This window comes from Deltaproteobacteria bacterium HGW-Deltaproteobacteria-18 (assembly GCA_002841885.1).
GTDB lineage: Bacteria > Desulfobacterota > Desulfovibrionia > Desulfovibrionales > Desulfomicrobiaceae > Desulfomicrobium.
This window is the reverse complement of sequence record PHBE01000011.1, coordinates 57,672-114,934: the sequence shown is the minus strand read 5'-3', so window position 1 is coordinate 114,934 and position 57,263 is coordinate 57,672. Positions and strand designations below refer to the sequence as shown.

At 56.0% G+C, this 57,263-nt stretch carries 52 protein-coding genes, 2 tRNA genes, 1 other RNA gene, 1 pseudogene and 1 riboswitch (2 of these 57 cut by a window edge); of the genes and pseudogenes, 36 read left to right on the top strand and 20 right to left on the bottom strand.

The features are described from left to right. The 12 genes from atpG to thrC form a co-directional block, all read left to right on the top strand. Positions 1–824, top strand: the 3' portion of a protein-coding gene (gene atpG, locus CVU60_11610) for an ATP synthase F1 subunit gamma (GenBank protein PKN41376.1). It extends 49 nt beyond the left edge of the window; the window shows 824 of its 873 coding nt (coding positions 50–873); its start codon lies beyond the left edge, outside the window; its stop codon occupies positions 822–824. Between the two features lie 13 nt (positions 825–837). Then, the gene (gene atpD / locus CVU60_11605) at positions 838–2,247 is read left to right on the top strand and encodes a F0F1 ATP synthase subunit beta (GenBank protein ID PKN41375.1); all 1,410 of its coding nucleotides are present in this window, start codon (positions 838–840) and stop codon (positions 2,245–2,247) included. A gap of 21 nt (positions 2,248–2,268) precedes the next feature. Beyond that, on the top strand, positions 2,269–2,697 hold the full coding sequence (gene atpC / locus CVU60_11600; GenBank protein ID PKN41374.1) for an ATP synthase F1 subunit epsilon: 429 nt from the start codon (positions 2,269–2,271) through the stop codon (positions 2,695–2,697). A 240-nt stretch (positions 2,698–2,937) separates the two neighbouring features. Continuing rightward, positions 2,938–4,320 (top strand): UDP-N-acetylglucosamine diphosphorylase/glucosamine-1-phosphate N-acetyltransferase, encoded by a 1,383-nt coding sequence (gene glmU / locus CVU60_11595; protein PKN41373.1) that lies wholly within the window; start codon positions 2,938–2,940, stop codon positions 4,318–4,320. 8 nt (positions 4,321–4,328) lie between these two features. Further along, on the top strand, positions 4,329–4,508 hold the full coding sequence (locus tag CVU60_11590; protein ID PKN41372.1) for a hypothetical protein: 180 nt from the start codon (positions 4,329–4,331) through the stop codon (positions 4,506–4,508). 3 nt (positions 4,509–4,511) lie between these two features. After that, positions 4,512–4,778: a cell division protein ZapA gene (locus tag CVU60_11585; protein PKN41371.1), complete on the top strand. Its 267-nt coding sequence runs from the start codon at positions 4,512–4,514 to the stop codon at positions 4,776–4,778. A 6-nt stretch (positions 4,779–4,784) separates the two neighbouring features. Beyond that, a non-coding RNA gene (gene ssrS / locus CVU60_11580) (6S RNA) lies at positions 4,785–4,965 on the top strand. 158 nt (positions 4,966–5,123) lie between these two features. Next, entirely contained in the window at positions 5,124–6,683 is a 1,560-nt protein-coding gene (gene rny / locus CVU60_11575) for a ribonuclease Y (protein ID PKN41370.1), read from the top strand. A gap of 7 nt (positions 6,684–6,690) precedes the next feature. Beyond that, the gene (locus CVU60_11570) at positions 6,691–7,467 is read left to right on the top strand and encodes a TIGR00282 family metallophosphoesterase (GenBank protein PKN41369.1); all 777 of its coding nucleotides are present in this window, start codon (positions 6,691–6,693) and stop codon (positions 7,465–7,467) included. A 15-nt stretch (positions 7,468–7,482) separates the two neighbouring features. After that, the gene (locus CVU60_11565; GenBank protein ID PKN41368.1) at positions 7,483–8,679 is read left to right on the top strand and encodes a tyrosine--tRNA ligase; all 1,197 of its coding nucleotides are present in this window, start codon (positions 7,483–7,485) and stop codon (positions 8,677–8,679) included. 13 nt (positions 8,680–8,692) lie between these two features. Further along, on the top strand, positions 8,693–9,556 hold the full coding sequence (locus tag CVU60_11560; protein ID PKN41367.1) for a 4-hydroxybenzoate octaprenyltransferase: 864 nt from the start codon (positions 8,693–8,695) through the stop codon (positions 9,554–9,556). Between the two features lie 21 nt (positions 9,557–9,577). After that, entirely contained in the window at positions 9,578–11,026 is a 1,449-nt protein-coding gene (gene thrC / locus CVU60_11555) for a threonine synthase (protein ID PKN41366.1), read from the top strand. An 85-nt stretch (positions 11,027–11,111) separates the two neighbouring features. Here the strand turns inward: thrC and CVU60_11550 are convergent, their stop codons facing one another. The 13 genes from CVU60_11550 to CVU60_11490 form a co-directional block, all read right to left on the bottom strand. Further along, a complete protein-coding gene (locus CVU60_11550) occupies positions 11,112–11,924 on the bottom strand; it encodes a DUF1009 domain-containing protein (protein PKN41365.1) in 813 nt (270 codons plus the stop codon). Positions 11,925–11,931: 7 nt separating this feature from the next. After that, positions 11,932–12,723: an acyl-[acyl-carrier-protein]--UDP-N-acetylglucosamine O-acyltransferase gene (locus tag CVU60_11545; protein PKN41364.1), complete on the bottom strand. Its 792-nt coding sequence runs from the start codon at positions 12,721–12,723 to the stop codon at positions 11,932–11,934. After that, the gene (gene fabZ / locus CVU60_11540) at positions 12,723–13,190 is read right to left on the bottom strand and encodes a 3-hydroxyacyl-[acyl-carrier-protein] dehydratase FabZ (protein ID PKN41363.1); all 468 of its coding nucleotides are present in this window, start codon (positions 13,188–13,190) and stop codon (positions 12,723–12,725) included. The genes CVU60_11545 and fabZ overlap by 1 nt, the downstream gene beginning before the upstream one ends. A 4-nt stretch (positions 13,191–13,194) precedes the next feature. Then, positions 13,195–14,223, bottom strand: a complete 1,029-nt coding sequence (gene lpxD / locus CVU60_11535; GenBank protein PKN41362.1) for a UDP-3-O-(3-hydroxymyristoyl)glucosamine N-acyltransferase — start codon at positions 14,221–14,223, stop codon at positions 13,195–13,197. A gap of 11 nt (positions 14,224–14,234) precedes the next feature. Then, positions 14,235–14,750, bottom strand: a complete 516-nt coding sequence (locus CVU60_11530; GenBank protein PKN41361.1) for a molecular chaperone Skp — start codon at positions 14,748–14,750, stop codon at positions 14,235–14,237. A 39-nt stretch (positions 14,751–14,789) separates the two neighbouring features. Beyond that, positions 14,790–17,477 (bottom strand): outer membrane protein assembly factor BamA, encoded by a 2,688-nt coding sequence (gene bamA, locus CVU60_11525; protein PKN41360.1) that lies wholly within the window; start codon positions 17,475–17,477, stop codon positions 14,790–14,792. Next, positions 17,467–18,144 (bottom strand): ABC transporter ATP-binding protein, encoded by a 678-nt coding sequence (locus CVU60_11520; protein PKN41359.1) that lies wholly within the window; start codon positions 18,142–18,144, stop codon positions 17,467–17,469. Before CVU60_11520 ends, bamA begins: the two co-directional genes overlap by 11 nt. Continuing rightward, complete coding sequence (locus tag CVU60_11515; GenBank protein PKN41358.1) at positions 18,137–19,366, bottom strand: lipoprotein-releasing system transmembrane subunit LolC; 1,230 nt, start codon at positions 19,364–19,366, stop codon at positions 18,137–18,139. The genes CVU60_11520 and CVU60_11515 overlap by 8 nt, the downstream gene beginning before the upstream one ends. A gap of 52 nt (positions 19,367–19,418) precedes the next feature. Further along, positions 19,419–20,927: a lysine--tRNA ligase gene (gene lysS / locus CVU60_11510; protein ID PKN41357.1), complete on the bottom strand. Its 1,509-nt coding sequence runs from the start codon at positions 20,925–20,927 to the stop codon at positions 19,419–19,421. Between the two features lie 79 nt (positions 20,928–21,006). Continuing rightward, entirely contained in the window at positions 21,007–21,837 is an 831-nt protein-coding gene (locus CVU60_11505; GenBank protein PKN41356.1) for an amidohydrolase, read from the bottom strand. A 6-nt stretch (positions 21,838–21,843) separates the two neighbouring features. Beyond that, positions 21,844–22,257 (bottom strand): thioesterase, encoded by a 414-nt coding sequence (locus tag CVU60_11500; GenBank protein ID PKN41355.1) that lies wholly within the window; start codon positions 22,255–22,257, stop codon positions 21,844–21,846. Further along, the gene (locus CVU60_11495; protein ID PKN41354.1) at positions 22,254–23,444 is read right to left on the bottom strand and encodes a cofactor-independent phosphoglycerate mutase; all 1,191 of its coding nucleotides are present in this window, start codon (positions 23,442–23,444) and stop codon (positions 22,254–22,256) included. The genes CVU60_11500 and CVU60_11495 overlap by 4 nt, the downstream gene beginning before the upstream one ends. Beyond that, positions 23,444–24,736: a homoserine dehydrogenase gene (locus tag CVU60_11490; GenBank protein ID PKN41353.1), complete on the bottom strand. Its 1,293-nt coding sequence runs from the start codon at positions 24,734–24,736 to the stop codon at positions 23,444–23,446. Before CVU60_11490 ends, CVU60_11495 begins: the two co-directional genes overlap by 1 nt. A 164-nt stretch (positions 24,737–24,900) precedes the next feature. Between CVU60_11490 and CVU60_11485 the strand changes: the two genes are divergently transcribed. From CVU60_11485 to CVU60_11455, 7 genes and pseudogenes are all read left to right on the top strand, one after another. Beyond that, positions 24,901–24,996, top strand: a tRNA-Ser gene (locus tag CVU60_11485). Between the two features lie 6 nt (positions 24,997–25,002). Next, positions 25,003–25,093 (top strand) — tRNA-Ser (locus CVU60_11480). Between the two features lie 76 nt (positions 25,094–25,169). After that, on the top strand, positions 25,170–26,870 hold the full coding sequence (locus tag CVU60_11475) for a hypothetical protein (protein PKN41352.1): 1,701 nt from the start codon (positions 25,170–25,172) through the stop codon (positions 26,868–26,870). A 282-nt stretch (positions 26,871–27,152) separates the two neighbouring features. After that, positions 27,153–27,941 carry a hypothetical protein gene (locus CVU60_11470; protein PKN41351.1) on the top strand — a complete coding sequence of 263 codons (789 nt, stop codon included), beginning with the start codon at positions 27,153–27,155 and terminating at the stop codon, positions 27,939–27,941. Positions 27,942–28,266: 325 nt separating this feature from the next. Continuing rightward, complete coding sequence (locus tag CVU60_11465; GenBank protein ID PKN41350.1) at positions 28,267–28,488, top strand: hypothetical protein; 222 nt, start codon at positions 28,267–28,269, stop codon at positions 28,486–28,488. A 1,436-nt stretch (positions 28,489–29,924) separates the two neighbouring features. After that, positions 29,925–30,500 (top strand): annotated as a pseudogene (locus CVU60_11460) (type I restriction endonuclease subunit R). An 81-nt stretch (positions 30,501–30,581) separates the two neighbouring features. Further along, the gene (locus CVU60_11455) at positions 30,582–30,923 is read left to right on the top strand and encodes a hypothetical protein (protein PKN41349.1); all 342 of its coding nucleotides are present in this window, start codon (positions 30,582–30,584) and stop codon (positions 30,921–30,923) included. A 308-nt stretch (positions 30,924–31,231) separates the two neighbouring features. Here CVU60_11455 and CVU60_11450 read toward each other — a convergent pair whose 3' ends face one another. From CVU60_11450 to CVU60_11430, 5 genes are all read right to left on the bottom strand, one after another. Then, positions 31,232–31,924: a resolvase gene (locus CVU60_11450; GenBank protein ID PKN41348.1), complete on the bottom strand. Its 693-nt coding sequence runs from the start codon at positions 31,922–31,924 to the stop codon at positions 31,232–31,234. Positions 31,925–32,208: 284 nt separating this feature from the next. After that, positions 32,209–32,979: a hypothetical protein gene (locus CVU60_11445; GenBank protein ID PKN41347.1), complete on the bottom strand. Its 771-nt coding sequence runs from the start codon at positions 32,977–32,979 to the stop codon at positions 32,209–32,211. A gap of 171 nt (positions 32,980–33,150) precedes the next feature. Next, positions 33,151–35,103, bottom strand: coding sequence for a hypothetical protein (locus CVU60_11440; protein PKN41346.1), 1,953 nt, complete (start codon positions 35,101–35,103; stop codon positions 33,151–33,153). Positions 35,104–35,569: 466 nt separating this feature from the next. Beyond that, on the bottom strand, positions 35,570–35,848 hold the full coding sequence (locus tag CVU60_11435; protein PKN41345.1) for a hypothetical protein: 279 nt from the start codon (positions 35,846–35,848) through the stop codon (positions 35,570–35,572). A 1-nt stretch (position 35,849) separates the two neighbouring features. Then, positions 35,850–36,614: a transcriptional regulator gene (locus tag CVU60_11430; protein ID PKN41344.1), complete on the bottom strand. Its 765-nt coding sequence runs from the start codon at positions 36,612–36,614 to the stop codon at positions 35,850–35,852. A 1,131-nt stretch (positions 36,615–37,745) separates the two neighbouring features. Here CVU60_11430 and rfbC point away from each other — a divergent pair. The 10 genes from rfbC to CVU60_11380 all read left to right on the top strand — a co-directional run bounded on the left by rfbC (position 37,746) and on the right by CVU60_11380 (position 48,989). Continuing rightward, the gene (rfbC, locus tag CVU60_11425) at positions 37,746–38,297 is read left to right on the top strand and encodes a dTDP-4-dehydrorhamnose 3,5-epimerase (GenBank protein ID PKN41343.1); all 552 of its coding nucleotides are present in this window, start codon (positions 37,746–37,748) and stop codon (positions 38,295–38,297) included. 209 nt (positions 38,298–38,506) lie between these two features. Then, positions 38,507–39,046 carry a cytochrome C gene (locus tag CVU60_11420; protein ID PKN41342.1) on the top strand — a complete coding sequence of 180 codons (540 nt, stop codon included), beginning with the start codon at positions 38,507–38,509 and terminating at the stop codon, positions 39,044–39,046. An 18-nt stretch (positions 39,047–39,064) separates the two neighbouring features. Further along, the gene (locus CVU60_11415) at positions 39,065–41,125 is read left to right on the top strand and encodes a molybdopterin oxidoreductase (GenBank protein ID PKN41341.1); all 2,061 of its coding nucleotides are present in this window, start codon (positions 39,065–39,067) and stop codon (positions 41,123–41,125) included. A 42-nt stretch (positions 41,126–41,167) separates the two neighbouring features. Next, positions 41,168–41,938, top strand: coding sequence for a molybdopterin oxidoreductase (locus tag CVU60_11410; protein ID PKN41340.1), 771 nt, complete (start codon positions 41,168–41,170; stop codon positions 41,936–41,938). Further along, on the top strand, positions 41,931–43,166 hold the full coding sequence (locus CVU60_11405) for a molybdopterin oxidoreductase (GenBank protein PKN41339.1): 1,236 nt from the start codon (positions 41,931–41,933) through the stop codon (positions 43,164–43,166). Before CVU60_11410 ends, CVU60_11405 begins: the two co-directional genes overlap by 8 nt. Positions 43,167–43,220: 54 nt before the next feature. Next, complete coding sequence (locus CVU60_11400; protein ID PKN41338.1) at positions 43,221–44,420, top strand: hypothetical protein; 1,200 nt, start codon at positions 43,221–43,223, stop codon at positions 44,418–44,420. Between the two features lie 12 nt (positions 44,421–44,432). Continuing rightward, positions 44,433–45,662, top strand: coding sequence for an MFS transporter (locus CVU60_11395; GenBank protein ID PKN41337.1), 1,230 nt, complete (start codon positions 44,433–44,435; stop codon positions 45,660–45,662). Positions 45,663–45,725: 63 nt separating this feature from the next. Then, positions 45,726–45,902, top strand: a riboswitch (cobalamin riboswitch). Positions 45,903–45,966: 64 nt separating this feature from the next. Further along, positions 45,967–46,605, top strand: a complete 639-nt coding sequence (locus tag CVU60_11390) for an anaerobic ribonucleoside-triphosphate reductase activating protein (protein PKN41336.1) — start codon at positions 45,967–45,969, stop codon at positions 46,603–46,605. Between the two features lie 33 nt (positions 46,606–46,638). Continuing rightward, positions 46,639–48,699 (top strand): ribonucleoside triphosphate reductase, encoded by a 2,061-nt coding sequence (locus tag CVU60_11385; GenBank protein PKN41335.1) that lies wholly within the window; start codon positions 46,639–46,641, stop codon positions 48,697–48,699. A gap of 35 nt (positions 48,700–48,734) precedes the next feature. After that, positions 48,735–48,989 carry a hypothetical protein gene (locus CVU60_11380; protein ID PKN41334.1) on the top strand — a complete coding sequence of 85 codons (255 nt, stop codon included), beginning with the start codon at positions 48,735–48,737 and terminating at the stop codon, positions 48,987–48,989. A gap of 82 nt (positions 48,990–49,071) precedes the next feature. Here CVU60_11380 and CVU60_11375 read toward each other — a convergent pair whose 3' ends face one another. Then, complete coding sequence (locus tag CVU60_11375) at positions 49,072–49,827, bottom strand: hypothetical protein (GenBank protein ID PKN41333.1); 756 nt, start codon at positions 49,825–49,827, stop codon at positions 49,072–49,074. Next, entirely contained in the window at positions 49,827–50,564 is a 738-nt protein-coding gene (locus tag CVU60_11370; protein PKN41332.1) for a hypothetical protein, read from the bottom strand. Before CVU60_11370 ends, CVU60_11375 begins: the two co-directional genes overlap by 1 nt. A gap of 91 nt (positions 50,565–50,655) precedes the next feature. Here CVU60_11370 and CVU60_11365 point away from each other — a divergent pair, with 91 nt between their 5' ends. The 7 genes from CVU60_11365 to CVU60_11335 all read left to right on the top strand — a co-directional run. Further along, positions 50,656–51,228, top strand: a complete 573-nt coding sequence (locus tag CVU60_11365; GenBank protein PKN41331.1) for a hypothetical protein — start codon at positions 50,656–50,658, stop codon at positions 51,226–51,228. Between the two features lie 86 nt (positions 51,229–51,314). Then, entirely contained in the window at positions 51,315–52,187 is an 873-nt protein-coding gene (locus CVU60_11360) for a tungsten ABC transporter substrate-binding protein (GenBank protein ID PKN41330.1), read from the top strand. Between the two features lie 120 nt (positions 52,188–52,307). Beyond that, the gene (locus tag CVU60_11355; protein PKN41329.1) at positions 52,308–53,000 is read left to right on the top strand and encodes an ABC transporter permease; all 693 of its coding nucleotides are present in this window, start codon (positions 52,308–52,310) and stop codon (positions 52,998–53,000) included. Continuing rightward, positions 52,997–54,025: a hypothetical protein gene (locus CVU60_11350; protein PKN41328.1), complete on the top strand. Its 1,029-nt coding sequence runs from the start codon at positions 52,997–52,999 to the stop codon at positions 54,023–54,025. Before CVU60_11355 ends, CVU60_11350 begins: the two co-directional genes overlap by 4 nt. Before the next feature lie 29 nt (positions 54,026–54,054). Continuing rightward, positions 54,055–54,927 carry a hypothetical protein gene (locus tag CVU60_11345; GenBank protein PKN41327.1) on the top strand — a complete coding sequence of 291 codons (873 nt, stop codon included), beginning with the start codon at positions 54,055–54,057 and terminating at the stop codon, positions 54,925–54,927. 27 nt (positions 54,928–54,954) lie between these two features. Continuing rightward, positions 54,955–55,407 (top strand): hypothetical protein, encoded by a 453-nt coding sequence (locus CVU60_11340; GenBank protein PKN41326.1) that lies wholly within the window; start codon positions 54,955–54,957, stop codon positions 55,405–55,407. Next, a protein-coding gene (locus tag CVU60_11335) for an ATP-dependent protease (GenBank protein ID PKN41325.1) crosses the window boundary here: on the top strand, positions 55,400–57,263 show its 5' portion. The gene runs 557 nt beyond the window's last position; only the first 1,864 of its 2,421 coding nucleotides appear in the window; its start codon is at positions 55,400–55,402; its stop codon lies beyond the right edge, outside the window. Before CVU60_11340 ends, CVU60_11335 begins: the two co-directional genes overlap by 8 nt.

Genomic DNA, 57,263 nt, shown 5'->3' with positions numbered 1-57,263 from the left:
CCAAGCAGATTACGAAAGCGATGAACATGGTCGCTTCCGCAAAGCTGCGCGGTGCTCAGAGCCGCATCGAACGCTTTCGTCCCTATGCTGATAAGTTCAATGACATTCTTATCGATCTGGCTTCCCGCGCCGACGCCAGCGCGCATCCCCTGCTTGAAAAGCGCGAAGTCATTCAGAACGTAGGTATCGTTCTGGTGACCTCGGACAAGGGTTTGTGCGGCAGTTTCAACGCGAACTTGTGCAATGCGGCCAACAGGTTGGCCAAGCAGAAGGAAGCAGAAGGCAAGACGGTCAAGTTTATCTGCATTGGAAAGAAAGGCAGAGACTTCATCCGCAAGACGACATTCGAGATTGCCACCGCTTACGCTGAAAACATGACTCATTTCGATTTTCAGCTGGCAAGCGAAACCGGTAATCTCGTCATTGACGGATATCTCTCTGGGCAATTTGACGAGGTGCACGTTGTTTACGGAAAGTTCGTAAACATCGCGAGGCAGGAAGCGACATCGTCGCAGATTCTCCCCGCCGAAACGCCCGAAGTGGAGGCTCCGGCCGGTGCTTCGAGCGAGTACATCTTTGAACCGTCAGTGGAAGGCCTTTTGGCCGAACTGCTGCCTAGGTATGTCAAGGTTCAGATGTATCGCGGCCTGCTCGACACGTCGGCCAGTGAGCACGCAGCTCGCATGTCGGCCATGGATAACGCGACAAAGAACTGCGACGAAATGGTCGGCAGCCTGACCAAAGTCTACAACAAGGCGCGCCAGGCAAGTATCACCACCCAATTAATGGACATCGTAGGCGGTGCCGAGGCACTGAAAGGATAAGGGGGCATAACGCATGAGTGCTGTTAATACCGGTAAAATAGTGCAGGTCATCGGACCTGTTGTTGACTTGGAGTTTGCCGAAGGCAACCTTCCGAGTATTTTGAACGCTGTTCTCATTACGAACCCGACCATTGACGCCGAAGAAGACAACCTGGTTGTCGAAGTCGCGCAGCATCTTGGCAACAGCGTTGTCCGCTGCATCGCCATGGACAACACCGACGGTCTTGTTCGCGGTCAGATCGGCAAGGATACGGGCAAGCCCATTCAGGTACCCGTAGGCAAGGCTTCCCTGGGACGAATTCTGAACGTCGTTGGTCGCCCTGTGGATGAAAAGGGACCCATCTCTTCCGAGAAGATGTACCCAATTCACCGCCCTGCTCCCGGCTTCACCGAGCAGTCCACCAAGATTGAAGTGCTGGAGACTGGCGTTAAGGTTATTGACCTGCTCGTTCCCTTTCCCAAGGGTGGAAAGATGGGCATGTTCGGTGGCGCCGGTGTCGGCAAGACCGTTATTCTCATGGAAATGATCAACAACATCGCCAAGAACCACGGTGGTATTTCCGTGTTCGCCGGTGTTGGTGAGCGTACTCGTGAAGGTAACGACCTTTACCATGAAATGATTGAAGCCGGCGTTCTGGATAAAGCCTGCCTCGTCTACGGCCAGATGAACGAACCTCCGGGAGCCCGTTCGCGCGTTGCGCTGACCGCTCTGGCTGCCGCGGAATACTTCCGTGACGAAGAAAACCAGGACGTGCTGCTTTTCGTAGATAACATCTTCCGCTTCACCCAGGCCGGCTCCGAAGTCTCCGCGCTTCTTGGCCGCATGCCTTCCGCGGTTGGTTACCAGCCGACGCTGGGTACCGACCTTGGTGAATTGCAGGAGCGCATCACTTCCACCAAAACCGGTTCCATCACCTCGGTTCAGGCCGTTTACGTGCCCGCCGATGACTTGACCGACCCCGCTCCTGCGACGACCTTCTCGCATCTTGACGGAACCATCGTTCTGTCCCGCCAGATCGCGGAGCTTGGCATTTACCCTGCGGTGGACCCTCTTGACTCCACTTCGCGCATTCTGGATCCCAACGTTATCGGCATGGATCACTACATGACTGCCCGTGCCGTGCAGCGTCTGCTCCAGAAATACAAGGATCTGCAGGACATCATCGCGATTCTGGGCATGGACGAACTGTCTGACGAAGACAAACTGTCCGTTTCCAGAGCACGCAAGATTCAGCGTTTCCTGTCTCAGCCTTTCTTCGTTGCCGCCCAGTTTACCGGCAAGGAAGGACGTTATGTGAAGCTTGAAGAGACCATCAAGAGCTTCAAGGAAATCATTGAAGGCAAGCACGATTCTATTCCGGAGTCTTGCTTCTACATGGTAGGCGGACTTGAAGAGGCATTGGAAAACGCCAAGAAACAGTAATTCTTGCTCTGGGGTATTGATATGGCTAAAACAATTACGCTTGAAATAGTGACACCAGACAAGATGGTGCTCAAGGAAGAGGTCGATTACGTCGGCGCTCCCGGCATCAATGGCGAATTCGGTGTCCTGCCCAATCATATCCCGTTTCTCTCTGCACTTGGTATCGGGAGCCTTTACTACAAACTCAACGGCAAGAAGTACTTCGTTTTTGTTGCCGGCGGATTTGCTGAAGTCTCCCCTGCAAAGGTGACGGTTCTTGCCGAAGTAGCGGAAAGAGCTGAAGACATCGATCTGGAAAGAGCTCGCAGAGCTCAGGACAGAGCCGAGCAGCGCACCAAACAGCAACAGGAGAAATTGGATCACGCAGCCGTTCAGGCTGCATTGGCCAGAGCACTTCATCGCATGAAATGCCGGCAGAATGCCGTTAGTGAAGGCACTTGCCGCATGTAATGACTGCCGATCACGTTATCTAGAAAGCAGGCTCTTCGGAGCCTGCTTTTTTTAGGACTATTGAATCTTGAGAATAATAAAATATCCCGATAACAAAGATTAAGATTTTCGAGGCTTAAACAGTGGATTGCGCTTTGCGCACATCATGCCATTGATTGGTTTTGGCACGTCTGGCGACAGCAAAGCCTGTGAGAGCATCACTTAAAGTTCCGAGCCGAAATATTTTTTTTGAGGACAATCATGAAGCCAGAATTGGGATACGTCATCTTGGCCGCGGGCAAGGGCACGCGCATGCACTCTGATTCACCCAAGGTTTTGCAGGAGGTTTTGGGCAAGCCGCTGCTTGGCTATGTATACGACGCCTTGTCGCGCGTGCCCGCAACACAGGTCTGGACCGTGATCGGTTTTCAGGCTCAACAGGTGCAGTCCGGCTTTTCCGAGCCTCAGAGACAGTTTGTTTTGCAAGAGGAGCAGCTTGGCACGGGCCATGCCGTCATGCTCGCTTGGGATGACGTCGTAGCCAGCGGGATTTCCCATCTCTGCGTGCTCAACGGTGATACCCCTCACGTACCAGCTGATGCCATTTCCGATTTGGTGGATTTATGCACGGCACAAAATGCAGGCATGGGTATGCTGACCTTGCATCTGGAAAATCCTTTTGGATACGGACGGGTCATCCGCGATGCCGAGGGATGCGTCGAATGCGTAGTGGAAGAAAAGGATTTCATTGCCGCGGATCACGGCGGAGAGGTTTGCGAGGTTAATTCCGGGGTATATGTGTTCGATGTATGCCGCTGCGGGCCGCTGCTGGAAAAGATGGACCAGAATAATGTCCAGCGGGAATATTATCTTACGCAGATGATCGCTATCTGCGCGGTGCAGGGGTTGCCTGTGGTCGGGTTGCCATTTGGTAGCTCGGATCTTTTGCGCGGCATCAATTCACCAAGGGAACTGGTTCGATTTGAAGAGTCTCTGCGTCAGAAGATCGTGGATAACCTGCTCGACTCCGGCGTCATTCTTCGCAACAGCGAAACGATTTTCATTGGGCCCGACGTCGTTGTTGCGCCCGGTGCCGAAATAATGGGGCCTTGCGAGATCTACGGTTGCTCCCGAATTGAGCGGGGGGCGTCCATCTCTTCTCATTGCTGGATCAAGGATTCGATTCTTGGTCCTTGCCAAGTGAAATCCTTTTCTCATATTGAGGGATCTCACATCCGCGCCGGGGCAAGCGTCGGTCCTTACGGACGGCTCAGGCCCGGGTCCGATATCGGGGAAGATGCGCGGGTGGGCAACTTCGTCGAGGTAAAGAAATCGGTGCTCCATGCCGGCGCCAAGGCGGGTCATCTTTCCTACTTGGGTGACAGCGATATCGGCCCAGGGGTGAACATCGGTGCGGGGACTATCACCTGTAATTATGACGGTGCGAGGAAGCATCGCACCGAGATTCATGAAAACGCCTTTATAGGCAGCAATACCGCGCTGGTCGCCCCGGTGGTCGTTGGGGCTGGCGCCCTTGTCGCCGCAGGTTCAGTGGTTACTAAAGATGTTCCGGATGGTGCCCTGTGCGTTGCCAGGGCCAGACAGTTGAATTTGGACCGCAAGAAAAAATCACATCAATCCTAGGATAACTCATGGATATTCTTAATCAGTTGACAGAGAAGATAACGCTCCTTCTGGAGCGCCAGGAAGCGTTGAAACTTGAGAATATGCAATTAAAAGAGTCTCTTGAGCAGGAGCGGCAGACCAAAGAGGCCGTTCTGTCCAGGGTGGAAAATATCTTGAACAGCCTGCAAGAGGTTGATAGAAACTAAGTAATGCCAGGATACAATTTGACAGTGCTCGGCCTCGATCTTTCCTTCGCGGCCGATGTCTCACCCGAGCGGATTCACAAAGCTGTTGACTTGGTTCATCAGCGCTACAAGGATCTCGAAGGGCGGGTCAGTCACATGAGCAAGGAGCGGCTTCTGACATACCTGGCGTTGAGTCTGGCCGACGATTATTTACATGATCAAGGGAAGATGTCGCAACTGGAAGGCACGTTGCAGCAGCTTCTTTCGAAGATAGATAGTCCTGAAGAATAGTGAACAAGTACCCTGGAGGGTCAGTGATTGGTGATGCGTTTTTGAGCCAATAAAGCGCAATTAGGGTAGCTTACAACGGTCTTGTGTGCACGCTTCGGGCAACCGGAGAAGCCTGATGGACTGTAGCCAACCCCCTCTTAACTTAAGAGGTTCAAAATGATTCCCAACACTGCCTTCCGGGGCTTTTAACTGGTTCACCCCTTCCAAAAGCCAGTCTCTCGAACACTCCTTGCCGATTGAAATTAAGCGCTCGCGCTGTTGTTCCGTCAGTCCGATTTATGGACAGGAACGACGTATCATGGTCGTTGCGCAGCCATCTTAAATATATTGTGCCAAGGAGTTTCCATGACCAGCCAGATCATAATTACCGCTTTTATTTGCACCGGGATCGGTGCGGTTGCGGGTTTTTTGTTCAAAAAATATATCACCGACCAAGAGAACGATGACGCTCGCAAATTGTCCGAACGGATTCTGGATGAAGCCAAGAAAGATGCGCAGGCGCACAAGAAAGAGGTTTTGCTCCAGGCTCAGGACGAGGTTTTTGCCCTGAAGAAGGAAGTCGAGCAGGATGCCAAGGATCGTGAGCGCGAGCTGAAAAAGAACGAGGCCAGGTTGCAGGCCAAGGAAGAGCGACTGGAAAAGAAGGTGGAATCCCTGGCCCTGAAGGAAAGCGAGCTGGTCAGCCTTGAAAAGAAGGTTGCCAAGCAGGAGCGCGCCGTTGAGGAGAAGGAAGAGGGGCTGCAGGAACTGATCGATGCCCAGCAGACCCGCCTGGAGGAAATCTCCGGATTGACCGCCGAAGAGGCTCGCGCCCGGCTCATGCAGGAAATAGAGAGCAAGGCTCGCCATGAAGCGGCCAAGATGGTGCGCGTGATCGAAGTCGAGGCGCAGGAGACCGCGCATCGCAAGGCGCAGATGATCATTGCCAGCGCGGTCCAGCGCTATGCGGGCGATTACGTCTCCGAACATACGGTCAGCTCCGTGGAGCTGCCAAGCGAAGACATGAAGGGGCGGATTATCGGTCGCGAAGGTCGTAACATCAGAGCCATCGAAGCGGCCACTGGGGTGGACCTGATTATCGACGATACGCCGGAAACCGTCATCTTGTCCGCGTACAATCCGCTACGCCGCGAAGTGGCGAAGAGGTCGCTCGAAAGATTGATCAGCGATGGACGCATCCATCCCGCGCGCATCGAGGACATCGTCAAGAAGGTCGAAAAGGAGATGGATGTCCAGATACGGGAAATCGGCGAGCAGGCCACCTTCGACCTCGGCGTGCACGGAATTCATCCCGAGATTGTCCGTCTGCTCGGACAGCTGCGTTTCCGCACGAGTTTCACCCAGAATGTCCTGCAGCACTCCCTTGAAGTGGCTTTTTTGTGCGGAATCATGGCCGCTGAACTTGGGCTTGATATCAAGAAGGCCAAGCGGGCCGGTTTACTGCATGATCTGGGCAAGGCCGTGGACCACGAGGTCGAGGGCCCGCATGCGCTCATCGGTGCTGATCTGGCCAAGAAATACAATGAGTCCGCCGAAATCGTGCACGCCATTGCCGCGCACCATGAGGATGTCCCGCCGAAGTCAGTCTATGCCGTACTGGTCCAGGCTGCGGACAGCCTCTCCGGAGCGCGTCCCGGAGCGCGCAAGGAGCTTCTGGAGAGCTATGTGAAGCGCCTTGAGGAACTCGAGGGGATCGCCACCGGCTTTACCGGCGTGAGCCGGGCATTCGCCATTCAGGCTGGCCGTGAAGTCCGGGTCATGGTTGATTGCGAGGCGGTCAACGACGACCAGATCTACATGCTGAGCAAGGACATCGCCAAGCAGATAGAAGAAAAGATGACTTATCCCGGCCAGATCCGGGTAACTGTCATTCGCGAAAAGAGGGCCGTAGGCATTGCGAAATAGTTCCCGAATGAGGCTTCTTTTCCTTGGTGACATAGTAGGCAACAGCGGGCGGCAGATGGTTAAGGATCATCTGCCGCGTTTGCGTCGGGAATTGGAACTGGATGTGGTGCTGGCCAACGGCGAGAATGCTTCGGGAGGCCTTGGGCTCTCGGCCAAAAGCGCCCAGGAGCTCAAAAGATGCGGTGTGGACGTCGTGACCACCGGCAACCACGTCTGGAAATTTCCCGACATCCGGCCAGCTCTCGAGAATGAGCCATGGCTGCTGCGTCCGGGCAACTATCCCGCATCGGCACCGGGCCGTGGCGCAGGTGTTTACAAGCTGGGTGACAACCTTCCGCCGCTCATGGTCATCAATCTGCAGGGGCGGACCTTCATGGAAGCCATCGACTGCCCGTTCACGGTTGCCGAGGCCCTGGTCGTCCAGGCTCCGCCCGGGGCCGTGATCGTGGTCGACATGCATGCCGAGGCTACCTCGGAAAAGCGTGCCCTGGCCCATCTGCTGCGTGGACGCGTCCAGGCTGTGGTCGGCACGCATACTCATGTGCAGACCAACGACGCGCGCATTTACGACGGAATAACCGGCTACATCTCGGACCTTGGGATGTGCGGGCCGGAAGATTCCTGTCTGGGCATGGACAACGACATAATTTTACGCAGATTTCGGACAGGGCTCCCCCAACGTTTTGAGCTGGCCAAAGGGCCGTGCATGTTGAACGGGGCGTTTATGGAAGTGGATCACGGTCAATGCCTCGAGATCGCGGCATGGCAATACAGGGCATCTTAAAGAACAGGAACCGTCATGACAGATATGGAGCTGGCTCGGCAGCTGGAGCAGATCCGGCGCGGGAGCGTCGAGATCATCAATGAAGAGGAACTGATCGCAAAACTGCGCACCGGCGTTCCGCTGCGGATCAAGGCCGGGTTTGATCCCACTGCACCTGATCTGCATCTTGGGCACACGGTACTGATCCAGAAGCTCAAGCACTTTCAGGAACTCGGACATCAGGTCATTTTCCTGATCGGCGATTTCACGGGCATGATCGGCGATCCCTCCGGAAAGTCCGAAACGCGCAAGAAATTGACCCGCGAAGAGGTTCTCCGCAACGCCGAAACATACAAGAAGCAGATTTTCAAGATACTCGATCAGGAACGAACCGAGATCGCCTTCAACTCCACTTGGATGGACACGTTTTCCGCTGCCGATTTCATCGAGCTCTGCTCGCGTTACACCGTGGCCCGCATGCTTGAGCGCGATGACTTTGAGAAGCGCTTCAAAGGCAACCAGCCCATCTCCATCCACGAATTCCTGTACCCGCTGGTTCAGGGTTACGACTCCGTGGCCCTCAGAGCCGATGTGGAGCTTGGCGGAACGGACCAGAAGTTCAATCTGCTCATGGGCCGCCACCTTCAGCGTGAGCACGGCCAAGCATCGCAGATCGTCTTGACCATGCCCATCCTGGAGGGCCTCGACGGAGTCCAGAAGATGAGCAAGTCGCTGGGCAACTACATAGGCATAGACGAGGCGCCGGGCGATATGTTCGGCAAGCTGATGTCCATCTCAGATGAATTGATGTGGCGCTATTACGAACTCCTTTCCGACAATTCCCTGGATCGGATCGGTTCCCTGCGCGAGCAGGTTCTGTCCGGCGCCCTGCATCCCAAGACCGCCAAGGAGGATCTGGCCCAGGAGATCACGACACGCTTTCACGGCTTGGAGGCCGGGGCCGCCGCGCGCGAGGCGTTCAACGCCGTGTTCGCCAAGCAGGGCATTCCGGAAGACATCGAGGTTTTCTTAGTGCAGGCGGGGACGCTGCTGGTGGATGTCCTGAGCGAGAGCGGCGTGTGTTCCTCCAAGGGCGATGCCCGGCGGATGTGCAAACAGAACGCCGTGACCATTGACGGACGCAAGGAGGACGATGCGTCGTTCGCATTCGCGCCGGGGGAATATGTGCTCAAGATCGGCAAGAAGAGATTCCTGAAGCTCGTGGCGGCCTAAGGGGGATTGGCTGATGTTATCGATTTTGCGTAAGGCCGTTCTTCTGTCGCGCATGGTCAAGATAGAACACTCGATCTTTGCCCTGCCCTTCGCCTATCTCGGAATGATCTGGGCCGCAGGCAGCTGGCCGGGCTGGAAGATATTTCTGGCTCTGACCGTGGCCATGGTGGCCGTGCGCTCGTTCGCCATGGCCGTCAATCGCCTCGCCGACCTCCCCATTGATTCAAAAAATCCGCGAACCCAGACCCGGCCTCTGGTGACGGGCGAGCTCAAGGTGTCCGAGACGCTGGTTTTCATAGTCACCAGCGCTATTGTCTTTGTCGGGGCATGCTGGCAGCTCAACGCCCTTTGTCTTGCGCTTTCTCCCCTGGCTCTGATCTGGTCCGCATTCTACAGCTACACCAAGCGATTCACCTTTCTGTGCCATTTTTTCCTGGGCACGGTGCTCGGGCTTGCGCCCATTGCAGGGTGGCTCGCCGTGTCCCCGCAGATTGCCCTTGCCCCTGTCCTGCTGGGCCTGGGGGTGACTTTCTGGGTGGCCGGATTTGATATCCTGTACGCATGTCAGGACGCCGAATTCGATCAGGCCGAAGGCCTGCATTCTCTGCCGGCAGCCAAAGGGTTGCCGATCGCACTGGCTCTTTCGACGTTCGGCCATGTTGTGACTGCCATCTTTTTTCTTCTGGCCGGCTGGTCTGCCGGCGCCGGACTTATTTACACAGGTTTTTGTCTGGCCGTGGCAGCGATCCTGCTTTTCGAGCATCGGCTGATCTCCGCGCACGACCTGAGCAGGGTCAATCTTGCTTTTTTCACCTTGAACGGATTTGTAGCGGTTTTCTTGTTTGTGGGCGCGGTCATCGACTTGGCGCTCAAGTAAATAATTTTCAGGGAGCATCTCATGCGCGAAGCCAACGTTTTCCCCACATACAGAGGGGAAATGGAATATGTCTGCCTCGGTTGTCAGGCCAGGTATCCCATTGACGAACTGCATTACACATGTCCCAGCTGCAAGGGTGTTTTTCTGCTGGAGGATACACGCTTCCCCGAGCTGGAAAAAACATCCGGCGCTGCTTGGCGCGATCTTTTCGACCTGCGCGCGGCGACCAAAAATCCGGCCCTGCGCGGCATTTTCCGCTTTTACGAGTTGATGGCCCCTGTCGTGGCCGAGGAGCACATCGTCTACCTGGGCGAGGGAAATACGCCTGTGACCCGCTCCTCACCCGCTCTGGAGCGTTTGGTGGGACAACCCATGGCCTTCAAGAATGACGGCCAGAATCCGTCCGCATCGTTCAAGGATCGCGGCATGGCTTGTGCCTATTCGTACCTGCGCCATATGGTGGACAAGCACGACTGGGACAATGTCCTGACCATATGCGCCTCTACCGGCGACACTTCGGCCGCCGCGGCGCTCTATGCCGCGTATGTGGGTGAGCCCCTGACTTCCGTGGTGCTCCTGCCCCAGGGCAAGGTCACTGCGCAGCAACTTTCCCAGCCTCTCGGCAGTGGGGCAAAAGTGCTCGAAATCCCGGGTGTTTTTGACGACTGCATGAAGGTGGTCGAATATCTGGCCGATCATTACCGGGTGGCGCTGCTGAATTCCAAGAACGCCTGGCGCATACTCGGGCAGGAGAGCTATGCCTTTGAGGTCGCGCAGTGGTATGATTGGAATCTGAGCGGAAAGGTCATTTTCGTGCCCATCGGCAATGCCGGAAACATTACCGCCATCATGAGCGGATTTCTGAAACTCCTGCGGCTTGGGATCATAGAGTCCCTGCCTCGTATCGTCGGGGTGCAGTCCGAGCATGCGGACCCCGTGTTCAGGTATTATGCCCAGGAGTCTGAGCCGCGCAGGTTCGAGGCCGTGAAGGTCCGTCCCTCCGTTGCCCAGGCGGCCATGATCGGCAATCCCGTGTCGTTTCCCCGGGTCGCGTTTCTGGCCGATAGCTACCAGAAACTCGGTGGAGCGGGATCGTTCCAGGTCGTGCAGGTCAGCGAGCAGCGCATCATCGAGTCCATGCTGCTTGCCAACAGGCATGGCCACATCGCCTGCACCCAGGGCGGGGAATGCCTGGCCGGGCTTTTGAAAGCCAAGGAACTGGGACTCATGGATGAAGGAGAACTTGCCGTTCTTGACGCCACGGCACACGCTTTGAAATTCGCTGGATTTCAGGACATGTATTTTCATGACGGATTCGGCCCGGAATTTGAGATCACGCCGGACAAGAAGCTGGCCAATGTGCCGCGTCTGGTCATTGACCAGCACGAGAAGGAGCGCCTGTCCGAGGATGCGTTCACGGTTCAGGCCGCCCAGAACGTGGTCGGCATGCTGGGGCTGGACAAGAAATGACGGCGATAGCCTGAAATGCTGGAAAACAGAAATGGCCGGGATGTGCATCCCGGCCATTTCTTGTTTGAGTTGTATTTTGCGGCCGCTAGGTGCCCGGCGGCAGGCCGAGCAGAGTGATACCTTGGGCGTTGGCAAAATCAATCGCCTTGCCCTGTTCGAAAAAGATGCATCCGCCTGCCTCGAAGGCCAGGCAAGTCGCGCCGACATCGGCCATGGATTGCAGGGTCTTCAGGCCGAAGGCAGGGAGATCGAGCCTTTTGTCCTGGGTCGGCTTTGGGCGCTTTACGACCACCGCGCCGGAGCCGCCAAGCTGACCGCCGCGTTTTATGGCGGCATCCGTGCCTTCAATGGCCTCGACGGCCAGAACGATTTTTTCCCGCACTACCAGACACTGGCCTATGTCGAACTGGCCCAGAGATTGAGCCAGCTTCCAGGCGAACTCCACATCCTCGCGTTCGGTTTGCGTAGGTTTTCTTTTTGTCAGGATTCCTGCAGGAGCCAGCAGGTCAGGCGAGTAATGGTGCGGGGCCACGACGATGATGCCTTCGCGTTCCAGTTCGGCAGTCAGTGCGCGCAGCAGGACGTCATCCCCTCGGGCCTTGATGGAAAAAAGAAGCCTTGCCGCCCGCCAGTCAGGACGAAGATCAAGAGCCTTTGGTTTGTTGATGGGGCCTGCCATGACCACGTGCGTGACATGGTTTGCGGTGAAGAAATCTATAAGCTTGCCGAGTTGGCCAAGTTTGAGCCATGAGAAATTGTCGCAGTGGGCTTGAAAGGCTGGATCGGTATCGGAAGCAAATCCGACACCGATGACGCGTTCGCCGCGCTCTCTTGCCGTAGTGGCCACGGTGATGGGAAATGAGCCGCCGCCAGCGATTATGCCAAGCGTTCTGGTCATGGCCTGTCTAGATGCGTTCAGGCGTGATGGTGCCTCGTTTGCTGCTGCGGATGAAGTCGAGGAGCTTCATGACCTGGGAGAAGTTGCCAAGCTCCGTCTCGACCTGCTGCATGACTTCATTGCGTTCCTGATTGGAGCGCCATATCAGCTTGTAGGCGGATTTCAGGGCATGAATTTCCTCCGAGGAAAAACCATGCCTGCGCAAACCGATGAGATTGAGCCCGCGCAAGGTAGCGCGCTCGCCGACGGCCAGCATGAAGGGCGGCACATCTTGGGCCACGCCGGTTTTCCCGCCGATGAATGCGAAATCGCCGATGTTCACGAACTGGTGCACGGCCGAAAGACCGCCCACGACCACTTCATTGCCCACGATCACATGTCCGGCCAGGGTTGCGGCGTTGGCCAGGACGTTGTTGTCTCCTACCACGCAGTCGTGCGCGATGTGGGAGTAGGCCATCATCAGGTTGTCCGAACCGACCCGGGTTATGCCGCCTCCGCCTTCGGTGCCGCGGTGGATGGTCGAAAATTCGCGGATCTTGTTCCGGTCGCCGATGACGAGTCTGCTCGCTTCTCCGCCGAATTTGAGATCCTGGGGCTCACCTCCGACGCAGGCCATGGAGTGGACATGGTTTCTGCTGCCAAGGGTTGTGAAGCGTTTGATCTGGGCTCCGGCGTCGATGACCGTCTCGTCACCGATGTGAACTTTGTCCTCGATGACCGCAAAAGGGCCGATCGTGACTCCGGTGCCAAGGTACGCTCCGGGATGAACTACTGCTGAAGGGTGAATGTCAGTCTGCATCAGTCCTCCCTGGGTACTACGGAAGCGGTCAGGATGCCTTCGGCCACGACTTTGCCATCGACCATGGCCTTGCCGTTGGTCTTCCACATGCTCATCTTGTGACGCTCGTAGGTAACGTGCAGGTGCAGTTGGTCACCTGGGAACACGGGACGGCGGAAGCGCACTTTCTCCATGCCGGTGAACAGAAATATCTTGCCTACGGTATCCGCCGGCGGAAGGCTCTTGATGACCATGATTCCGCCAGCCTGAGCCAGCGCTTCAAGAATGAGCACTCCGGGCATGACCGGGTAGGACGGAAAGTGACCCTGAAAAAAAGGTTCGTTGATGGATACGCTCTTGATGGCGTGTACGGATTTCATGGGCTCAAAAGAGAGTACCCGGTCCACCAGCAGGAAGGGATAGCGGTGTGGAAGCAGATCCAGAATGTCACGGCTTACAATTTCGCCATTCTCAGGTTTGTTGATCATGTCATTACCCTTTGTTCGCGAGTTCTTCCCGGAGTGCGGCCAGTTCCTTTTCCAGTTTGCCCAGTCGCCGCTTCATTTCCGGCAGCTTGGGCATTATGGCCGAGGCGCGCAAGAATGATCCGTGAGACATGACCGGAATACCGCTCAGGTCCTGGCCCGGAGGCACGTCCTTGCCTACGCCTGATTTGGCGCCGATACGGCATCCGTCGCCAAGGTTCAGGTGTCCGGCGACGCCGACCTGACCAGCCAGAATCACGCCGTCGCCCAGGGTGGTAGACCCTGCGATGCCGACTTGCGACACGATGATGCAGTTTCTCCCTAGCCGGACATTGTGGCCGAGCTGGACCAGATTATCGATTTTGGTGCCCCGTCCCACGCGGGTTTCACCCAGGGCGGCACGGTCTATGGTCGTGTTTGCCCCGATTTCGACGTCATCTTCGATCACGGTCCGGCCAATCTGTGGAAATTTTGTCATTCCGGAGGCAGCCTGGGCAAATCCGAATCCGTCACTCCCAAGCACCGTTCCGGCATGTAGAATGACCCGCTTTCCGACCAGCGTGCCGGCCATCAGTGAGCAGTTGGGATAGATTATGGTGTCTTCGTCGACAACGCAGTCCTCCCCGAGATACGAGCCGCTGAATACACGAACCCTCGCGCCGACCTTTGCCCCCTTTCCGATGTAGACAAAAGGGGCAATGGCGGCGCTGGGGTCGATGCTTGCGTCATCGTGCACAGAGGCCAGGGGGCTGATGCCTTCAAAAGATCCCTGCGGTTTGGCAAAAAGCTGAACGGCTCGGGCAAAATCAAGATAGGGATTGGAGCTGATCAGGCAGGGTTTTGAATCCAGGGCCTGATCAGCACTGACCAGAACTGCACCTGCGCCGGTTGTTTCAAGTTGCGGCGCATATTTGGGGTTGGCCAGAAAGGACAGTTCTGACGCCGACGCATCAGCCAGAGTGTTGACCCCGGTGATCTCGATGTCATTGCCCTTCAGGGTTACGCCCAGACGGGATGCGATTTCGGTAAGAAGCATTGCCGGCCCTGTTATTTGCCGCGCATGGCTTTGTTGAGTTCTGCGAGGATGGCGTTTGTGAGATCAACACTCTCCTGTCCGTAGATCACGCCACTGGCCTGTTTGTCGAAGATGGCCGTGTATCCGTTTTTCTTGCCGTAGCTCTCGATGACTTCCAAAAGCTTGTCGATGATGGGCTTCGACAGGCTCTGTTCGGCCTGCTGGAGCTTGCGCTGATAACTTTGCCCCATGTCCTGGAAGTCACGTACCTTGCGCTTGTACTGCGTTTCCTTGTCCAGTTTGGCTTCCTGGCTGAGCATCATGGACTGCTTCTGAAGCTCGTCTTTGAGGGTGTCCAAAGTCTTTTTCTGGGTATCGAGGTTTTCCTTCATATCCTTGAACTGGGACTTGAGCTGTTCCATGGCCTTGGAACCAGGGTCGGACTTGGCGATGACCGCCTTCATATCGATAAAACCTATTTTGGTTTCAGCCCCGGCAGTCAGGGCCAGGCAAAGCACTAAAAAGATTGTCAGGGTAAATGCACGCATGGAAAACTCCTCACCAATAATGTGTAATTTGATTTGATGTTAAAAGAACTGTCCAACTGAAAATTCAAAGCGGCCTTTTCTATCATCATCAACTTCGACCGTGTCCAGAGGGTAGCCATACTCAAGACGCAGCGGACCCAGAGGCGAGTACCAGCGCACGCCGGCGCCGACGCTCTTGTAAAGGTCCATGTCAACAGATTCGTCATCATCCCAGGTCTTGCCGGCATCGAAGAAGAGCAGTCCCACGATGCCCATCTCCTTGTGCAGCGGCACAAGATATTCAGCGTTGAAGAAGAAGCTCTTGTTTCCGCCTTTCTCGTCACCTTCATCGTAGCCGTCCTGGCCTTCCTGATTGTCGTAGACGGGTGAGATGGTTCTCTCCTTGTAGCCGCGAACCGAATTCATGCCCCCAAGATAGAAGCGCTCGAATGGCGGAATGCGGTCGCTACCGTTCTCCATCACGTATCCGGCCTGTGCGTGCAGGTGGATGATGGTTTCAAGGAAGATCGGAAAATAATGGTTGGCGTCGGCAATGTACTTGACGAAATCGTCATCGCCGCCAATCAGCCCGCCGGCGTATTCAACCGAGAACTGGTGGGTGATGCCCTTGCTGGGGTTTATGCGTCTGTCCGTCGTGTCGCGCTTGATGGATGCATACAGCGCACTGGCCCAGTTCTGTCCTTCGATGTCTTTGATGACCTTGTCCGCGTCATCGTCAATGTCCTCGATCGTGTAGCGCTCAAGCCGGTAATTCCAGGACAGGTTGGTATATTCCCCAAGCGGGTATCCGAAGAGCAGTTTGGCGCCCATGGACTGCTTGTCGTAATCGGAATACTCGTTCATCGCGTTGTAGAGACTCATGCCAACTCCCAGGTCCGTGTCGTCGTAATGGGGGTTCCAGAATGTGGCGGTGTAGTCGGCGGATTTTGAACTGATGGTGCCTTTGAATCCAAGCTGGTAGCCCATGCCGAAAAGATTGCGCTCCAGCACCTGGCCCGAGAAGAAAACCTGTGAATAGCTGGAATATCCCACGCCGGCGGAGAACTGTCCCGTGGGTTTCTCCTTGACCTTGACGCGCAGGTTGAGGGCGCTGGGGTTGGCCGTGGGTTCCGGGGTGATCTCGACGGTCTCGAAGAAATCGAGCCTGTTGAGTCGGGCATTGGATCTGCGCAGCAGGGAACCGTCAAAGAGGTCGCCGTCGACCAGTCGCATCTCGCGGCGGATGACGTTGTCCCTGGTCTTGGTGTTGCCCTCGATCAGGACACGGTTGATGGAGATCTTGTTCCCCTTGGACAATATGTACGTGATGTCCAGCGTCTTTTCTTCCTCGTTGCGTGCCATGTTCACGTCGGCTTCCGCAAAGGCATATCCGAAATTGGAGTAGTGCTCCACGAGTTTCTGGAGGTCGGAGCGCAGGACTGACCTGTCGAAAAATTCTTTCTCGCTGGCCAGTTCGTCGAAGGCGATGACGTTGTTCAGGTCTTCGGGGGTGGCGATCATCTCGCCTTCATATTTGACGGAGGCCACCGTGTAGCGATCGCCTTCCTCGACCTGGAAGGTGACGACGATGCCGTCATCCATATAACTGACTTCAGGCTGGCCTACCTTGGCGTTCAAAAAGCCGCGGTTGCCATAATAGGCTTCCAGGGCGGCCGCATCGCGGTCCAGGATTTCTTCCCGCAGTACACCCGTCCCCGTTATCCAGGAAAACATGCCGCGTTCGGTCAAGGCCAGTTCGTCCTTGAGATCGGAGGGGTCGAGCTGTTTGGCACCCTGGATGACGATGTCCGTCACGTAGAGCTTCTTGCCTTCCTTGACAATGATGTTGAGCCGAGCGCGCTTGGCGTCGGCCTGAGTCAGGGTGTAGTCGATCTCGGCGTTGTAGAAGCCGTCCTTGCGGTACAGCTCGCGTATCTTGCCCATGTCGTCAGCCAGAACCCGTGGATTGAGCACCGCGCCGGTCTTGGTGGCGATGGTGGCCAGCAGGTCGTCGGCGTCAAGTTCCTCCGCTCCTTCGACACTGATGGCCGAGATGAGCGGTTTTTCCTTGACGTTTATGATCAGGAGCTTGCCTTCGGAAGTGTCTTCCAAAACGATGGCAATGTCGTCGAAATATCCAAGTTCGTAGAGGCTCTTGAGCTCCGTGTTGACGGCTTTGGGATCGTAGACGTCGCCGGGCTGGATCTTGAGCCGCATGAGCACCACGTCGTCATCGAGGATTTCGTTTCCGCGCACGTCAATGGACGCGATCCGATCCTTTTGCTGCACGCCGGTCTGGATCTTGGCAGCGGTTTCTTCAACGGCTGGCAGGATGTTGATCACGCCTTCCTTGACCACGAAAAACGGTTTCGGCTCACGGACGCCGAAGGCCTCCACAAGCCGGGTGTCGATGCTGATGGTCTCGCCGACCTGACTGAAGCTGCCGTATACGGCGTAAGCTGCCCCGGAGAGTAGCGCCATGTCCCTGGCGACTCCAAGGTCCAGATACTCGACCTGCTGTTCCTGCAGGAGGCGCATGGTTTCCTCTTGCGGGATCACCTCCAGCCCCATGGCCGTCAGGCGATCCTGAAGCAGCTTGGGCAGGCTCTCTTCTAGATAGGCCAGGTCCGGCGCCGCGTTCACGGCAAACGGCAGCACGATGACCTTTTTCGCCGGTTCGGCAAGCCCGGGATGGGCACTGAAGAGACTCAGGAGGACGATCAGACACAGGAGGGCATTACGTTTCATACAATTCTCCGGAACGCAGCTCCAATGTGCGGTGCATGCATTGGGCAAGTTCAGCATTGTGGGTAACGACGACCAGGGTGACTCCCTGATCCTTGTTCAGATGCAATAAAAGATCGTTGACTTCCCGACCTGTCCGTTCATCGAGGTTCCCGGTAGGTTCGTCGGCAAGCACCACGGCGGGTTCGAGCAGAATGGCCCGGGCGATGGCCGCCCTTTGTCTCTCTCCCCCGGACAGGGTGGTTACCCTGTGATGGCGTCGATGCGCAAGCCCCACCCTGGACAGCGCCGCGTCGGCCTTTTCCAGGGCCTGACCTCGGGCCACGCCGCCGATGATGCCAGGCATGGCCACGTTTTCGCGTGTCGAGAACTCGGGGAGCAGGTGATGGAATTGAAAAACAAAGCCCATGTTCCTGTTGCGGATGCGGGCCCGTTCTTTCCAGCCAAGGGTCGAGATGTCCGCTCCGTTGAACAGGATGGAGCCGCTCGAGGGTACATCCAGCGTGCCCATGAGTTGCAACAGCGTGCTTTTGCCGGACCCCGAGGCCCCGACAATGGCCAGGGAATCTCCGCTGAGCACGGTCAGGTCGACACCGGAAAGGACGGTGATGGTTTCCTCACCCTGTTCGTAGGCTTTGCCGACGCCTTGCAGGCGATAGACTTCACGCATAGCGCAGCGCCTCGGTGGGGAGCATTTTGGCGGCCTGGCGGGCCGGGTACAACGTGGCCAGAAAGCACAGCGCCATGGCCGCGATGGCGATGAGGGACATGTCGAGGAGCTCTATTTTCACGGGCAGATGATCCAGATAATAGACATCCGCAGGAAGTTTGATGAACTGGTATTTTTCGAGCAGGGAGCAGATCGCAAGTCCCAGCCCAAATCCGATGCTCGTTCCCACGGCGCCTATGAGCGAACCCTGTAGAATGAAGATGTTGCGGATTTGCGGGGGGGTTGCGCCAAGCGCCATGAGCACGGCGATGTCCTTGGTTTTTTCCATGACCATCATGACCAGGGTGGTGATGATGGAGAAGGAGCCAACCAGCACGATCATGATCAAAATGACAGCCATGGCCGTCTTTTCAAGCTTCAGCGCCGCAAAGAGGTTCTGGTTCATCTCTATCCAGTTGCGCGAATAAAGGGGAAATCCGCCCAGGGCCCGGACCAGCGCTTCCCCGATCTTCTGCACGCCGTCTATGTCCGAGACCTTGTATTCGATCCCGGTCACGAGATCTCCATCAAAGCCCAGGATTTTCTGGGCTTCGGGAATGGATACGAAGGCCAGGGAGGAATCGTATTCGAACATGCCCGAACTGAAGATGCCGACAACGTTGAAAAAAACGATCTTCGGAGAAAACCCGGCGGCGGATTTTTTCCCGCTCGGGGCGAGCAGGCTGACCCTGCTGCCGATGGCAAGGCCCAGCCGTGACGCGAGCTCCTTGCCGATGACGATGCCCGGGATGTCGCCTGTGTCGGCGAGGTCTGCAAGGCTGCCGTTGATCAGGTCCTTTTCGACGGACAGGACTGTCCCGGCACTTTGCGGGTTCACGCCGCGCAGCACGACGCCTTTGACCCCCGCGGGTGTGGAGAGCATGACCTCGTAGTAGATGAACGGCGTGGCGGCGACGACGCCGTCGACCTTCAGGCTTTTTTGCACAAGACGATCATAATCGCCGATGGTCTGTTTGACCGAGCCGAGGATAAGGTGGGAGTTGATGCCCAGAATCTTGTCGCGCAGGTTGTCGCTGAAGCCGTTCATGACCCCGAGGACCACGATCAGCGAGGCCACGCCAATGGCCACGCCCAGCACGGAGATGAGCGAGATGACGGAAATGAAGGCCTGCTTGCGCCGGGCCAGGAGATACCGCAGGGAAACGAACAATTCAAAGTGCATGGGTTCTCGCTCTGAGAGGCCGGTGTCGTACCGTGCCTTGGCTCGATCGGATCTATCCGGCGATTTCGGGCCGTAGCAGCGGGAAGAGGATGACTTCACGGATGGACGGAGAGTCCGTCAGCAGCATGACCAGCCGGTCAATGCCGATACCCTGTCCGGCAGCCGGGGGCATGCCGTATTCCAGGGCGCGGATGTAGTCTTCGTCCATGGCGTGAGCCTCGTCGTCACCAGCGGCTTTTTCCCGAACCTGTTCCTCGAAGCGATCTTTCTGGTCATACGGATCGTTGAGTTCGGAAAAGGCGTTGGCCATCTCCTGTCCGCAGATGAACAGCTCGAATCGATCCGTGATTTCGGGATTCTGGTCGTTCTTGCGGGACAGGGGGGATATGTCTGTCGGGTAGTGATAAATGAAATGGGGCTGGATCAGCTTGGGCTCGACCAGGTTGTCAAAGAGCTTGGCCTGGAGTTTGCCAAGCTTTTCCTTGGGATGCACGGTTTCACCCAGTTTCTGGGCCAGATCCTTGCATTTGTCGTAATCGAGGTAGATTTCCGGGGATACGCCGCCGATTGTTTCCAGGGACTGGTGAAAGGGCATGCGCACCCAGCCGTCCTGAAGGTCGATGATATTGCCCTGATATTCAACCAGATGGGTTCCGCAGACGGACTTGGCCAGGGCGCAAAGGAGTTCCTGGGTCAGGTCCATGAGGTCTACGAAGGTCGCATACGCCCAGTAGAATTCGATCATGGTGAATTCTGGGTTGTGACGGGTGTCGATGCCTTCGTTGCGGAAATTGCGGTTGATCTCGTAGACCCGGTCAAATCCGCCCACAAGCAGGCGCTTGAGGTAAAGCTCGGGAGCGATGCGCAGGAAAAGGTCCATGTCCAGGGCGTTGTGGTGCGTGCGGAAGGGCTTGGCCGTGGCGCCGCCGGCGATGGGCTGCATCATGGGCGTCTCGACTTCCAGGAACCTGCGTTCGTTCAAAAAATCGCGGATGAACTGCACGATGGCCGTGCGCTTGCGGAAGATGTCGCGAGCGCGGTCGTTGACCAGCAGATCCACGTAGCGCTGCCGATATCGCGTTTCGACATCCTTCAGGCCGTGGTATTTTTCAGGCAGCGGACGCATGGATTTGGAGAGCAGGCGGACCTCGGAGGATTTGACGGTCAACTCTCCGGTCTTGGTGCGAAAAAGGGAGCCGGTGACGCCGACGATGTCGCCGATTTCGAATTTCTTGAATACGCCGTACTGTTCAACTCCCAGGTCGTCACGCTGGGCGTAAACCTGAATCTTGCCGCTGGTGTCCTGAAGATGGAAAAAAGTCGCCTTGCCAAAGGAGCGATGAGCCATGATCCGGCCGCTCAGGGCAAAGGTCAGGCCTTCCTGTTCAAGGACGCTCTCGTCCTTTTCGCCGTGCGCCTCGAGAACGTCGCCAATTTCCGCGGAGCGGCGAAAATCATTGGGATATAAAGGGATGCCCGCATCAAGCAGGAATTGCGCCTTTTCCTTGCGGTGGCGCAGCAGCTGCTTTTCGCTTGGGGCATTGGTCTGGTCTTTTGTCAAGGAAAGTCTCCGTTTCGGGAATGATAGCGTCAAACAAACAAATTTGGGTATTGGAAATTGGACCTGTCGTCAAGAAAAGTCAATGCCCGGGAGTTGGCGCTAGATCTGGAAATCCGCTGGTTTGGAGTCTCTTCGCCAGGATTGCCCCGTTCCCGATGACCATTTCAGCCGGCATGTCGATGCGCGTCAAAAGCCGGGTCAGGGCGCTCATTTGCTCGTCCGGGCTGAAGAGGGGGTAGTCGCTGCCGAAGAGAATTCGCGCGGGATCGTGTCGCTTCAGGATTGCCTCGAATGTCGAAGCCGGGACCACTCCCGGACAGCAGGACGTATCCATATATAAATTACGCCCCGCGAGATGGGCGAGGGTCTCTTCCCAGAGGTAGAGTCCGCCCAGATGCGCGGCGATGACCTCAAGGCCCGGGAAATGTTCCAAAATCATGGCCAGTTCGCGTGGGCGGGACAGGGTCGTGCCTCCTTCCCTGACCGGACCCATGTGGATCATGATCAAAAAGCGCCCCTGCGCCGCTTCCCAGACAGGGTTCCATCGGGGAGAGTCCAGCCCGATGCCGCAGAGGTCGGGGTGGATTTTGAGGCCCCGGATGCCGTTTCTTTCCAGGCGGTCCAGTTCTGACTCCCAGGCCGGATGGTCCGGGTGGACAGTGCCCAGGGGAATGAGCCGGGAGTGCGTGCGGCGCAGGGAAAGCATCCAGGAGTTGGCCGGAATCATCTGGTCGGGGCGCAGGGCGGCGGTGAAGCAGAGCGCATGGGACAGGCCGGCGCGGTCCAGGTGCTTGAGAAGATCCTCGGCCGAGCCGTCTCCGGCCGGACTCAGCCCGAGGTCCCGCCCAATTGCTGCGGCAAGTCTGGGCGCTATTTTCGGAGGGAACACATGGGTGTGGCAGTCGATCATGCGTCTCTAGCCGAACAGGGCCGAGAGCCAATCCGGAATACGGACCGGCTTGCCTTGGGCATTGACCACTGCGTGCTGGGTCGACCCGCGGGTCAGGACCGTGCTTTGGTCCGCATTGGTGATTTCATAAGCAAAGTTGAGGCTGGCTCGCGACTGACCGGCCAAACCGGTGCGGATATGGATGATCTCGTCGTAGCGTGCGGGAGCGAGATAGCGGCACGTGGCTTCGCGCACCGGCAGGAAGATGCCGCGCTCCTCCACGGTTGAGTAGCTGAACCCAAGGCCACGGATCAGCTCTCCCCGGCCGCGTTCGAAGAGGTGTAGATAATTTGCGTAATAGACCACGCCCATGGCGTCGGTTTCGCCGTAGGAGACTCGGTGGGCGAGCCAGCACGAGGGCTGTGGAAAGACCGTCTTCATGCGCCTTGTTCCAGGCAGAAGGTCAGCAGGTCGCGGCCCTCAGGGAGGAAAAGGCCCGTGCCTTGCGCCGTGTCTTCATTGAAGACGTCGGGTCCGTCGGCTTTTGGATCCAGCGTTCTGTAGACCAGGAAGGGCACTGCGTCCTCGGTGTGCGTCCGCCGGACGACGGGGGTGAAATGATCGCAGGTGACCACGATGGTGGCATCCTCATGAGCAAGAGCCGCCAGCACCGGCGCCACGATGCGCTGGTCGAAAAGCTCGATGGCGCGCTTTTTCAGTTCCGCGTCTCCCATGTGTCCGCACTCGTCCGGGGCTTCAACGTGCAGGTAGACAAAATCGCCGTGCTTCAGAAAATTCAGCGCAGCCTCGACCTTGCCTTCGTAATTGGTGTCAATGAGGCCGTTTGCGTCCTTGACCTCCAGCACGTCCATGCCCGCTGCCCGGCCCAGCCCCTTGACCAGGTCCACGGCCGAGACCACAGCTCCGCGCAGGCCGAAGCTGTCGGTAAAAGCGGGCAGGGCCAGCGGTCGTCCCTGTCCCCATGGCCAGATCGATGTGGCTTTGGAGGTCGTGTCGCCGCGCAGATATTCGTGAGCCGCCCGCATGAATGCGAGCATTTCCGGAAAGGTGGCATAGGCCTTGAGGTCCTGGGCGATGTTCTGGTCCAGGATGTCGTGGGGGGGGCGGATGGGCAGCTCTGCCGCTTTGGTCAGCGCGCCGTCTCTTTGCACCAGAAGATGACGGTACTGGATGCCCTGGACAGGCTCAAAAGGACCGTCCTCGGCCATCTCGGCCAACCGGGCGATCAGGGGGGCGGCCGTGTCGGTGCTGATGTGGCCGGAGGAATAGTCCTGCATCACCCCTTCATCCGTGAGGTGGGTCAAACGGACCAGGTTCATGCGCCAGACCAGATCATCCCGGCCCAGGGTCAGTCCCTGAGCGGCGGCCTCGATGGGACCGCGTCCGGTATGATGAATTCGCGGGTCGTAGCCCAGCAGACTCATGTTGGCCACGTCGGAGCCCGGGGGCATGCCATGAGGAACTGTCTGGCACAGGCCGCAACGGGATTTGGGAGCCAGAAGGTCAAGCGTCGGGGTGCTTGCGGCATGCAGGGTGGTGCGCCCTCCCAGGATGTCCAGGGGCCACCCGGCCATGCCGTCGGCAACCAGAAAAACGATTTTTGACATCAGATGATCCTGTAGTGCACCGGCGGATCGAGCACAAAGCTGAATTTCTTGATGGTGTCCAGGGCTGCGGTAACATTTTGCATCTGTGCGGAGTGACTGATGAAAACGATCGGAACCCCGTCATTGGGTGCGTACTGGCGCTGCACGACCTGGGCGATGCTGATGTTGTACTCGCCCATGACGCCTGCGATGGAGGCCATGACGCCGGGGCGGTCAACCACCGTGAATCGGAAATAGTGGCGGAACACGGTCAGTTCGGGAGCCAGAATCTGCGCATGAGGCAGCCTGGCTTCCAGGAAGCCCGTGTTGTTGGGCACGCAGTTGGTGCGGGCCAGGGCCAGGATGTCGGCCAGCACGGCGCTGCCGGTGGGCAGGTCACCCGCGCCCTGTCCATAGAGCATGACTGGTCCCACGGCGTTGCCTTCGAGCAGTATGGAATTGAACGGGCCGTCGACCTTGGCCAGAATGTGGTCCTGGCGCAGAAGGGCCGGGTAGACCCCGGCATGCAGCATGCCGGACTTGTCGCGGACCTGTGCCAGGAGCTTCAGGCGGTACCCGAATTCCTTGGCCAGGATGATGTCGAACTGCTCGACCTTGGAGATGCCTTCCACCGTGAGCTTGCTCATGGGGTAGTCCAGGCCGTAGGCCAGCCGGATGAGGATGACCAGCTTGTGGGCCGCGTCGATGCCTTCGATGTCCAAAGTCGGATCGGCTTCAGCGTAGCCCTTGGCCTGCGCCTTGCCCAGCACCGTGGCGAAATCCTCACCCTTTTCGGACATTTCGGACATGATGAAGTTGGCCGTGCCGTTCAGTATGCCGGTCAGCGCCTTGATGCGGTTGCCGGCCAGGCTCTCTTTGAGGGTCTGGATGATGGGAATGCCGCCGGCGACGCTGGCCTCGTAATAGAGTCCGAGGTTTTTGCTGGCCGCCAACTCGAAAAGCTCCGGACCGTGCTCGGCCAAAAGCGCCTTGTTGGCTGTGACCACGGATTTGCCGCTGCCGAGGGTCCGGGTGATCAGGGTTCGCGGAAATTCGATGCCACCGGCCAGCTCGACGATGATGTCGATTTCCGGATCGTTTATCAGATCGTCCATGCTGGTGGTGAAGGTCGTGTCCGGGGATGGGATGACGTTTCTGGGTTTGTCCAGGTCGCGGACCATGATGGTTTTGACCTTCAGCGTTTTACCCAGTCTGCGTTCGATCCAGTCGTTATTCTCCTGGATGATCTTTATGAGCCCGGAACCTACGGTGCCAAGGCCGGCCAAGCCGAGATGGATGACAGAGTCTTTCAAGGAATTCCTCCACGCCGCAGCATTGAGAAAAAGTTTGTGGAGCCAAAAAAAAGCTATTTGCCGTATCCTTCACGCGCTGTCAAAATGACAAAGCATGTTAAACCGGGTCATTTTTTGTTGACGCCCCATGTGCTTTTGGATAACTAGCCACTTCTTCAATGAACGGAGAGGTGGCCGAGCTAGGCTGAAGGCGCTCGCCTGCTAAGCGAGTATAGGGGCTTAAACCTCTATCGAGGGTTCAAATCCCTCCCTCTCCGCCATTCCTTGGAGGGTTGGCAGAGCTGGTTGATTGCACCGGTCTTGAAAACCGGCATGCCTTTGCGGGCATCTGGGGTTCGAATCCCTAACCCTCCGCCATTTTTTCTTCATCCTATCGGATTTACGCAACATCCTCGAATTGCATTAGCTTTTGCTTCCAAACTGTCCCACAACGATGTACCACAGGGGCATGGAAACAATGGCAAAATGTCCAGGCGTTAGACGCCGCAAAGGGACCACCCACTGGTGGTTCCGGCGGCGCATTCCTCAAGATCTTCTCAATCATTATTATCCCAAAAAAGAAATCACATTCAGCCTTGAGACTGCCGACTATCGGACAGCCTGCGAAAAGGCCCGGATGGAATTCGTCAAGCTCGACCAAGAGTTCACCGAGGTCAGGGCAAAGCTCTCCGCTGAGATCCGTACGGAGATTTCAGCCGTTGAGATTGACCGCCTTGCCTTGATGCTTGAGCACAGCATGCTCAAGGCTGACGAAGAGATCCGGCAGGACGGCCTTGATGATGAGTACTTCGACTGGTTGCAGCAGAAGCATCACGAGCAGATCACATCTTACAAACATGCCTTGGCCCGTGGGAATGTCGCTGTTGTTGCTGACGCTGTCGAGGACTGGCTCATCAACCATGGCGTGTCTCTGGATCAGTCAAGTGATAGCTTCAAGGCTCTGGCCTATAGGTTTCTGAAGGCCGCTGTTTTGGCGTCAGAGAAGCAGGGCCGGAGATTCCAAGGGGACGTGGTTGATACACCACCACGGCCAGCAGGGGAGCTTTTCCCGGTGCTTCCATCTGCCCCTGACCAAGTCAGCGATGACGGGAAGCTCAAGCTCTCCGGCCTGTTTGAGAAGTGGGCAGAGGAGAAGCGGAGGACTTCTTCCGAAGGCTATCTGGAGGACAACCGGAAAAGCATAGACCGCTTTATCGAACTTCACGGAGACATGCCCGTTGAGCGGATCACCAAGGTCCACGTCAGGGACTTCAAGGACGCCATGCTCAAGGTTCCTGTAATCATCCGCCTTGCCCACAAGTACCGCACCTACACTGTGCCCCAGCTTCTTGAGCTTGGAGAGCAACAGCCCGACCTGCCCCGGCTTTCCCCCAAGACCGTCAATGACAAGCACATGAGCGCCATTGGGGCTGTGCTGAACTGGGCCGCTGTGAACGGCTACATCGAGAACAACCCGGCTGCCGGTATCAAAGTCAGCATGAACAAGGCTGCTCCGAAGGCACGTCTTCCGTACTCCATCGACGATCTGAACATGATCTTCCGGTTCCCTGTCTTCACCTCTGGGGAACGCCCAAAGGCCGGTGGCGTTGAGGCTACCAAGTGGCTGCCCCTGCTGGCTCTGTTCACAGGAGCACGGTTGCAGGAACTCGGAAGGCTGACCACGGATGATGTGAAGGAAGAACGTGGAATCATTTTCTTTGATCTGACTTTTGCCGGGACAAAGACTGCCAGTGCAAAACGCATGGTCCCGCTTCATCATGAGTTGGTCCGCCTAGGCTTTGTGGCGTACGTGAGAGGGCGGCAGGCTGAAGGCGGCGGTCCGCTGTTTCCTGATCTGAAGTCAGGGCAGAGCAGTCCCACGGAAAACTTTACCAAGTGGTGGGGCAAGTATGCCCGGAAGCACGGTATAGCTGATCCAAGGAAGGTGTTTCATTCCTTTCGTCATACTGTTAAGGACGGATTCAGGAATTCCGGGGTCTCCAAGGAGTATCGGGATCTCCTTCAAGGACATGCCCTGCCTGGGGCTGGTGAGATATATGGAGAAGGAGCCAGTCTTGAAGTGCTGGCAAGAGAGATGGAGAAGCTATGCTATCCGGAGTTAAACTTGGGGCATTTATATGTTTTAGGTGTTTAAAAAAATTGGTGACCCACTGCTGGCGCAGAGGTCTTGTGAAGAAAAAAGCTTTTATTTGTGATGGGTTGTGGTCGCGATGTTGTTGAGGTGATAGATGCTATGGGCGAAAGTAATATTTCAGTTTGATAGATTGACTTTGATCGTGAAATGAGCGATGGCCAAAAAAAATCAGCAATTTCAGCACATAATGTGTTGTCCGGTTATTTATGTGTCAGTTAATGGCTTGCTTATTAACACATTGGGTATAAAATGAAGTTTGATAGTTCGTCTACATTAAGTGCTATGGTGTATGGTGTGCATTTTGATACTCCAAAATATATGCTAGCAAACTGTTTTAACGAAATTATTGATGCTTTTTACTTGATAGAAGATGTCGATGTTAGACTCATTTCTCATAAGTCTGATGCTATTGTTGTAAAGATTGATAATTTTGCAGTTCATATAAATGTAAAAAATATTGTTATTTCTAGCTCTATATTTTTTCATAAAGAGTTGGCTGATCATTTCAAGGACAAAAAGACTGAAAGGATATCATATCAAGACTTTTATGGCGATCTTTTTGATAAGCAGAGTGTGCTTATTTTAAGCGGACCTGATTATAAAAATTATACTAAAGATTTTATAAAATCCTCTGTTGAATTTTTGGAACTAATTTACAAGATATGTGGCCATCTTTTTCCTAAGATAAAATTTGTCGGACTTGTCGAGTATCATTGCTTAAAATTAGGGAATGATTTCGAATGGACCCTGTATAAAAAGTATGACTCTGGCGCGGCCTTAGAGGGCTGGGTTAATAAAGAAAAAAAGACTCATAATAGATATGAGTTTGATGATAAAGATGGAAGTTTCAGGTACTTAAATTTTGACATAGCGAACTCTGAGGTTCGTTCTGAAAATATTTGTCCTACAATTGGTGCTGTATTCGACTATCAAATAGTACCGAAGGTCCCGTGCAGTTTTGAAGAGATTGGGACGCCAAAAGACATTCTTTCAAATTTGCGGGTAGAGTTGGTTAAATTACAAGATAGCGCTGAACTTCTAAAGGTAGTAAGAAGAAAACGTGAAAACTGAAAACATAACATCCGATATTTATGCTGCTTCTACAGGTAGTCGTGTTTGTAATTGTGACGAGTCTGGCGACGCACTTACTGGTGGCTTGAAGGCGTTGGCCGGGAAAACTATTGCTGTAGCTTCAGCTGTCGTTCCAACAATTGCATTAGTAGGGGCGTCTTTTGGTGTTCAGAGTGGGGGGGTCGTGAGTGCCTACGATGCAAATTCTAATTTTGCAGATAAATGGGAGGGGCAGATATATAATAAAATATCTGTAGCTTCATTAAAAATTGAAAAGCAAGAATTTGTAGAAAGAGGTGAAGTTGTCGGTTATACAAAGGATTTAATGGGGGATTACTCAGGTGCAAAAATAATTAGTGTCATTGATGGAAAAGAGGTTCTTATAGAGCGGTCTTTCTCGTGTCTTGGTTGGAGGCCAGTACTGCATGATCATGTGATGATAGAGGGCGTTGAGCGAAATGGAAGAAAGAAAATAAAAATATTTAAGGCTAGAAAAATTAATTTAGAAAATGATAAAGGGCTTAAAGATTTGATAATGGCGCTTTAAAATGGCGTTTACAGTATTGAGCTTTAATGTTGCGCTGGGTGATTCCTATATCATTAAGACTGGCGAAGGCGAATTTGCTAAGTACAGTATCGTTGATTGTGCGGAAGTATCGAGGAGCGTCCCTGTCGTTGAGTATTTGAGAAGTCATAATATTGTAAACATTGAATCTGTTTTCATAACTCATTATCATGCAGATCATTGTTCTGGAGTTCCAGTTCTTCTAGAGTATATTCGATCTTGTAATGGCACATTGAATTATCTAGTCACTCCTTATTTGCCAGATCGTGATGAAATTAGGCTTAATTACTTTGCTCGCCTATACCCTGAGCAGCAAAAGTCTTTGATGCAGAGTATTCTTGGTAGTATTTGCTCAAGTTGTTCTGTTTTGAAGAATTGTGAAGGAGATCCAACGATAAGGCTTACTAGGTCGCATCAGGGCAACAAAGCAGGGTGTTGGGACACTTTTTTGCATGAAGGTCTCGATTTTTCTTTTGTCTCTCCAAATTCCACGGAAATAGAAGAGCAGATTCGCTCTGCAATGAACCGGAAATCCAAATTTTCTGGAAATCTCAATAACACAAGTTTGGTCATGATGATTCGCGAAGCTGGTTCTGGATCTGTATTCGGCCTATTCGCTGGTGATTATGCAGGTAAGATGTGGAGAACTGTAGCGAATAGAGTTCGTGCACTGTCTGATAATCAATTTTGTACAGGAGTGCGTTTTCTTAAATTTCCGCATCATGGATCTTATACCCCGCAAGTTGAAAAATTTCTGGTCGATTCGATAAGTCCAGACACGTTGTTTTTGGCTTCCCTGAGTTGTCCTTGTCAGTCGGATGATCATCCGAATCTAAAAACTTTGCAATATTTGAAAGATAAGTTTCGAAATGTTGATATTGCTTGTACAAATTTGACGAGCTATTGTAAGCAACTGCGCATAGGAACTGGAGAGTTGTATTTTGTCGATGATGATGGTTATATATTTGAATTTGAAGATAACGATACAGTAATTCATTCAATTGATGACTGTTGTGCAGGTGATCACGCTGTCACGATCGATGAAAAATCAGTAGGTGTTCAGCGTCAGCGTTTTAATAAGTGCTTTTTTTTGACTACGTAATAATTTTTTCTACCTTGAGTGTTGTTCTGCAGAATTGGAGGACGTGACCGATTCGGATCTCGTCTTCGACCTCCGGGCCAAGCTCGACTCTCAGGGCTTCTACGATGACAACGAGGTGAACCGGGCGGTCAACGTAGTGGACCCAAGGTCCACCCAGAAGGATCTCGTCGCCGCCATAGCACCCGTGGCTGAACGCCTGCTCCTCCGCTGCAAGGATTTTCAAAAGGCCATCAAGGCGGCACGGGCCATCGAGGACCACAAGGCTGAAAAGGACGCCCTGGACGAGAAGAACGCCCTGGAGCTGTTCAAGCGGAACATGGGGGCCTTCAAGCGAGTCTATTCCTTCCTGTCCCAGATCTTCAACTACGAGAACACGGACATCGAGAAGCGCTCCATCTTCTATCGGCGTCTTCTGCCCCCGCTGGAGTTCGGACGGGAGCGGGACGAGGTCGCTTTGTCAGGGGTGGTGCTCACTCACCACGATCTCAAGAACAAAGGCAAGCGGGACTTGCCGGTTGGACTGGCGACCCCGACAAGCTGAAACCCATGACGGACCCAGGGAGCGGCGAGGTCCGGGACAAGCAAAAGGCACTCTTGGCCGTAATCATCTCCAAAGTGAACGAGCTGTTCGAGGGTGAGCTGACGGATAACGACAAGCTGATCTACGTGAACAACGTCATCAAGGGGAAGCTGATGGAGTCGGAGATCCTGGCCGAGTAGGCGGCGAACAACACCAAGGAACAGTTCGCCAATTCACCGGATCTGGCCAACGAGATTCTAAGCGCCATCATGAATGCCCTTGAGGCTCACGCGACCATGAGTAGGCAGGCGCTGGAGCAGGCATGGACTGCGGGATATCTTGTTGGATCATGCGGGTCTGTATAAGGTAATGCCTCGTCAGATGTTGGGGAACTCTTCGGCGAAGGAGCAAGCCTTGCGGTGTTGGGGCTTTCATTGAGAAAGGAGAACGAGAATGTTTGGTTTTTTTAAGAAGTTATTTGGTGGCGGTAATGATGCTGAAGGTTTGGTGGAAAGAGTGATGGAACGCTCTCAGAGATGGGTGGATGCCGGGGCGGAAATAGCCCAAGATTGTCTTCAAAATGGCCTGTCTAAAGGTGAGATCGTTCGTCTTTCTGAAATAGAAAATTTTATCAAGCAAAACTACCCGTATAATGAGTCTGTTGTCAAAAATGGATTTTTATTACAAATGAATTTTTATATGGATCAAAATATTGTAATCAATTTTATGGGTGAAGGAGGAGATTTCGTATTCGTACATAAAGATTTTGTTAATGAGATACTAAATATGAAGTAAGGTCCTAAGTCTAGAAATGCGTGCTGATTTGACGATGTCGCCCCTGGAGCTGGAAGCTGTTGATCAGGATTCAACTAAGGAAAGCCTCACAGCTTGGACAATGAAACAAGCAACGATTCCAGGCCCACCTTTACGAGTTCAAGAAGGCTCCTCTTGTGAAACGATAGGTTCCCGGTGATCTTGGGCACGAAGGCAACCCTAAGTTCAACTTAGATTTGCCGGATGGTTCTTGAGGCCCAAGCGAAAAAAATAAACAGAGGATCATGGATTGTTTGTGAAACATAGTTTGTGAAATATGAACTGCTTCCCTAGCTGGCCTCCCCTGTGACCCTGGCCAGTAGGTTCCTCACGCTGGACGCATGCCAGGCCCCGCCCCTTGCTGTGGTGATGCTCCTCCGGTTCAGTTCCTCGGCAATCTCCCGCAAGCTGGTAGCCCCGGCCTCCTGAATCTCTTTGACCACTCCGGCCAACTTCGAGGCCCGTTCATAGGCTCCCCGTTTGATGGCCTCAACTCCCATCTCATTTCCGTACTGGCGAAGATGAGCAGCTCCATTCGGACACCCCAACTTCACGCCTCGTTCCTTGGCGGCAGCAAGAGCTGCCTTGGTCCTAGCCGAGATGGCCTTCCGTTCTTCCTGGGCGACCAACGCCATGATGCCCACCGTAAGCTCGTTGGCGGTGGGCATGTCCGCAGCCACGAATTTCACGCCAGCCTCCTGAAGGCCGAGCAGGATGCGAGCATTGCGTGACAGGCGGTCCAGCTTGGCTATGACCAAGGTAGCGCCTGTGATCCGGCAGTGATCCAGAGCCTTGGCCAGTTTGAGTCTGTCGTTCTTCTTGCCGCTCTCGGTTTCCATGTACTCGGCCAGGAGTTCCCAGTTCCCGCCATTCAGGAAATCAAGGACGGCTTTCCTTTGGGCCTCAATCCCAAGCCCCGACTCCTCTTGCTTGGCGGTGGATACTCGCAGGTAAGAGACGAACTTCCCGCTGTGCTGAACCATGATCACTCTCCTTTTTGGTGCCGTTCATAATCTGCTTACGACCGTTAGGAGATTTTGTAATAGCCGGCAGTGATGTTCGTCAAGGCTGAAAGTCAGGCAGGCTAAAGTACTTCTGTTGAGGGTGATGAGACGGGGGGAAGAGCACGGCGGCCCCGCCCCGTCATGGGATGGTTGGGAACTGAGTCAATGTGAACGAGATCGTTAGATCTGCTCCCTTCGATTTGCAGCATTGGGTACGGGGGGAAGATGCATCGGTCTATGCACGATATCGGCTCTCACATTTTTCACCTCAAAACAGCCCGGTCTCCCTGATACTCAATCCTGTTGATCAAGAGATCCTTCCGGCGGTTCGCTGGTGAGGATGAACTGAAAGGCGTCAGCTTGAGCACGTACGTTCCTGCAGCTTTTTCTCGAAGAGTCTCTTGCTCAACGATTGCACGTTCTGCAATTCGTGCTGCAAATTTGAGGATCGCCTCGTCAGAATCATCCATCAAATCCTGGATCTTCTGTGGGGTAAAGTAGGCGCCAGTTTTTCTAATGGAGGGCAACACTTCGTGACAGATCCAGTCCACAAAACATTTGGCTTCTGGTTTTCGAGATCTAAAAATGAATCTGTACAACCCTGGTTCTGAAATGAGGGTCATGGACTTGCCGGGATGTAGACCGAGATCGGAGCGACTGACGAGTGCTTTTTCATCAGCATCCAATCGCATGTAGTGTTTCGCTGTTCCAGTAGTCAGCCCCAAGGCTTCAAGGAGGTCCGTGCCGACAAACCACCGATTGTCATGTTGATCAACAAAGGCTCTGACTTTCGTCCCGCAGAGATCACAGTCGGCAGGAACTGGAAGGGTATCTGTTAGTACTTTTGCTGTAAGGACGGTGCCAGGGTCATGAGTCACGCTTCTCACGGAGGAGGACTTGTCTTCCGATAGCGGGGACACAATCTCGGGGATGAGGACTTCGGATTCTGTATTGGTGGTTCTGATAGCGGTGGCATTATTCATGGTTGTCTGTCTTCTGTTTGGTGATGGGTGTTGAAGATGAACAGGACGCATGACTGCGCATCTGTCGAGAGCCACGATGGCTAAAGTACTTCGAGGACGGATTGACGGTGATCGAGCTTTATCGGTCCCTGAAGCTCTATACCGAGAGTATGTGGCCAGGGGTTGGTAAAGCGGAGCGAGGTGGACGTGAGTTGCTTCTGATGAAGGACGGCGTGAGAAGTCTCACACGACCTCAGATTTCAGCAGGTAGAACTTGGCACCCTTGCCGTATCCTGACGACACCGGGGTCACACCGAGTTCACCCAGTGCGATGGTCAGTGGGTGGTCAGTCAGCCGAAGTGCCGCCTTGAGGCTCTTGATCATCTTCGGTGACAGGCCGAGTTCTTTCCTGAGCGTTGACACCGTAGTCTGGCCAGGTAGCCGGTTGGTCATGAACTTCAGCAAGGCATCGTGGCTGGTGTTCTTACGGACCATGGCCTTCTTGCCGTCAGGATTGAAGGCCCAGTTCTTGACGAGGATGTGGGGCATTTCGTGCTGAATGGCGTCAAGAAGGCGGTCTCCACGTTTGCCGGCAGGCAGGACGATGAAGACGTCCGAAATTGGACAGTTGCCAGCTTCATCAATGACCCGACGACATTGGATGCGGTTGATGGCTTGGATGATGGATACCGTCACCTGTTTGCTCTGCAATTCATCTCTGACGTCAGAGTAGGACTTCCACTGGGGGTCGCGCATCCAGCCATTGTCCTGGAGTCCCTGTAGAGCAAAAAAGGCGTTGGTGGCCCAGACGTGGTCACGGTAGGGCAGCCCAAAGATGACTGCTGTGTCGTAGTTCTGCCAGTCGTTCCGACCGTCCACCGCTCCCCAGTGACCCACCGAGAAACTGTTGAATGCTGGTGAGTACTTAAGCGGCAGGTGTTCAATCTTTTGATGTACGCAGAGGAAGACATTCCGATCCGGGCCGAGGGGAGTCTCAAGTTCGGACAGTAAGCGAGGAATCCTGATCTGACCTTCCTTGATCATGGTACTTTTGCCTGTCCCGCCCGAGATACGTGACACGTGCAGGGTTACGTTCCTGTAGCTGCGTGTGTTGGCCGGAATGGGCTTGATGTCCGCCCGGTCCCCAAGAAGTTCCCAGAGGAAGTTCTGATTCGCTGTTGCATCCAGCACCACTGGAGCAGGAAGGTCGTCGGGGATCAATAGCCGGGAGGCATTGAAGGTGTGCTCGACTCCTTTCTTGGCGTAGTAGCCCCATGTGGAAAGGATGGCATCCACGCTTGCCAGGCAGTTGTCCACCATGTTGGCAATCCTCTGGCGCTCCATCGGCGCGTCTTTACGCAGAGCTTCAAGGTCATACCGCAGCCCAGTCATTGCCTGGCGAAGTGGCAGCATGGAGAGGCATTCTGGGAATCCGATCCGACCATCATGAATGCCTCGCCAGACAATGCGGGAATGGTGCTGATCATCTCCGTTATCTGAGGCGGACATCTCGGCGATGCGTTCCAGAACGTCTTGGACCATTTCGAGCCCTTCGACCTGGATCGGAAACCGTTTCCTCAGTTCTGGGGTGATGTACGACAGACACTGGCGGATAACCGAGGCCGTCACCTGATATTCATCGATCACGTTGCTCAGAGCCTCATCGATAACTGTTAAACCACGCTTGCCATGATCCCATTCGATCAGATCATGCCAGCGTGACCCGTCGTCCTTGCACAATCCACTCAAGGCCAGGACGTAGGCAGCATGGGTGATGATCAGGACGTCAGCCGTCCTCATCTCTTCTGGTGAGACCTTGCTCTCCGAATGCTTGGCAACAGCACACTCGAACCCGGCTAGACGGTCGATGGCCGCCCTCAGCTCATCGGCCTGCTCGATCATACGGGTGACAATGAGGATGCCATTCTGCTGCTCAGAATCGTGGTTGGCCTTGGCCGTGAGCGCCGCATACACTGACAGGCCCTGCGTCTTGCCTGTGCCGGTTGGAGGCTGGAGGACGGACCAGCGGGTTCCGTCGCTTTTGATGGCGGCATTGAAGGTCTTGGCCATGGTTTCCCAGAGGGCCGTCAGGGCGGGGCTCGGGACGTTGCCGAGGGTGTCCTGCCAGTGCACTGTCATGACACGGGCGAAATCTTCCGGGGTGATAGCTGTTGGGGCATTGATACCTTTGAGCATCTTGTGGAATCTCCTTTCGTAGAGGGTGGGTAAAGGTGTAGCTGAGATATGGGCCAGCCAGAAAATCCGCCGTACCCAAGAGTGCAACTTATTCAGAGCGTCCAAAGCTCTCACGGATCAGTTTCGAAAAATACGCTGTCTGGGGTACGGAGAGCTGAGGGCTATCAGGGATGGTTAAAGTGGAAATGCTGGTGCTCATGAAGCGGACAAGACTCTCCAAAAAGCACGAGTTATTCGGTATTTTCTGAACTCCAGAACTTTTTCCGTCCTACAAGCCGTGTTGATGGTGATGCGATCAACATCCCTGTATGACTGGGGGAAATTGCGCGTACATCCGCGCCCATCGTTGCAGGCTTGATCTTTTTGATTTCGAGAAAAGGCCGCCACAAGGACATCGCCATGTGAAAGGAATGAGATCACACAGGGATATCAAACTTGTGGCAGCCTTGAAGGGGGGATAGATGGTTTAGACTGACGTCTTCGCCGATCTGGATCTGGATTTACTGCCAGGGCGCTTGCCCATCCTGAAGGGGTATAGAGCGCAGTGGGCCAAGGTGCATTTTCTGATCTCGGCATCACTGCCGCAAGCGCAGTCGAGGCACTTGGCCCGGATGGCGAGCAGCGCAGAGTTCTTTTGGACAGCTTCTGCCGCTTTCACCTGCGCTTTTTGCATCGGATTATCCGGTGTTTTTTTAACGCCAGAATTTTTTCCGACCATTGGGGCAGGCTCATTTGTCCGCCTCATGTTACGCTCCCTTCATGGTCAGTATCCCACGGTTGTACAGTTTGGCGATTTCACGCTTGCCTGCATCGGTGACGTAGATGTCAGTTTTCCCGGTTGAGGGGTCGATCTTCTCCATGAAGTACTTGTCACGATACTTTGAGTACACACGATAACCGCTGCGCTGCCTGTAGAGGTAGCCAGCCCTCCAGAGATCCCATTTGGTCTGTCTGGAATTCGTGCCGTTGAGGCTCCGAGCGAACTGGTGAACCTTCATCATCTTGTCGGCTACTATAGCGTCATAGACGTCAGCCTTCGGGGCCATGATGGCGTTCTGCGCATGAAGCTTCTCGTTCTCCTTCATGGTGGTCAGAGCCAGCTCCATCGCCTCGATCATCGTCTGCGGCACAGCGAACTTGGGCATGTTGCCTCGAATATGCTGTTCCATCTTATCGAACTGATCGATGTACTTGCTCTTCCACTGGAGGGCCGCGTCTCCGGTGAAACCCATGGCCAACAGGGTGAAGCCCTTGCGATCCATCAGGTACATTCGGTAGCTCTGGCCGTTCTGCGAGTGGGTGTAGGAGGTCTCCCCAAAATTGGGGACACCCCTCTCGATCAGATTTTCGATGTCACGCAGGACATGATCATGACGTTTCCCGAAAACCTCGGCCACCTTGAGGGAGGTGGTCATGGGGACATCGTTGTGGTTGATGACGATGTTGGACAGGGTGGGGTTGTTTAAATCGGCAGTACGGGTGGAGGGGATCTGGGTAGTGGATTCGGACATGACTGGGAAATTACTGTTCATAACGATATGCTCCTGTTAGGCTAGGGTTTGCTTGCTCCTTGGGGTTGAACGAAAAGAACCCCTCCTCTCGTTCCGTCCGTCGCCCGGCGCTATTTGCACACCGAGGCGAAAGACGAAACGAAAGAAGGGGTTCAGCCAGCACGAGTAGGGAGCAGCTACGTCGTTATGGTATGGACTCAGAAATTTTGGCGAGGACCAAGACGCTTGGAAAGTCTCCGGCGATTTTCGCGGTTGTCTCTCCTTAGGTGGTCCATAATTGACAATATGCTGAATTTATACATCTTTATTGTTCGCGTTGTGTGCGCGAAAATTTGGGTGTCCCATGGCCGGGGTTACCGGCACTCAAAGATAGTTGCGCATGGGGAGGTAGGCTCCCGACATGAACACAGGGGAGGGGACAAGCACCGTGAGCGGCACTGTGCGTGGTGGTTGTTGTGATCGCTGACGGTTTGTTTCTCTCACATAGTGGTCCCTAATTGAAAACCCTTGCCAATCGGACGTTCCGAGGATGTATCAATTGGCCTGCCGGATTCTCTGACCGTTTTCCCCCTCTTTAAGTGGTCCCTAATTGCATCAGCTTAAAATTATAGTATTTTTTCCAGTCAGCTGCGAGAGGTCACACTTGGTCACCAACCCTGAATGATTAGCCCTCTCTGTGGGCTTGACCGCCAGAGTATCTTGGCGCAAAATTGTATTCAACGGTGGGTGCTTCGGGCTTGTTAAAACTGTCCCCAAGACTGTCCCACAAGAGGCTCAAGGTTGGAAGTAAAGTTGTGTAATTTCAAGCTGTTGCTGTTCAGAAAGCGGAATCCCTAACCCTCCGCCATTAGCACTTGATCCGCTGGAATCATAAAGATTTCGGCGGTTTTTTTATTTGGTTTTTCGTCCAAAGGTTAAAAAAGGCCCGGCTCCGCAGTCGGGTCTTTTTCTTGTTTTTTTGGATGGAGATGAAGCGCAACGCTCGACTTGAGTGTTGTTCCATCTTGTCGGTCTGGCTCGCGAGTTTTGGATTTGGGCTTGCAGGTACACGTTGCGGAGCGGCATTGTTTTCCGCTTGCGCTTGCTATAGTCGAAAAACTCTCGAACACCGACGACAAGGATGGCCATATTATGGATGTGACCCGGACAAAAATTCCCGGAGTGCTGCTTTTTGAGCCCAGGGTTTTTGGCGATCACCGCGGATTTTTTTGCGAGACCTACAGCCGGCGCCTGTTTGCCGCGCATGGTCTGGATGTCGATTTCGTGCAGGACAACGAGGCTTTTTCAGCTCAGGCCGGGGTGCTGCGCGGACTGCACTTTCAGGCTCCGCCCATGACCCAGGCAAAGCTGGTGCGGGTGGGGCGGGGTGCTGTCTTCGATGTGGTGGTCGACATGCGCAAGGGGTCGCCGACCTTTGGCCAATGGCAGGGCTTCACTCTCAGCGCCGCCAATTTCCTGCAGTTGTTCATTCCGGCCGGATTCGCCCATGGGTACATGACCCTGGAGCCCGATACGCAATTTCTCTACAAGGTCGACCAGTTTTACTCGCCTGAGCATGATGGCGGCATATCATGCCTCGACCCGAACCTGGGCATTGAATGGCCCGCTCTACCGCCGATCATGTCGGACAAGGATCTGCGATTGCCTTGTTTTGCGGATTTCGATTCTCCCTTCTCCATGTAGAGTGCTGGCTGATTGTCGAGCGAATTGGTAGGGTAATACCCGCGCCAGTCATGAATTTTCATGTATTGCGAGGGGGTTAGATTGCGTTGGAAGATCGTGATTTTTTTCATTATCTCTTGACACAGGACGACCCTCTTGAATACAGGTTGGCAATTATTCCGTGTCTGTTTTTTTCAAATTTCATCTCAACGCGGTAGGAGGAGAGGACTGTGGCAAAATGCAAAAGCTGCGTGGTGTTGCCATTCCTGGTCGGTTTGGTGGCATCGATCGTGCTTGGTTGGTGGGGCTTTCCTAAAGTCCTGTACAGTCAGAAGACCCAACCCATCCGGTTCGATCACGTCGTGCATGTGGAAGATCAGGCCATGGCATGTGAAGATTGTCATGCGTTTCGGGATGATGGCTCCTATGCCGGCATGCCCACCAACGCGAACTGTGTCGGATGCCATGAGGATGTTCAGGGGGAAGATCCTGATGAAGCTCGCTACGTGACCGAGTATGTGCAGCAGGAAAAGGAAGTTGAATGGCTGGGTTATCAGAAACAGCCCGACAACGTGTACTTCTCTCACATCGCGCACAAGGATCTTGACTGCACATCGTGTCATCCGGACGTGGCCAACATGAGCACCCCGCCTGTCTACTATGAAAACAGGCTTTCGGGCTACAGCAAGGACACCATGAAGATGTGGCAATGCGAAGAGTGCCATGCCCAAAGTGGCGCCAGCAACGCCTGTTTTGTCTGCCACAAATAAGAGAGGAGTGGATTTACGATGGGACTCGACAGAAGAAGCTTTATTTCTTTGGTGGCTGGCGGTGTAGCGGGCAGCCTCTTCACTCCCGTAATATGGAAAACCCTGGATGACGTGTCCATATGGACTCAGAATTGGTCCTGGATTCCCCGGTTGCAGTACGGCGAGGAACTGACGGTTCCTGCGCTGTGCAAGCTGGGCTCGGACGCATACGGCGTCAAGGTCAAGACCGTGGCCGGAAGGCCCGTCGCGGCCGAAGGCAATCCGGATCATCCCTTGAGCCTGGGCGGCATCTGTCCCCTGGGCGCGGCCAGCGTGCATCTGCTTTACAGCCCTTCCCGGGTCAAGAACCCCAAGCTCAAGGATGGCTCCTCTTTCAAGGACATCACTTGGGATGAAGCGGAAGAACTGCTTGCCGGCAAGATCAAGGAAGCCGGATCGAACATGGCCATGATCAGCGGTGACGAGACCGGTTCCGTCACGGACGTTCTGGCCGGTCTGGTCGGCAAGGCCGGTTCGGACAAATCTTTTTTCATGCCCGGGGAGAGCGCCCCGGCGGCGGCTGCCCTGGCCATGCTCGGCGGAGACGGTCAGGTCGGCTATGACATCGAGAATGCGAACTACGTGCTCCTGCTCGGTGCCGATGCGCTGGGTTCCTGGGGCAATGTGGCCCGTAACGGCAAGGCGTTTTCCGCCAGTCGCGAGAAGGGCGTCAAGTTCGTCTATGTCGGCCCTGTCCAGAACGGCACCAGCGCAGTAGCCGACAGCTGGGTTCCTTGCGCGGCGGGCACCGAGCCGGTTTTGGCCATGGGGCTTGCGGCGGTTATCGCCGGCACGAATCGTGACCGTTCATCCTGGCCCGGTTTTGCCTCTTTCGCAAAATTTGTGCAGACATCCTATCCGCTGGACAAGGTGGCCGAAATCACCGGTGTTTCAGCGGCGACCATCACTGGCCTGGCCCAGGAATTGGTCCGGGCCGGAAGGCCGCTGGTTCTGACGGCCGCCGAGGCCGGACAGGGCCTTGGCGCGTTTGAGCTTGCCGCAGGGATGAGCCTGAACATGCTCTTGCAGCGCGTCAACACTGTCGGCGGTGTGCGGATACTGCCCTGGGCGCCCAAAGTGGTCGAAGCTGCTGCCGACAAGAAGGCGATGCTCGCCAATGACCTTGTCGCTTATTTGAGCACCGTGGCAGACGGCGGCGCCGAAGCCCCTGCGCTGCTCATGGTCTATGGCGCCAACCCTGCCTATGCCCTGCCGAATCTGACCAAGGCGCAGGCCGCCATCGACAAGGCCGGTTTCGTGGTTTCCTTCAGTTCGTTCATGGATGAAACGGCGGCCATGGCTGATCTGATCATGCCTGACAGCTACGCCTTTGAACGCCTTGATGACGCCTATTCCCCGTATGGTTCGGGTCAGCCGAACTATACCGTGGTCGCACCCATCATCAAGCCGGTATTCGACACCAAGCCCGCAGGCGACGTTCTCCTGTCCGTGGCGGCCAAGGCCGATCTGGATCTGGGCTTTGAGTCTTTTGAAGACGTGGTCAAGGCCAAGGCCGAAGCGCTTGGCGCAGACTTCGACGAGATGGTCGAGGGCGCTGCCTGGATTTCGGAAGAGTATCCGGCCCAGGATCTGGCGTTGTGGACGACTCCGTTGCAGGAGGTGGCCGTGTCGGCCAAGGACGGCAAGACCCTGGCCCTCGCCCCTGCGTTGCGGCTCAAGATCGGCAGCGCCAAGATAGCCACTCCTCCTTTCAACACCAATGCCATCCGCTTCGATGAAATGCTCGGCAACGACATGTACGTGCTCGTCAACGCTGCCACGGCGAAGAACCTTGGGCTTAAAAAGGACGATGCCGTCAAACTCGCCAGTTCCAGTGGGGAGTGCAAGGCCCGAGTGCGCATTTTTGAAGGCGTGATGAATGATACCGTCGTGGCCCCCCTGGGTCTTGGCCATACTGCCTGGGATGCTTTTTCCAGAGGCAAGGGAGATAACGTCTACAAGCTGTTTGCTGCCGACACCGAAGCGGAGACTGGGATGTCCCGGTTCGCAACGGTGCGGGTCACTGTCAGCAAGGCGTAGCACTTCCTTAAGGCACCTGGAGAAAATAAGAGGATATTCACAATGCAAGCAAAAGAATTCAAAGTAAAATGGGGCATGCTTGTCGACCTTGACAAGTGCACCGGGTGCGGTGCCTGCACCGTGGCCTGCCGGGCGGAAAACAACCTTCCCCCCGAGGCCGACGCAGCCAACAAGCTGCGCACCAACGACTGGATGAACATATACGAGCTGTCCAACAAGAAGCCCTTTCCGGATCATGAGGTCGCCTACCTGCCCAGGCCCTGCATGCAGTGCGGTCACCCGTCCTGCTCCACGGTCTGCCCGGTTGTGGCCACCCTGAAGGATGAGGAAGGCGGCATCGTCAGCCAAGTGTATCCCCGTTGTATCGGTTGCCGGTACTGCATGGCGGCTTGTCCTTACCATGCACGCTACTTCAACTGGTTCGATCCGATCTGGCCCGAGGGCATGGAAAAGGTTCTGACTCCTTATGCATCGACCCGCCCGCGCGGCGTCGTCGAAAAATGCACTTTCTGCCACCACCGTTTCATGGCTGCCAAGGAACAGGCTCGCATGAACGGTGAGGACCCGACGGAACTGGCTGAAGACGCCTACATCCCGGCGTGCGCCGAAATTTGTCCGACGGGTGCGATCAAATTCGGGAACCTGAAAAATCCTGAGCATGAAGTCACCAAGATGGCCGCGAGCAAATACGCGTTTCGCCTGCTGGAGAAACTCGGCACCGACCCGCAGGTTTATTACTACTCCAAGCGGGAGTGGGTCCGCAAACTCGGGGACAACTACCTGAAGAATGAGAAGGGGGGCGAACATGTCTGATAGAGCATACTGGCCCGAAGGGGTGGAGCGTTGTTCTGTTGGGAAGTTCCTGGCCTGGTTGGGCGTGATCAGCATCTTCCTCGCTTGGGGCGGATACGGTGCGTTCAAGGTCCTGGGAACCGGTATCGGCGTGACGGGCCTGGACAACTATTTCGGGTTCGGCCTGTGGATCACCTTTGACTTGGCGGTCATCGCCTTGGGCGCCGGAGCCTTTTTCTCCGGATTTCTGCGCTACATAGTCCGTATCGACGAACTCAAGAACGTCATCAATCTGGCGGTCATCGTTGGCTTCCTTTGCTACTCCGGTGCGATGCTGATCCTTGTGCTCGACATCGGCCAGCCGCTCAGGGCCTGGTTTGGCTACTGGCATCCGAACGTTCACTCCATGCTGACGGAAGTCATCTTCTGCATCACCTGCTACTGCACGGTGCTGATCATCGAATATGTGCCGATCATCCTGGAAAACCGGAAGATCAACCAGAATCGGCTCTGCCACCACATTGCCCACAACTTCCACGTGTACATGCCGCTTTTCGCCGGCATCGGCACCTTCCTGTCCTTCTTCCACCAGGGTTCACTGGGCGGCATGTACGGCGTCCTTTTCGGCCGTCCGTTCGTGTTCCGCGAAGGTTTCTTCATCTGGCCCTGGACGTTCTTCCTGTTCATCTCTTCGGCCATTGCCGCCGGACCCGGCTTCACCATGCTGTGTGCCGCAATGATGGAAGGCATCACCGGCCGCAAGCTGGTCAGCTATGACACCAAGAAGCTTCTCGGAAAGATCTCCGGCCTGCTGCTGTGTGTCTACATCTTCTTCAAGATCATCGACACCTACGCCTGGGCCAAGGGTATCCTGCCCGGCATGGGGCTGACCTTCGACGAGATGTTCAGCAGCGAGCACGGGTACGGCAAGATTTTGCTGTGGCTCGAACTCTTCTGGTTCGGCGTGATTCCTGCCGCGCTGCTGGTCACTCCCGCCGTGCGCAATCGCCCGTGGCTCATGTACAGCGCTGCCATCATGGCCGCCATCGGCGTCACCATCAACCGCTTCGTCTTCACGGTGCAGGCTCTGGCCATTCCGGTCATGCCGTTCGACCGCTGGACCACATACATGCCCAACTGGGCGGAGTGGTCCACCTCGCTCATGATTGTCGCCTACGGATTTTTGGTCATGAGCATATCCTACCGCTATCTGCCGATCTTCCCTCAGGAAGTGAAGCTCAACAAGTAGAGACGATTGTTTCGAAAAAGAGGCCCTTCGGGGCCTTTTTTTTTGAGATGACAAATGCTTGGCATCTGTGTTCATTACTTCCTTGCTGTTCAAAATTCACAGTGGGAACATGGATCGGCGGACTTAACGGGAGGTTTCATGAAGGATACTGAAAACGGGCGGCAGTCCGCCATCGACGTCGCCAGGGCACTGGGACTCCTGCTTGTCTATTACGGACACTTCGTCGAGCAGATCATGTATCTGAAGAACCCTGCTGCCGCCGTGCATTACAAGTGGATCTATTCCTTCCACATGATCCTCTTTTTCATGCTGTCGGGATGGGTAAAGGGCGTGCGGCCCTGCGTGCCGCCCATTCGAAAATTCGTGCAATCGACCCTGGTCAGCCGGATTGTGCCCTATCTTTTTTTCAGCATCATGCTGGCGGCCATGTCGCTGGTATTTGCGGGCTGGTTCCCCATGCTCGATCTCTCCGGCGTGGATGGTTACTTCAAGGCCTCAGTATCCACTGCCATGGGCTTTCCCCTGTTCAATATTCCGCTCTGGTTTGTGGCCTGCCTGGTCAGCGTGGAGTGCCTGCATCGTCTTTTGCAACCCTACCTGGAGTCTGCAACACGAGTCATGGCGGTAGCAATTGCGTGTTATGCCAGCGGCTTTGCCCTCAATGAGCAATTTTTCTTTTTCGGCCAGAACATGAGCTTCTGGCTCATGCACGAAGTTCCTGTGGTCTATGCATTTTATCTCGTGGGCATGCTGCTTGGCAGGAGCGGGTTCCCTGGTCGCGTATCGGGTGCCACGGGAATTGCGATTTTCGTGGTGGCGCTGGCGGCCGTTCATTTCTCCTATGATCTCAATCAGGGCCCTTTCAGGTACCTGCAGGCCGTAATCATTCTGCTTTCAGGACATGGGCATTTTTTGTGGTTTCCTTTCACTGCGCTGGCGGGGACCGTCATGATCATGGCTTTGGGGCGGGTGTTGCAACACGTCTCGCTGCTTGCTTTTTTTGGGCGTAACGCCATCATATTGCTCGGCCTGAATGGGGTGTTCTATCATTTCATCAATCCCCCCGTGGCCGCTTGGAGCGTCGCCAACCTTTCCCCGGACGGCTGGAGCGTATTTTTCGTGAGCGCCCTGGTCACCATCGCGAGTTTCGGGCTGAGCCTTCCGGTCATTCACGGGCTCAATTTTGCCGTACCTCAACTGGTGGGCAAGCCGCGCACGGCCGGGCGTTTTTTTGGCCCGCTGGTCAGGGAGTAGGAGGCGGTGCTCTTGATCGCAAAGACGGGGATCGGGGGCGCCCAGGGCCCTGAAGACGGTCTGCGGCGTACGCTGCTGACGCTCAATGTCTTCGCGGCGCTGAAGATGACCCTCTTTCCCATGGCCATCATTACCCTGTTCTGGAAGGACCAGATCGGCCTGACCCTGACCGAGATCCTGACCCTTCAGGTGTTTTTCTCGCTGGCCAGCGTGATCATGGAGTATCCGTCCGGATACGTCAGTGACCGATTGGGCTATCGCTGGGCACTCATTGTGGCCTGCGTTTTTGGCATTGTTGGCTGGGGCTGGTATCTGTTCGCATCCACCTTCTGGAGCGTGCTGGTCGCGGAGCTGCTGCTGGGCGTCTCCTACGCATTCATCAGCGGTTCGGACACGGCGCTGCTTTTCGAGACCTTGCGCGCCGAGAACAGGGTGGACCTCTACACCCGTTGCGACGGGCGCATGGTCGGTTGGGCTCAGGGGGGAGAGGCCGCGGGCGCGCTCTTTGCCGGGCTCATGTACGCGCATTGGCAGCTTTTGCCCTTCGTGGCCCAGATCGGGATCTGGATTCTGGCCCTGGGATTGTGCCAGACCCTTAAGGAACCCAAGGCGGAAACCAGCGGGCCGGTGATTTCGCATCTGGCTGAAGCGCTGCGCGTTTGCAGGTTCGCCTTTCGGGAAAGCTCGGCTATCCGGGCGACCATCCTGAACGGGATGCTTCTGGGGCTGGCCTCTTTCTACATGGTTTGGCTCATTCAGCCCTATATGCAGGACTGCCAGGTCCCTGTGACATGGTTCGGACCGGCCTGGGCAGGGGCGAATCTGGTTGTGGCCCTGGCTGCCGCGAACAGCCATCGGGTCGAAGGCAAGATCGGCGTTTCAGGCATGCAGGCGCTTTTCTTCGCGCTGATCGTCGTAGCGTATCTTGGACTTGGAATCACCACGGCCGTGTGGGGATTTTTGTTCTACTATCTGCTTACGGCCATGCGCGGACTGCAGGGTCCGCTCATGCGCTCGCGGTTGCAGGCCCTCAGCAGCCGGGCGAACCGGGCCAGCATCCTGTCTCTGCACAGCCTGGCCTTCCGTACCGGTTTCGTGGTCACGGGTCCGCTTGTGGGCCTGCTTGCCGACAGCCATGGCCTGTCCACGACCTTCCTTCTTCTGGCCGGATTTTTTGCGCTGGCACTTCCCGTGGTTGCGCTCAATTTTTTGCGCCATAACCGCGCGCATTCATTGAGTTGAATTCGTCTTCCACACAGTTGAGGCACCCCTGTGGAAAAGGTTTTGGTTGATCCCGATGCCGCGATATCCTAATACTCCACCTGTTCTGCGAAACTACTTCAGGAACAAGGGAACCCGGTGCGAGTCCGGGGCGGTCCCGCCACTGTAACCCCGATTTCGCGCGCCTAAAGCCGATCCCTCAAGGGAGACGCCGCGCGCGAGGGGCGAGCCAGAAAACCTGCCTGAAGCAATTCTCTTAACCCTCTGCACGCGGATGCAGGGCGTTGAGTTGTTCAGAAAAACGTCATCACAACTTCGAGCAAACATGACTGACACGATTCCTTCGTGGGAACGCGTGCGCGGTATGGTGCCGGTGAGTCTCTGCGACTGGCCGGGTAAAATCACGTGCGTGCTTTTTGCCGGCGGCTGCAATCTGCGCTGTCCGACCTGCCACAATGCGTCCCTGGCCTGGAAATGGACCTCGCTGCCGAGTCTCGACCGGGAAATTGTTCTGTCCGACCTGCGCCGCCGCAAGCGCTGGCTGGACGGAATCACCCTGTCGGGGGGAGAGCCGACCTGCCTGGCTGACCTGGACGGGCTGCTCGCGGATCTGGCCTCGACCGGCCTGCCGGTCAAGCTCGATTCCAACGGCTCCGCGCCTGATGCCCTTGAGCGGGTGCTTGAGTCCGGCCTTGCTCAGGCCGTGGCCGTGGACGTCAAGGGGCCCTGGTCCATGTATCCGGAGCTGACCGGACAGGCCCTGGCGGCCGATGCGGCCCGCGATGCGCTGAGAGAGGTCTTCGACCTGGCTCGCGCGTATCCCGGACGTGTCTATTTTCGCTGCACCAAGGTGCCGAGCCTGACGCCCGATGATCTGGAGACGACCCGGGCCCAGATGCCGCAAGGCCTGCCCTTGCATTTCCAGGAATTTGTGCCTCCTCGAAGCAATGACGATTTTTCCTGATTCTCAATTCGACCGAACTTTATTGGAGTATTCATGCCTCAGCAGATTGTGAAACGTGATGGCCGTGTTGAATCCTGGTCTGTGGACCGGATAGCCCAGGCAATTTTGAAATCCCTCAACGCCAGTGGCATCAAGGATCCCATCCTGGCCAAGCGTCTGGCCGGAAAGGTCGAGTCCAAACTTGAGGCCGAGGCCATGCCCGAGCAGGAGCTGGTTCAGGACACCGTCGAGCAGGTGCTCATGGAGTCCAGACTTTATCAGGTCGCACGGCGCTACATCGTGTACCGCGAGAAGCGTCGCGCGATTCGCAGCCAGACCGAGACTTTCCTGGACGTGACCGAGACCATCGACAGCTATCTGGACAAGTCCGACTGGCGTGTCAGCGAAAACGCCAACATGTCCCATTCCTTTCAGGGCCTGATGCTGCATTTGTCCGGTTCCGTGCAGGCCCGGTATTCCCTGGAGAAATATCCAGAGGAAGTCCGGCAGGCTCACGAGCACGGCTATTTTCACATCCATGACCTTTCTTTCGGCCTGGCCGGATATTGCGCCGGCTGGTCCCTGCGCGACCTTTTGCTCGAGGGCTTCAACCTTGAAGGGCGCTGTTCGTCCGGTCCGCCCAAGCATTTTGACGCGGCCCTTGGACAGATGGTCAATTTTCTTGGAACGCTACAGAACGAATGGGCCGGTGCGCAGGCCTTCAACAACGTGGACACGTATCTGGCTCCGCTGGTCCGCCATGACAGCCTCACCTACGAGGAAGTCAAGCAGGCCATGCAGAAGTTCGTGTTCAACCTGAACACAACCTCGCGCTGGGGCGGACAGAGCCCCTTCACCAACCTGACCTTCGATCTGGCTCCGCCTGCGCACATTGCTTCGGAGGCCGTCATCATCGGCGGCAAGCTGCAGGACAGCACCTACGGCGAGTATGCGGTCGAAATGGAGATGATCAACCGGGCCTTCCTTGAGGTCATGCTGGTCGGCGACTATCATGGGCGGATTTTTTCCTTCCCCATCCCGACCTACAACATCACTCCGGATTTTCCCTGGGAGACGGAGGTCGGCGAGCTGCTGCTAAAGCTTACGGCCAAATACGGCGTTCCGTATTTTCAGAACTTCATCAATTCGGACCTCAAACCCGAGGACGTGCGTTCCATGTGCTGCCGTCTGCAGATGGACCTGCGCGAGCTGCGCAAGCGTACCGGCGGTCTTTTTGGCGCAGGGGATCTGACAGGCTCCATCGGTGTGGTGACCCTCAACCTGCCCAAGCTGGCCTATCTGGCCCAGGGCGAGGAAGACTTTCTGGACCTGGTGGGCGAGTATGCCTCCCTGGCCAAGGATTCCCTTGAGTTCAAGCGCAAGATGGTCACGGACAACATGGACAAGGGCATGTTTCCCTTTTCCAGCCGCTACCTCAAAAACGGCTTTCGCAGCCATTTCAGCACCATCGGCATCCTGGGCGGCCACGAAGCCTGCCTGAATCTGCTCGGCAAGGGCATCGATACCGAGGCTGGGACAAGGCTCATGGTCCGTACCCTGGACCATCTGCGGGAGATCACGGTGCGCTTTCAGGAGGAGACGGGCAGCCTCTACAACCTCGAAGCCACTCCGGCCGAGGGGACCAGCTACCGCTTGGCCAAGATTGACAAGAAGCTTTATGCGGACATCCAGGCCTCCGGAAACGGGGTGCCCTACTACACCAACTCGACCCTGCTCCCCGTGGGGCATACCACGGACATCTTCTCCGCCCTGGAGCATCAGAACCGGCTGCAGCCCTTGTACACCGGAGGCACTGTTTTTCACAGCTTCCTGGGCGAATCCGTGCCGGACACCAAAGCCCTGAAGAACTATCTGGTGCGCGCCCTGACCGAGACCAAGATTCCCTACGTGTCCATTACGCCGACCTTTTCGATCTGCAAGGACCACGGCTATCTGACAGGTGAGCAGATCACCTGCCCGCACTGCGGCCAGGAGACGGAAGTGTACACCCGCGTGGTGGGCTACTACCGTCCGGTCAAGATGTGGAACCGCGGAAAACAGGAAGAGTACAAGGATCGGGTGGAATATTCCCAGGCCTCCTGTTTCGGGCAATAAGGGAGCGACTTCAACGCGAAAACGGCCGGACTGCAATGCAATCCGGCCGTTTTCGCGTTTTTTGGCGTGGGAGTTTCTATTTTCCGGACGCAGATCTGCGCAGCCCGTTCAAGACGCCGAGCGCCGAGCGCAATCCCCCGGCCAGACTCGTGATCGCGGTGGAAATGATCGGCTTCGGGCGCTGGATTTTTTGGGAATGCAAAAACAATGTGATTTCACGCATGGCGTACCTCTGTATTCAGAAATATGGTAATTTTTACGAACTTTGTATTGAAACGAAAGCTAGCTAGGCGCGAAAAGTCTGCTCGTCAAGCAAAATGGTGACGATTGTTATGACGAGGCAGTCTTTTTTTTGTGCTGGTTTTGGGCGGGTCAGGAGGCGGGCAGCAGGACGGCCTGGGTGGCCGGATCCCAGTCTGCGGTGGCCGGCATGGCCAGTGAGGCGCGGAAGCGTGCCAGGGCGGCCTTGGACCTCTTGCCCCAGATGCCGTCGATCCTGCCTTTGTAGAGCCCCTGGGCGGCCAGGGCTTGCTGCACGCGCTTGGCGTCGGCCTTTGTCTTGAGATTCAGGAGAACGGCGGGGAGAGCCGGAGCGGCGGGGGCAGGGGCAGCGGCCGCAAGCAGTTCGCGGATCTCGTCCGTCACGCGCAGGCGACAACTGGCGGTGGCGAGGACGGCGTGGTCCGCAGGCTGAATCAGGCGTGCTGAGATGCGCAGGCCTCCATCGGCCATGGCATAGGTTCCGGTCAGTATCGTGTGCATACCGGTGGTGCCCCCTGCCTGGTCGGGGGCCATGGACAGGGCCGTTTCGCCCTGTTCCTTCAATGAATAGGGCGAAGGCATGAACACGCGGGTATCCGCCAGACGGTATCCATGACGTGTGAGCGCGTTGCCCATCTCTTCCGCCAGAATTCGGCCCAGTGGGGACGTGTTCTTGACGTCATGCAGGTCGGCGAAGGGAGCTGCCATGATCAAGCCTGCACGGTCCAGGCGGATCTGCAGATTGGCGACCAGACTCTCGGCCAGGGAGTCGCACAGCATGTCGATGCGCGAAGCTCCGCATTGCGTCTGTCCTGAGACGGGGAGGACGCAAAGGAGAAGAGCCAGAAAGAATGCTGATCGCATCATCAGTTCACCAGGGAATAGCGTTTGAGTTCCACGCCGCCCTGCGGCGTCTGCAGCTGATAGTGGGCCCAGTCGGGGCTGCTTACGTAGAAAATGCTCGAGTCGCGGTAGAGGTACGCGCCCTGATGGACGAGGGCCGAATTGATCTGGACTTCCGAATCCGGAGTGGGCGCGTCAAAATATCCGCTCTCCTCACCCACTTCCGGTACGGGCTCGTAAAGCCCGGCGCTGTTCTTGCGCTGCCTGAAGCCCGGATCCGGGGCGTTTCGCAAACCCTTGCGTGTCGTGTCCAGGACGCGCCTGTGCCTGACAAGGCCCAGGTTGACTTCCAGCACTGCGGCCCCTTCGGGGGCAAAGGAAACGGGGACGCCGTAGTCGATGAGGTGGGTCAACAGCGCTTCCCTGTAGGCCTTGGCGAAGGGAGTGGTGCCAAGGGGTGCGACATACACGCGAACGTCTTCTCCAGGGAAGAAATGATCAAGAGCCTTGCCGCAGTTCTGTGCGACCTTGTCCGCCAGCTGGTCCCAATGGGCCATGGCCTGCATTTTGGGTTGGGTGCTGAGCAGGTAGCCGCTTGGGATGGGTGCCTGGGCAGTGACAAGCTGGGATGACTGGTCGGAATTGACGCTGACCGAAGAGCAGCCGGTCAAAAGTCCGAGGGTAATCAGTGTGAGCAGGGCTGCGATGCGCATGGCGTGGTCCTTGATTTTGGTTTTTTCCATGATCAGATTATCGGCCACGGGCTGGAAAACTTAAGCCGGTTTGGGGAAATGTTGGCACGCGGCATGCTTTGCATTCAGCGGTAGGCATTTTTCTCCCGGAGGATCGGTAATGTTCAAGCTCTATATCCTGCTTTTTTGCGTTTTCATCGGCGGATGCGTGCAGCTGCCCCCCTTTTACGAGATTGGTTCGCGTGCCAAGACGCCGCCGCTCATACCTCTGTCCTACAAGGCGGGAGATCACCTCCACCGGCAGCTTTCCGGCAGTGGAGTCGCGGGGTATCCGATGCTTGCGGCATCCTTCGTGGATTCCACCAATGTGGAAAATACCAACGATCTCGGGCGTCTTCTTTCGGAGCAGGTTTCTTCACGGTTGAGCCAGCTCGGATATTCCGTGACGGAGGTCCAGTTGCGTTCCGACGAGTTGAGGGTGTTGCCCCAGGGCGGAGTGCTCGCGCTTTCCCGGGACTTGTCGCAGATCAATACCGACGTGCCTGCCTACTCCGTACTGGTCGGAACGTACACGATCATCGAGCGCCAAATTTACGTCAACGCCAGGGTTCTGCGTACTGGTGACGGGGTCGCTCTGGCATCTTCGGATTTCACGTTGCCCTATGTGCGCCCGAAAAAAAATGTCGTGGAAGATGGGACGGTTCGTCCTTCTGTCAAAACCCGCCTTGATTGACGGGCGTAGCGCTTCCTTCTTGTACTTAAGTCTTGTTTGACATATACGTTCCGACGTATGTCAATCATCACTTATCAGGAGGAAGTATGAAGAGAATTTTGGTGCTGTTTCTTTTGTTGGCTATGCCGGGATTGGTTTTCGCCCAGGACAAGGTGCTCAAGATGTCGACCACGACCAGCACGCAGTCCTCCGGCCTGCTTGATGTTTTGCTTCCCGAGTTCAAGAAAGACACGGGTATTGACGTCAAGGTCGTGGCCAAAGGCACTGGCGCGGCCATCCGTGACGGCGTGGACGGGAATGTGGACGTGATTTTCGTGCATGATCCGGCCCGCGAGGAGAAATTTGTTGCCGATGGTTTCGGTACCAAACGCTACTATGTCATGTACAACGATTTTCTGATCATCGGACCTGCCGCCGATCCGGCCGGAGCTAAGGGCGCCGACGCGGCCGAGTCCATGAAGAAGATCGCCATGTCCGAGGCCGTGTTCGTGTCCCGTGGCGATGACAGCGGTACCCATGCCAAGGAGCAGGCACTGTGGAAGGCCACGGGGCTGTCTCTGAAGGAAGAGGACACTGTTTTCAAGGGTAAGACCAAGGAAGTGACCTTCAAGGCCGTTCATCCCGAAGGAATGAAGATGTACATGTCCATCGGCCAGGGCATGGGAAAGGCCCTGACCTTTACCGAGGAGAAGCAGGGATACACCATCACCGATCGGGGCACTTACGTGCAGTATAAGTACGGCCGCCCTGAGGGCTTGGATCTGGAACCCATCAGCGAAGGCGACAAGAATCTTTTCAATCCCTATGGCGTGATCCCGGTCAACCCGGAAAAGCACCCCCATGTCCGCTTTGATCTGGCTGACACCTTTGCCAAGTGGGTAGTCTCCGAGCGCGGTCAGAAGGTCATCGGCGACTACAAACTCCTTGACAAGCAGCTTTTCTTTCCCGACGCAAAGTAGCTTCGGGCGTTACACGTGTGGATTCATGGCTGGGTTCTAAACCCGGCCATGAATTTATTGAAGGCTTGAAAGGCCCGCTTTGGCAGCGGGCTTTTTTTCACTGCCCGTTTTGGAGGCTGCATGTTTTTTTTGGAGAGTCTGGGGGCCGCGCTGACCCTTTTGCTGCGATTTGATCCGGAGATGCTGCATATCGTCGGTGTGTCTCTGAATGTGAGTTTCTGGTCCACCCTGGTCGCCTGCATTGTTGGGGTCCCGGCAGGATTTTTGATTGGCATAGCAAGGTTTCGTCTCAAGCAGGCTGTCATCACTTTCTTCAACACCATGCTGGCTCTGCCCACCGTGGTCATCGGCCTTTTGGTCTATTCCCTGCTCTCTCGGCGCGGCGTTTTAGGTTCCCTGGGTTGGCTCTACACCCAGAAGGCCATGGTTGTCGGCCAGATCATTCTCATCACCCCCATCGTCATCGCCTTTACCATCGCCGCCGTGGGCCGCATCGACGACCGCTACCGGCGTACGGCCCTGACCCTGGGCGCTTCGGCCTGGCAGGTTGCGCTGGTAATCCTGCGTGAGGCACGCTTCAGCATCATGGCCGCCGTTGTGGCCGCCTTTGGCCGCGTCATTTCGGAGATAGGCATCTCCATGATGCTCGGCGGCAACGCCAGAGGTTTCACCCGAACCATGACCACGGCCATGGCTCTGGAGTACGACAAGGGCGAATTCGTCCTCGCCCTGGGGCTGGGCATTGTACTGCTGGCCATCAGCTTGGGCGTGAACGTGCTGCTGGGCTACGCGCAGGGGAGGACGCAGCGATGAGTCTTTTCGAACTGCGCGATGTGCTCGTGGCCTATGACGGCCGGGTGGTGCTCGACCTGCCGCGGTTGACCATCGAGGAGGGTGAGGCCTACTCCCTGCAAGGACCTAACGGAGCCGGAAAATCGACCCTGCTCGGCATCCTTTCCTTTCTGAATGCCCCCCATCAGGGAGTGGTCCGTTTCGAGGACAGGCCCGTGGTCTGGAAAGAACCGACGCTTCGCTCCCTGCGCCGCAACGTGGGTCTGGTGGAGCAGCATCCGGTCATGTTCAGCCGCAGCGTGCGCGAGAATGTGGGTTACGGGCTGGCTATCCGGGGGGTGGAAAAGATCCGCCGCGAACGTCTGATCGACGAAGCCCTCGATCTTGTGGGCCTTGCCCATCTGGCCGACGTTCATGCTCCGCGCCTTTCGGGGGGAGAAACGCAGCGCGTGGCCATTGCCCGTTCCCTGGCCAGCCGCCCCAAGGTCCTGCTGCTGGACGAGCCGACAGCCAGCGTCGATACCCAGAACCGGGTCATCATCGAGCAGATCGTGGCCGATTTGCGCGACCGGGGTGACACCACCATCGTGCTCTGCACCCACAACCGTTCCCAGGCTGCGGCGTTGTGCCCCAAGGTCATTTATCTGGAAGAGGGCCGTCTTGCCGCCCGCCCGCTGAGCAACTCCTACGCCGGACAGTTTGCAGATGAAAACGGGCAGACCTGGTGTCGAATCGCCGCCGATTTTCACGTGCCGGTTCCTCGGTGCGGACCCGGCCGGGGGCGGGTGGTCATTGAACCGGGCGCGGTCCGTCTGGGGGTGACCGACGAGCCCGGTCTGAACCGGGGGATATTGACCCGGATCCGGCTTGAGGGCGACATGGTCAGCCTGAGCGTGGATTTGGGCAGACCGCTGCATGTGCAGATGGCATTGAAGGAATTCTGGGGCGCAGGTCTTGAGATCGGAGCCTTGGTGCAGGCCGACATACCGTCTTCCGCCGTGGAGTGTTTTTTGGACAGTTCGGGACGGATGCCTGAAATCGCATGAGCATGAGTCCGGAAGGAGCGCAAGGGAGCATGCCGGAGCGTCCGGAGTTTTGCGAGGAGGCCCTTCGGGATGCGCAGTGGCGGGTATTGTGCCGTCGTTGCAACGAACTGGGCCAGGACTCCCGGAGTTGGTGGGCGCGGATCGTCGCGGATGCCGAGGCTGTTCCGCGGGTGGATGAAACCGGGATCACCGTGCGTATGCGCGGCAACACCTTTGCGGAAGTGGAACTTCGCGGCGCAGGACTGCAGTGTCGCATAGCGCCGGAGCATCTGCTTCTGTCACATCCGGGGGCACGGACAGTGCTTGGCGACGAAGCCATGCCGCAGCCGAAGCGGGTGCGAACTCTTGATGATCTTGCCCGCTCGTATGAACATGTGCGGCGGCGGGTCTGTAGTCATGAAGACCGGCGGGCGGCCACCCTCGATCGGCTTTTTCTCAGGCATTCCTGCGTCCTGGCCGTGGACGCCGCATTGCCTTCGGGGCGGGCCGATCTGGTCGCGCTCTCTCCACAGGGAACGGCCGTTTTTTTTCTGCTTCGCCGTTATCAGGACGGTGATCTCCGTCTTGCCGGGCGGGGCGGGATCGTCTGGCGCATGCACGAACTCAATCGCATCCTCGAAAGCGAACAGGCCATGGGCTCCTGGCTTCGCGATCTCCTTGAACGCTCCCGCGCCCTTGAAACTCCCCACCTGAAACGGTACCGGTTCGCCGCCAATCCCGTCATCCATCCGCGTGTCCGCCTCCTTGTCGTCGATTTCGATCACGCCCAGCGTCTTGGCGGATTGAAGTCCTTGCGTGCCAATCTCGAGGCCGGACTTGACCACGCCGCCTCCCGGGGTGATATTCACTGCATTGGCGACGCCGGAAACATTTCGTACAGTACTTTTTTTTTCGGCATTTAATTGGCCCTGTGTTTTGCGGAGGGAGATATGTCCGATCTGCATTTGTGGCACCGCGCCGAACTCGGCAAGCTCAGACAGGATATGGAGGAGCTTTTCGATTCCTTTGTCCGCGATTTCTGCAGTCCCATGGATTTGCGGTTGTTGCGCCGCGAGCCGGATGTGCGTGTGGTCAATGAAAAGGATGCCGTCATTGTCTCGGCGCATGTGCCTGGCCTTGATCCGCGTTCCATCAAGGTTTCGATCACCGGCCAACGTTTGTCCCTGTCCGGTGAAAAGGTGGAAGAGCTCCGGGACGGCCGGGAATTGAGCATTTCCCGCCACGGATTTTCAAGTACGGTGCGCCTGCCCTCGGCTGTGCTGACGGATCAGGTCCGCGCCAGCTATTCAAACGACGTGCTGCGGGTTGTCTTGCCCAAATGCAGGAACTGCACGCCTGTGCAGGTGAGTACGGAAGAACACGAGCGAGGTAGGAATGAGTGAATCGTTACGATTGACGCCTGATAAGCTGCGGTGGATCCTTGACACCTCCACCCTGCCTTTTGCCGCGACGGACGAACTCGAACCCCTGGATGAGATTCTGGGCCAGGACCGGGGCGTGGATGCGCTCAGGTTCGGCATCGGCATCCAGCGCCCGGGCTACAACATCCTGGTCACAGGAGCCCCGCGCACCGGGCGCATGGATGCTGTGAAAAAGGTCCTCGCCAAGGTCGTGCAGAACGGGGAGATACCCGGAGATCTCTGCTACCTGAACAACTTCAAGGACCCCGAGGCCCCCATTCTGGTGCGTCTGAGGTCTGGTTTTGGCGCAAGGCTGAAGAAAAACATGCAGCAGCTGGTCGAGGAACTCAAAAAAGAGGTGCCCAAGCTCTTTGAGAGTTCGGAATATCTGGCGCGCAAGAACGAGATCAACGAGGCCTACGAGAAAAAGACAGCCAGCTTTTTCATGAACCTCGAAAAACAGGTCAAGGAGGCCGGCTTCGCACTGGTTACCTTCCAGGGCCGGCAGGGGCAGCAGCCCGAGGTCATGCCTATCGTCGACGGCGAGCCCACTCCGATCCTGAAGCTCGAGCAGATGGTTGAAAAAGGGCGTTTCCCCCGGGAAGAATTCGGCCGCATCAAGGCCAAGCATGTCGAGATCAAGGCCGAGATAGATTCCATTTTTCTGCAGATCCGGGTTCTGCAGAAGGAAATCCAGGAAAAGAACCGACAGGCCGACAAGCTCATGTTCTCCAATCTTGCCGGCGAGCTCATCGCGCCGATCAAGGCCGAATTCGCCTGTACGGAGCTTGATGTCTATTTCAGGCACATGATCGACAACATGGTCGACAACATCGCAATTTTCTTCACACAGGAGCATCCGCCGCCCATTTCCGTGGGCGACCCCTTCGAGCAGTATTCGGTCAACGTGCTGGTTGACAACGGCGAGCAGCAGGGCCCTCCGGTGATCATCGAGGAGTATCCGACCTACCGCAACCTGTTCGGCAGCATCGAGCGCATCGTGGATCGCAGCGGGGTCTGGCGCACGGATTTTTCCCGCATCAAGGCCGGGTCCTTCGTGCGGGCCAACGGCGGATATCTGGTGCTGAACCTGCTCGACGCCATCATGGAGCCGGGTGTGTGGCAGTCTCTCAAGCGGGCGCTCAAGAGTCGCAAGATGGAGATTCAGACCTACGACCCCTTCTATCTGTTCACCACGTCGTCCATGAAGCCCGAACCCATAGAGATGGACATCAAGGTCATCGTCCTGGCCGACACCTATCTGTACCATCTGTTGCAGCATCATGACGACGATGTGCCCAAGATTTTCAAGGTCCGCGCGGATTTCGACTCCACCATGGACAAAACCGGCGAGTCCGTGCTCCGCTTCGCACGTTTCGTCCGCACCCAGTCCGAGGAACATGGCCTGCGGGCCTTTGACCGCTCGGCCGTGGCCGCGCTGGTGGAAGAGGCCGTGCGCATGGGCGGTCGGCAGGAAAAGATGGCCGCGACTTTCCCGAAGCTGACCGATCTGCTCATGGAGGCCGATTACTTCGCCGAACAGGAAGGCCGCGAGATGGTGCTTCGCGACGACGTGGTCCGAGCCATCGAGGCCCGCATTCACCGCTCGAGCCTTGTCGAGGAAAAGATTCAGGACATGATTGACCGCGGTTCGATCATGATCGATACCGACGGGGCCAAGGTCGGGCAGATCAACGGCCTGGCCGTATACGACATGGGTGACGTGATGTTCGGGAAGCCCAGCCGCATCACCGCCGCCACGTCCATGGGCAAGGCCGGGATCATCAACATAGAGCGGGAGGCCGATCTTTCGGGGAACACCCACAACAAGGGCGTGC

Excerpts from the sequence above, each read along its gene's own strand:
- CVU60_11515 (PKN41358.1), bottom strand. The coding sequence starts at position 19,366 with ATGCACTTTGAATTGTTCGTTTCCCTGCGGTATCTCCTGGCCCGGCGC.
- CVU60_11410 (PKN41340.1), top strand. The coding sequence starts at position 41,168 with ATGCAAGCAAAAGAATTCAAAGTAAAATGGGGCATGCTTGTCGACCTT.
- CVU60_11340 (PKN41326.1), top strand. The coding sequence starts at position 54,955 with ATGTCCGATCTGCATTTGTGGCACCGCGCCGAACTCGGCAAGCTCAGA.
- CVU60_11430 (PKN41344.1), bottom strand. The coding sequence starts at position 36,614 with ATGTCCGAATCCACTACCCAGATCCCCTCCACCCGTACTGCCGATTTA.
- CVU60_11495 (PKN41354.1), bottom strand. The coding sequence starts at position 23,444 with ATGTCAAAAATCGTTTTTCTGGTTGCCGACGGCATGGCCGGGTGGCCC.
- CVU60_11400 (PKN41338.1), top strand. The coding sequence starts at position 43,221 with ATGCTTGGCATCTGTGTTCATTACTTCCTTGCTGTTCAAAATTCACAG.
- CVU60_11375 (PKN41333.1), bottom strand. The coding sequence starts at position 49,827 with ATGATGCGATCAGCATTCTTTCTGGCTCTTCTCCTTTGCGTCCTCCCC.
- CVU60_11380 (PKN41334.1), top strand. The coding sequence starts at position 48,735 with ATGCAATCCGGCCGTTTTCGCGTTTTTTGGCGTGGGAGTTTCTATTTT.
- CVU60_11385 (PKN41335.1), top strand. The coding sequence starts at position 46,639 with ATGCCTCAGCAGATTGTGAAACGTGATGGCCGTGTTGAATCCTGGTCT.
- CVU60_11530 (PKN41361.1), bottom strand. The coding sequence starts at position 14,750 with ATGCGTGCATTTACCCTGACAATCTTTTTAGTGCTTTGCCTGGCCCTG.
- rfbC (PKN41343.1), top strand. The coding sequence starts at position 37,746 with ATGGATGTGACCCGGACAAAAATTCCCGGAGTGCTGCTTTTTGAGCCC.
- CVU60_11520 (PKN41359.1), bottom strand. The coding sequence starts at position 18,144 with ATGCGTGAAGTCTATCGCCTGCAAGGCGTCGGCAAAGCCTACGAACAG.
- atpD (PKN41375.1), top strand. The coding sequence starts at position 838 with ATGAGTGCTGTTAATACCGGTAAAATAGTGCAGGTCATCGGACCTGTT.
- CVU60_11475 (PKN41352.1), top strand. The coding sequence starts at position 25,170 with ATGTACCACAGGGGCATGGAAACAATGGCAAAATGTCCAGGCGTTAGA.
- CVU60_11505 (PKN41356.1), bottom strand. The coding sequence starts at position 21,837 with ATGATCGACTGCCACACCCATGTGTTCCCTCCGAAAATAGCGCCCAGA.
- CVU60_11365 (PKN41331.1), top strand. The coding sequence starts at position 50,656 with ATGTTCAAGCTCTATATCCTGCTTTTTTGCGTTTTCATCGGCGGATGC.
- CVU60_11550 (PKN41365.1), bottom strand. The coding sequence starts at position 11,924 with ATGACCAGAACGCTTGGCATAATCGCTGGCGGCGGCTCATTTCCCATC.
- CVU60_11440 (PKN41346.1), bottom strand. The coding sequence starts at position 35,103 with ATGCTCAAAGGTATCAATGCCCCAACAGCTATCACCCCGGAAGATTTC.
- CVU60_11545 (PKN41364.1), bottom strand. The coding sequence starts at position 12,723 with ATGCAGACTGACATTCACCCTTCAGCAGTAGTTCATCCCGGAGCGTAC.
- CVU60_11390 (PKN41336.1), top strand. The coding sequence starts at position 45,967 with ATGACTGACACGATTCCTTCGTGGGAACGCGTGCGCGGTATGGTGCCG.
- CVU60_11345 (PKN41327.1), top strand. The coding sequence starts at position 54,055 with ATGCCGGAGCGTCCGGAGTTTTGCGAGGAGGCCCTTCGGGATGCGCAG.
- CVU60_11465 (PKN41350.1), top strand. The coding sequence starts at position 28,267 with ATGGGGGATTACTCAGGTGCAAAAATAATTAGTGTCATTGATGGAAAA.
- CVU60_11565 (PKN41368.1), top strand. The coding sequence starts at position 7,483 with ATGACAGATATGGAGCTGGCTCGGCAGCTGGAGCAGATCCGGCGCGGG.
- CVU60_11405 (PKN41339.1), top strand. The coding sequence starts at position 41,931 with ATGTCTGATAGAGCATACTGGCCCGAAGGGGTGGAGCGTTGTTCTGTT.
- fabZ (PKN41363.1), bottom strand. The coding sequence starts at position 13,190 with ATGATCAACAAACCTGAGAATGGCGAAATTGTAAGCCGTGACATTCTG.
- glmU (PKN41373.1), top strand. The coding sequence starts at position 2,938 with ATGAAGCCAGAATTGGGATACGTCATCTTGGCCGCGGGCAAGGGCACG.
- CVU60_11415 (PKN41341.1), top strand. The coding sequence starts at position 39,065 with ATGGGACTCGACAGAAGAAGCTTTATTTCTTTGGTGGCTGGCGGTGTA.
- CVU60_11445 (PKN41347.1), bottom strand. The coding sequence starts at position 32,979 with ATGCGTCCTGTTCATCTTCAACACCCATCACCAAACAGAAGACAGACA.
- CVU60_11350 (PKN41328.1), top strand. The coding sequence starts at position 52,997 with ATGAGTCTTTTCGAACTGCGCGATGTGCTCGTGGCCTATGACGGCCGG.
- CVU60_11435 (PKN41345.1), bottom strand. The coding sequence starts at position 35,848 with ATGAGGCGGACAAATGAGCCTGCCCCAATGGTCGGAAAAAATTCTGGC.
- atpC (PKN41374.1), top strand. The coding sequence starts at position 2,269 with ATGGCTAAAACAATTACGCTTGAAATAGTGACACCAGACAAGATGGTG.
- CVU60_11560 (PKN41367.1), top strand. The coding sequence starts at position 8,693 with ATGTTATCGATTTTGCGTAAGGCCGTTCTTCTGTCGCGCATGGTCAAG.
- CVU60_11450 (PKN41348.1), bottom strand. The coding sequence starts at position 31,924 with ATGGTTCAGCACAGCGGGAAGTTCGTCTCTTACCTGCGAGTATCCACC.
- CVU60_11455 (PKN41349.1), top strand. The coding sequence starts at position 30,582 with ATGTTTGGTTTTTTTAAGAAGTTATTTGGTGGCGGTAATGATGCTGAA.
- CVU60_11500 (PKN41355.1), bottom strand. The coding sequence starts at position 22,257 with ATGAAGACGGTCTTTCCACAGCCCTCGTGCTGGCTCGCCCACCGAGTC.
- lpxD (PKN41362.1), bottom strand. The coding sequence starts at position 14,223 with ATGCTTCTTACCGAAATCGCATCCCGTCTGGGCGTAACCCTGAAGGGC.
- CVU60_11360 (PKN41330.1), top strand. The coding sequence starts at position 51,315 with ATGAAGAGAATTTTGGTGCTGTTTCTTTTGTTGGCTATGCCGGGATTG.
- CVU60_11355 (PKN41329.1), top strand. The coding sequence starts at position 52,308 with ATGTTTTTTTTGGAGAGTCTGGGGGCCGCGCTGACCCTTTTGCTGCGA.
- CVU60_11470 (PKN41351.1), top strand. The coding sequence starts at position 27,153 with ATGGTGTATGGTGTGCATTTTGATACTCCAAAATATATGCTAGCAAAC.
- CVU60_11585 (PKN41371.1), top strand. The coding sequence starts at position 4,512 with ATGCCAGGATACAATTTGACAGTGCTCGGCCTCGATCTTTCCTTCGCG.
- CVU60_11590 (PKN41372.1), top strand. The coding sequence starts at position 4,329 with ATGGATATTCTTAATCAGTTGACAGAGAAGATAACGCTCCTTCTGGAG.
- CVU60_11570 (PKN41369.1), top strand. The coding sequence starts at position 6,691 with ATGAGGCTTCTTTTCCTTGGTGACATAGTAGGCAACAGCGGGCGGCAG.
- bamA (PKN41360.1), bottom strand. The coding sequence starts at position 17,477 with ATGAAACGTAATGCCCTCCTGTGTCTGATCGTCCTCCTGAGTCTCTTC.
- thrC (PKN41366.1), top strand. The coding sequence starts at position 9,578 with ATGCGCGAAGCCAACGTTTTCCCCACATACAGAGGGGAAATGGAATAT.
- rny (PKN41370.1), top strand. The coding sequence starts at position 5,124 with ATGACCAGCCAGATCATAATTACCGCTTTTATTTGCACCGGGATCGGT.